This window comes from Brevibacillus sp. FIR094, from assembly GCF_050477165.1.
Classification (GTDB): Bacteria; Bacillota; Bacilli; order Brevibacillales; family Brevibacillaceae; genus Brevibacillus.
This window is the reverse complement of the sequence record NZ_JBEAES010000038.1, coordinates 1-47,461: the sequence shown is the minus strand read 5'-3', so window position 1 is coordinate 47,461 and position 47,461 is coordinate 1. Positions and strand designations below refer to the sequence as shown.

The following is a 47,461-nucleotide window of genomic DNA, read 5'->3' as shown; positions in this document are numbered from 1 at the left end:
GAATACGATTCAGGAGGTGCTTTTTCCTTGTCTCAATTTATTGGGTCACTTCAATTTCGTTGGACTCGGGATTTTTGTTTTTTCGTTACTCCGTCATTTCTGCCCACTTCAGGTCAATAAATCCGAGTCCGTCCACTTGAACGCCTTTCACCTTGTCGCTTTGTACCCAGACATCCACATCCGTGAACATGGGGATCAAAGGCATAGCATCCATGAAGATTTGCTCAGCCTCCGCAAACAGTTGCTTGCGTTTCTCTGGGTCAATTTCTACTGACGCCTGTTTCAGCAGCTCTTGGTAGCGTGGATCTTCCCAGCCCGTGTCGTTGTTACCGTCTTTCCCGTCACGGAACATCTCCAGGTAGTTCATCGGATCATTGAAGTCTGCATTCCATCCGATACGGCCAATTTCGTAATTGAGTTCATGCATATCCTGCAAGTGAACAGCGAACTCCTTCACCATGAGCTTTACATCAATGCCAAGTTTTTGCTTCCATTGGTCCTGAATCGCTTCGGCAATTTTCTTATGTCTGTCGTTGGGATTGTAAGACAGTGTGATCGGAGGTAGCTTCGGCAAATTGAGTTCCTTTATGCCTTCTTCCAACAGCTTTTTGGCTGTTTCTACATCATTATCTTTGAAGTAGCCTTCTTTATTGATAATCATGGATTGCGGCAACATCCCCATCGTTGGCACTTGGCCCACTTGTGTGATGTTATCTACGATGGTCTGACGATCAACTGCGTATGCCAATGCTTTACGAATTTTCACATTGCTGAGCGGCCCTTTTGTCGTATTCATCTTGTACCAGTACATCGTCGCTTTTGGATGAACAACGAGTTTGCCCGCGTCTTTCAGAGTTGGGATCGCATCGGTGGGAAGTCCGCCGAGTGGCTGACCTGCCCAATCCAGCTCACCGTTTTCGAACATGGACAGAGCTGTATTATCGTCCTCGATCATCGCGAACTCAATCCGATCGAGCTTCACTACGTCTTTATCCCAATAGTGCTCGTTCTTTTCAAGCACGATCTTGCTCTTGTGCTCCCATGCTGTCATTTTAAATGGACCGTTGCTTACGAGCGTCGCCGCTTCGTTTGCCCATTTTGGATTGGCCTCCACTACTTTTTGGTTAACGGGGTAGTACGTGTAGAAAGCCGTCAGCTCCAGGAAGTAAGGCGTTGGGTTCTCCAGCGTGACTTCCAGTGTTTTGTCATCGAGAGCCTTTGCACCGAGTTCGTCGGGCTTCATCTTGCCTTCGTGAATCAGCTTCGCATTTTTAATGTAGTACAGCTGATAAGCATACTCAGCCCCAAAAGTCTTGCCGAGTGCACGCTTCCATGCATACACGAAGTCATGGGCAGTTACTGGATCACCATTGCTCCATTTGGAGTCGCGAAGCGTGAACGTATACACCAGTTTGTCATCTGAGAGCTTTATATCGGATGCTACTGAATTCACTGGCTTTGCGTTTGCATCGAAGCGAGTCAAGCCATCAAACGTAGCACGAACAACTGCTCCCGAAGTGGCATCCTTCGCAAGACCAGGGTCCGCTGTCGATGGCTCACTCGTAATGTTCGCCCGAAATACCTGCTGCTTTCCATTTGCAGGCTTTTCAGCGGGTGCTGCGGCTCCCTCAGTTGGAGGGGTTGTCGTTGACGGCTGTGTACTCGTGGAGCATCCAGCTAACACGCTTCCAGCGACCAGCATCGCGCCAAGAAACAACTTGAGATTTCTTTTCATCAGAAAATTCCCCCTTATCTATATTTTCTTACTTCAAACACAATATACGCGACCGGAATTGGGTTGAAAACGGGGTTGCTATAGATTTAATATAATTTTATGAAAATTCACTATATTATAAATAAAAGTAAAACCCAACCAGCTTTTCGGCCAGTTGGGTTTCGTTGATCGATCAATTATTTGTTGATTTAGAACGCTGGAATAATCGCGCCTTTGTATTCATCTTCAATGAACTTTTTCACTTCAGGTGAGGTCAGTGCTTTTGCCAGCTTTTGCATTGCTTCGGAATCCTTGTTGTCAGGACGAGCTACCAGGATGTTTGCGTATGGAGTATCTTTATCTTCAATAAACAGGGCGTCTTTCGTTGGAACAAGCTTTGCTTCCAGCGCATAGTTGGTGTTGATCAACGCCATATCTACTTCTTCCAGCACGCGTGGCAGCATTGCTGCTTCTACTTCTTTGAACTTCAGGTTTTTCTTGTTCTCAACAACGTCTTTCACTGTACCACTGATGCCAGCGCCTTCTTTCAGCTTGATCACGCCGTTTTTCTCCAAGAGTGCGAGTGCGCGACCGCTGTTTGTCGGATCGTTTGGCAGCGCGATAGTTGCGCCATCAGCTAATTCATCGACAGATTTTACTTTTTTGCTGTACGCGCCGAATGGCTCGATGTGTACAGCCACTACTGGCTCCAGGTTCATGTTTTGTCCTTTATTGAAGTCTTCCAGGTAAGGCTTGTGCTGGAAGAAGTTCGCGTCGAGTTGTTTCTCGTTCACTTGAACGTTAGGTTGTACGTAATCGGTGAACTCTTTAATTTCCAGGTTCACGCCTTGTTCTTTCAGCTTTGGTTGAACCAGCTTCAAGATTGCTGCATGTGGAACGGGAGAAGCGCCTACCTTCAATGTTACTTCCTGTTGTCCGCCTTGTGCGCCGCCTTCAGCTGGAGCAGGTGCTGTTTCGGTTTTGCCTCCGCAAGCTGCCAAAGAAAATGCCAACACAGTAGTAAGTACAGATACGACTAGCTTTTTCATGAATGATTTCCCCCTTGCATGTATTTATCTTATTCTTTGATAACCTATATGGAAAAATCCTACTTACGGCTGAACTTGAGAACCAGACGGTCCCCCAGCGATTGTAAGATCTGTACCATCACCAGCAAAATAACAACAGTCACAACCATGACATCGGTTTGGAAACGCTGATATCCGTAACGGATCGCCAAGTCACCCAAACCACCACCGCCAATTACCCCAGACATTGCGGTATAAGAGACCAGCGTAACCGTTGTGATCGTAATACCCGCGATCAGGCCCGATCTAGACTCTGGCAAAAGGACATTCCAGACGATCTGCCAATTGGAAGCACCCATAGATTGTGCCGCCTCAATCACGCCTTTATCAATCTCACGCAGAGAGGTTTCCACCAAACGTGCGAAAAACGGAGCGGCACCGAATACGAGCGGCGGAATGGCACCCAGTACACCGAGTGAAGTTCCTACGATCATTTTCGTCACAGGAATCAGCAAGATCATCAAAATGATAAATGGTACTGAGCGCAATACATTGACAACGAATGATGCGATCGTATAAAAAGTGCGGTTTTGCAGAAGCTGTCCGCGTGAAGTCAAAAATAGAATGATGCCCAGCGGCAAACCAATCAGGACAGTAAACAGGGTGGAAAAACCGAGCATCGTGAGCGTATCCATCGTGCCTATGCCGATTTCAGCCCAATCCACATTTTCAAATGTCCAGTCCATTTATATCACCTCTACTTCCAAGCCACGTTGGCGCAGCGTCTCAATAGTCTTTTGATTCTGTGCGACATCGCCTTCCAGCTCGATCACCAACTGCCCATACGGCGTATCCTTCATGCGAGAAATGGTTCCCTGCAAAATGCTGAACACCGTACCGGTCTCTTGCATTGTTTGGAACAGAATCGGCTGATACGTTTTTTCACCCAGGAAGGTGACTCGAGCAATCGTACGGTTCCCCGCGGCCTTTTCGTGCTCCACTGCTTCGCGCAGTTCTGTAGAATCCGCTACTTGTTCCACGAATTCTTGTGTCGTTGGATGCTTCGGACGAAGGAATACATCCAGTACGTTACCCGACTCGACGATCTTTCCTCCATCAATGACGCCAACACGATCACAAATGGAGCGAATGACGTGCATCTCGTGGGTAATCAACACAATGGTCAAGCCCAGCTTGCGGTTGATGTCCAAGAGGAGTGCCAGAATGGAGTTCGTCGTCTGCGGATCGAGAGCCGATGTAGCTTCGTCACAGAGCAGCACTTTTGGATCATTCGCGAGCGCACGGGCAATCCCGACACGTTGCTTTTGTCCGCCAGACAGTTGAGTCGGATATTTGTCCTTATGTGCCTCCAAGCCAACCAGCTTCAGCAGCTCGTTCACTTTCTTATCAATCTCTGCCTTTGGACGCTTTGCCAGCTTGAGCGGAAAAGCGACATTTTCGCCAACTGTCGAAGAAGACAGCAAGTTAAAGTGCTGAAAAATCATGCCGATGGAGCGGCGCTTTTCTTGCAGCTTCCCTTCATCCAGCTTTGTCAAATCGACGCCGTCCACAATAACTTCCCCTGAAGTTGGACGCTCCAGCAAATTGATGCATCGGATCAACGTACTTTTCCCTGCACCAGAGTGTCCGATGATCCCGTATATTTCTCCTTGCTCTATGGAAAGGTCGATCCCCGTTAACGCTGGGATGGTTTTACCTTGTACTTGATAGCTTTTATGCAAATGACGCAGTTGGATCAACGCATCCACCTCCCGACCACAATCTTGATAAAATCAGAAAACCCCTTTTTCACAAACGAAAAAGGGGCTGCAACGCAATGTTATACGTTCGCATCCACCCTTCTCATCTATACAAGATCCAAAAAATCTTGTAGGAATTGGCACCGCGACGTTCATCCGAAAATGAACCGGCTGCCGGGCTTCATAGGGCCTGTCCCTCCGCCTCTCTTGATAAGAAAGATATCTACGTATATTATGTTCGTCTTTTCTATTTCATGATGATACAAAACGGATTATATCCTTTTTGAAAATATCACGTCAATAGTAATAGTAGGAAAAGTTTTTTAATCCATGACGCCGTTACGGATGATTTTTGACTTTACGTGAAAGCGAGGCGTTGCTTCTTGGAATAAACTCACTGTAAACGTTGGCATCCGCCATGGTCATATCATGGTTATTCTTTCCTAAAAAACAAAAAAAACAGCACGCTTAGTTTTGCGTGCTGCTTTTCTTTTCTCCCACGGGTTGATCTGACGTTTCTGTAGGAGGTGCGATTTTTTCTTGGACAAACGACTGAACCTGATCGACATCCGGAACCAGAACGGAGCCTGCGCGGTTCGATTCACGGAACATCCCCATTGGCGGCAATTGATAATTGCCTGGCTCTAACGTATTCAATTTTAATCCGAGTGCAGACAGCTTCAGCATGTCCACCGAACTAATATTGGTTTGAACATACGGTGTTACTTCCTTCAAAATCGTAGGAAGCTGCATCAGCGTTGTACCATTCTTCATCTGATCCACGACTGCTGTCATTAATTTCCTCTGACGCTCCGTCCGTGTATAATCAGAGGTCGCATCATGACGGAAACGAACATATTGCAAAGCTTTGTCTCCATCCAATTTTTGCAGACCCTTTTTCAGATTAATATCGTAAGCACCTTTGTCTGTCGGGTCATGATAATACATGTTTTTTTCTACATCGATCTCGACTCCGCCCACTGCATCAATCAGAGCCTTGAAACCTTCAAAGTCAGTAATCACGTAACGATCTACTGGAAGTCCAGTGAACTGACTAACCGTTTCCATTGCCAGCTCAGGTCCACCCTCTACAATCGCAGAGTTGATCCGCGAGCTACCTCTACCGGGAATATCTACATACGTATCACGCAGGATTGAAAACATATCATAACGTTTCCCCGTAGGATCGATACTGACCAGCATCATGGAGTCAGAACGAGGAAGCCCGTTATTTTTCATTCCTCTGCGGTCTACTCCCATCAGCAGGATATTGACACGTTCCTTACCATCCCACTCTGGTATTTCTGCTGCTTTGGTGGAATTCCCACCACTAGGCGGTGCGATGTTAGGCTCTTGAATATTTTGAGCAAATTGATAAAAAGAGTATCCGTAGTATCCAGCTGTCGTAGCCATCACGACAAGCAAAAGAAGCAACACTCGTTTCCATATTTTCATAAAGTCCACCTTTATTCTCTATATCCTCAGTTGATGTCATCTCTCCACTTTGTCTAGTATACTCGAATTCGACAAAAGTGGAGCAGCCTTTATTTGGGTACCTGCGACATTATATACATTTTAATTTACAAAGTTCAGAATGTTCGTTATACTATTCTTATCCTTAATGGTAAGGGGTGCATTCGCGTGATATCACCATCCGCTTTCCTCAATCGCTATCCACGTGAGGCCATTTTCTTCCTCATCGCCAGCTTTATTAACTCCTCCGGGAGTGCCTTTATGTGGCCACTTACTACGTTATACGTACATACCATTTTGCAACGCTCGATGACAGAAGCTGGATTCGTCTTGATGATCCAATCTCTGGCTGGAATCTTCGGTCAATTCATTGGCGGATCGTTGTTTCATCGACTAGGTGCCAAGCGGCTTATTGTCGGCGCATTGATTATTCAAGGACTTATTCAATTTTCCATTCCTTTCGTTCAGAGCTGGCCCATCTACCTGATCCTCATGATGGGGCTTGGGTTTACGTTCAACCTGTCGTTTCCTGCCATTCAGGCATTTATCGGCTTTCGCTGGAAAGAACAGCGCCGAGCATTGTTTAACATTGTCTATGTCGGAAACAACCTAGGGATGGCAATCGGTACCGCGTTGGCTGGAGTCATTGCCACTTTATCCTTCCAGCTTACGTTTTGGTTCAACAGCACGAGCACCTTACTCTTTGCCTTGTTCTTCTTCCTTTTTATGAAAAACATTTCGCATCAGGATCTGGTCGGTGAGCAACAGGAGGAACGGCAAAAACACCGCGAGAAAAACAACTTCACCCTGTTATTGCGCTACCAGTTGTACTTGTTTATGGCATTAGGCGCAGCACTCATTTTCTTTTCCAATACGGTATGGAACACAGGCGTCGCTCCTTATATTACCGAACAAGGTATGCCGCTTTCTTCGTATAGCTGGCTGTGGACGATCAACGGGATTATCATTTTTGCCGGGCAGCCCATCACGTCCTGGATCAAGCGGCTCGTGAATCAGAGCTTGTCCGCACAGCTCGTCGTCAGTGCCATCGCGTATGCTGTCGGTTTTGGGTGTATGCTGGCCTACCACGGTAGTTATTACGCATTTGTTGTCGGAATGGTTATCACTACATTTGGAGAAATGCTCATCTCGCCCACTATCCCTACTTTTATATCGGAAAAGACTGGGGAGGATGCACCGTTTTATTTGGGAGTCGTTGGGGCGATTACCACGGGTGGAAGGCTCTTGGGGCCGCTGGCTATGGGGTTTATGTACGACAATGGTGGAATTAATCCAACTCTGTTCTTGGCAACACTTGTCTCTGCGGGTTCGGTTCTGCTCTGTCTGTTACATGCTTATTTTCATCGGGAAAAGCGAACTGAGGTTGAAGCTAAATACTGATATCAACTACAAAGAAGCCGCCCGATCCTTTTACAGGAACGAGCGGCTTGGTTATCACACTACTTCTTTTCTTCCTTGATTTGCACTTCCCAATCGACTTTGTTCTCTTTTATTACATGATCGAGGACAACTGATATTTCCTTCACATCTATTTTCTCAAAGATCACTTCTAGCTTCCCTTCGAGTTTTATCGTACCATCTTGATTTTCTTTTTTGTTGACCATTAACCTTACTAGTCTGGCTGATCGCCTTTGCAACACTTATACTCGCAGTCGTCTTTTTAATGGGATACAATGCGACTTGGCTTCTCTCTCTCATGGCTGCTATTCGTGCAGCCGGAGCCGGTATTGCAGATGTTGTGAAAATAGAGTGGCTTTTGGTTGCAACGGGGCTATTCATTTTCATACTAGCTATGTTGTTAGGAAAAAAAAGCTGCCGAGGGATTCTCAGCAGCGTGGTAAAACAATGGCAACGATATTCAGTTGTTTCTCACTGGCGGGCAGGTAAGCGACTTTCCGTTGTCTTGCGGACCAAGACCGATGATGTACGGTACCGCTACACGGCTCCACTCTGCCGGATTCGGTGCAGTGTCCACTTCTTCTGGCGAGCATGATTGGAGCATGGAAGTATCGATACTGCCTCCTGGATCAAGCGCCACAACTGCCATTCCCTCAGGCAATTCGGCTGCCAATGATTGCGTCAATCCTTCGATGGCGAACTTCGATGCGCAGTACGGTGATAAAAACGCTTCCCCGTGTCTTCCCCAGTACGAGCTGATGTTTACGACGACTCCGCCATTTGCGCGCTGAACCATAAACGGTAAAAAGGCGCGAATTACATAGAAAACACCATTCACATTGATGTCCATCACTCTCGAAAACTCACTCGCCTCAAGCCCAATGACTCGGCTGTTCCGGTTTATAATGGAGGCATTGTTAATCAACAAATCGGGAACGCCCACCTCGGCTTTGATTCCTTCTGCCCAATTTTCCACCTGCTCCATTACCGAAACGTCGACGACAGAAAAATGATGCTGTTCTCCGAATTGCTGACGCAGTCCTTGCACCTCTTTCTCCGAACGACCGCAGCCTGCAACCGTCCAGCCTGCTTCGTGAAAACGCTCGACCATTTCTCTGCCCAAACCACGGGTCACGCCTGTAATCACTACCAGCTTGCTCATTCTCTCTCCCCCTCCATTATTATACTTATTAAATATTTTAGTATAATAACAAAAGGAAATCAATCCCATCACACAAAAAAGACGCCCGTTGCCGAGCGCCTCGTGATGTTTCATACTTCTTATTTGTAAGTGTCGTAAGCATTGGTCAACAAGCCAGCGATTGTTGCCAGTTCGTTGTTCTCGATCTGATGACGCTCAACCATGGTCATGATTTTGCCGTCTTTCATGATCGCGAAGGATGGGGAAGACGGTGCATAGCCTTCGAAATACTCGCGTGCTTTTGCAGTCGCTTCCTTGTCTTGACCTGCGAATACAGTGAAGATGTTATCCGGCTTTGTAGCGTGATTCAAGGAATGTACAACTGCTGGACGAGCGAGTCCTGCTGCGCAGCCACAAACCGAGTTCACAACCACCAGTGTCAGGCCTTTTGCATTTGGCAGTGCTTGCTCTACTTCTTCAGCAGTGCGAAGCTCTTGAAAACCGTTGCGAGTCAACTCATCGCGCATCGGTTGAATTACTTGGCTCATATATGCTTCATAAGACATCATTGGGCAACCTCTCCTTTATATCACGAAGTTCAACTTACTTATTATTATAACCCGACCACACCTACCCGAGAAAGCAGGAGCTACACTTCCATCAAAATGGTAAGAATCATTGGATTACGGCCTGTTTTTTCGTAAATGAACGGCTTGATCACTTCATTAATCTGTGACTTCAGCTCAGACCATTCCTTGATTTTCTTATCCAATGCTTCCTGTAGACGCCCACGAACGAGCTGTGTCGCTTCCTGAATCAAGGATTCCGAACCGCGTACATATACGAAGCCACGGCTCACAATATCTGGGCCCGTCAAAATTTTGAAGTTCTTCATATCGAGGCTAACAACCACGACCATCAAGCCATCCTCAGCCAAATGCTTACGATCGCGCAGGACGATATTGCCGACGTCGCCGATACCACTGCCATCAATGAGGACAATCCCTGCTTGTACCTTACTGAGCCAAGCTTTTTCGCGGCTGCAATTCAGCACTTCGCCGTTGTCCATAATAAAGATGTTGCTCTCCTCGATCCCAACCTGTTGGGCCAGCTTGGAGTGAGTCTTGAGCATCCGGTATTCCCCGTGGATCGGGATGAAATATTTCGGACGAATGAAGTTGAGCATGAGCTTCAACTCTTCGCTGCTACCATGACCTGATGCGTGAATATCGAATTCGTGACTCAATACTACGTTGGCACCTGCGCGGAACAGCTTGTCTATCGTGCGGCTTACGTTGATCGTATTTCCTGGGATCGGCGATGCAGAAATGATCACCGTATCTTCAGGATAAATGGAAACGGTACGATGCGAACCAGCTGCAATCCGTGTCAACGCTGCCATCGGCTCACCTTGGCTGCCTGTGCAAATAATCAACACTTGGTTGTCTGCGTAGTTGTCGATGTGCTTAATATCAATCAGCATGCCCTCTGGCATCTGGATATAGCCCAGTTCTTGTCCAATCAAGAAAACCTTTTCCATACTGCGGCCAATAACCGCCACTTTGCGATTGCACTGCTCCGCAGCATCTACCACCTGTTGGAGGCGATGTACGTTGGAAGCGAAGGTAGCCAGAATGATGCGACCACGCGCTTTGCGTACCACATCGAGAATCCCTTCCCCTACCGCTCTCTCTGACATCGTAAATCCAGGACGCTCACTGTTCGTACTATCAGACAAAAGTGCCAAAACGTCACCACTCGCACCAAAGCGTGCAATTTTTCCGTACTCCGTTGTTTGTCCGACTGGTGTCATGTCAAACTTGAAGTCACCCGTGTGAATGACCATTCCCTCTGGTGTATGGAGCACAATCCCCAAAGAATCAGGGATGCTGTGGTTCGTCCGGAAGAATGTCGCCTTCAGCTTCGCAAAAGGAATTTCCGTATCTTCCGAAATCGGAATCAGCTTCACTTCATTTTGCAAACGGTGCTCTTCCAGCTTCGCCTTGACCAAGCCCAGGGTCAGACGACCACCGTAAATCGGCACCTTGATTTGTCGTAAAATATAAGGAATCGCACCAATGTGATCCTCATGTCCGTGCGTTAACAAAAGTGCTTTAATCTTGTGCTGGTTATCCACTAAATAGGAAACATCCGGGATAACCAGGTCAATACCAAACATTTCATTTTCAGGGAATTTCACCCCGCAGTCAATGATGATGATTTCGTCCTCATACTCGACGCAGTACATATTTTTTCCGATCTCGCCGAGGCCGCCCATCGCGAAAATCTTAACGTCGCTCAAACTCTTTCCTCCTAACATCGTCGTGCATGATTATGGGAACCCGAACCAAGCATGCCATTCTTATTATATCACAACGTATGACGTTCGTTTCACACAGTCTTGTCTATTCCACACATTCATCTTCGGTCAATAATCGAATACTGATACTCCAAATCAGCAACTCTTTCAGCGGTAACGACACTGGCTCTCGCCCAGAAGTCGTCCTTTGCATAGGAATCGCTCGTCCATACCTCCGTAATTTCTCCAGAAGAGAGCTTTAGTGGTACGGCTTCGATTTCTTTTAATACGGCGCCACTTTTGTTTTGTAACCGCAGTTTCAACTCAATCTCCAACGGCTGATCCGACTGATTCCGTACCAGGATCAGACTTGTATACGGATACCCTGCACAATTTTTGGTACAGTCCTGTCTACTGTAAACGATGGCGAGATCAATGGGCTTCTCATTGTCCATCTTCGCCGCTTTCCACTTGTCTTTTGCTTTTTGTACGACGGTGACGTACTCCGCTTTTTTCAAAAAGGGTCCCATGCCTAAAAAGGCAGCAGCAAAAAAGCTAAACAAACCAAAGGCTGTGCATAGAAAAACGAGGTTCATTTTCCAAAACTGTTTTCTCATCGTGATGAAAAAGCCAATATACAGAAGGATACAAACAAACACCAACAGGATACAAAAGTATAAAAATAGCTCCAAGTCGGACTCCGTGGGTAACACGGGAATGCCATACTTCATTTGCCAATGTACATTCGCAGCGAAGCAGCCTCCGTAAATCAATATGGCTGAAGCAATCGTGGGCCCCCATTTTTTCCAGAAAGGAGGCTTTTGGAAAATGGCCGCAAGAACCCCCACCAAAACAGGAAGGCCAAATAAGGGAATGAGCAAGTAATGCATCGAAAACCTCCCGTACTTCATTGTCATTATTTTCTACGAATGATATTCCGAAAAGTCTTCAAAATACATGGCAAACCATTTCGAAAAGGAGAGGGATTAGCAAGTGCAAGCCATTCACCGCCTATTTCGTTATCGGAACATGATGCCCCTTCTCTCCACCGTACTTTTCCTGCTCATCTTTCAGACATTCCCTGCCTATGCCCAGCCTCCCTATGCAAAATGGGGCAGGCTCGCGATGCAGGAAACGATGAAGCGATATCCAAACGCTCAAATTGTCGACTACCTGCACGTCGGACGAAAACAAAAAACGCCCACCACGTCGGAAGAGACGTTTAAGCTCTTGCTTCAAAAAGGCAATCGCAGGTGGGCGTTACTCGTTCATATTGAATTCGTAAATCAGACAGAAGAAGTCGTAAACATCTCCTATGAGGAGACCCGCTAGTCAGCGAGCTGTTCCATCTCTTTCATCATGACTTCCATGTCCATGTCAGCTGCCATCCCGTACGCGCGGCGCATGTTTCCATCTCCATCCACAAGGAACATGCGAGCCGTATGGGCATAAGAACCATCTGGCTGCTTAATCACCATCAGACCAAAATCCTTCGTCACTTTCTCTATAGCCTGAGCGTCCCCGCGCAGGAACTTCCAGCCGCTCTGATCTGCCTTGAACTTGGCTGCGTACTCCTGCAAGACTTCCGGCGTATCGTTATCAGGGTCAAAGGAAATGGAAACAAACTCTACTTTGTCTCCGAACAGTCCCTTTTCCTTCAACTGATCTTGCAGCTTAGCCATGTTGTACGTGGTCGCCGGACAAATATCCGGGCATTTGGTAAACATAAACTCAACCAGTCGTACCTTACCAGCACTTTCATTAAATGTATAGGTTGTTCCGTTACTGTTGTCTAAGGTGAAGTCCGCGATGGGCTTCAACACTTCGATCTTCTCTTGTGTCATGTACTTATAACCAAATACTCCGACGATAGCCAAAATGATAATACCAGCTAACACAGGAAACCAATGTTTTTTCATCCCAGATTCCTGTTGCAATTGTGTTCCTTCACTCACGGGTTGCTTCCTCCCTGCTTGTCCCATGCGTGATGCCTCCTGCTTACACACGGGAGGCATTCACACTGTTTCTATGACTTCTTACTGTTCGACTTCACCTGGCCATGCGAGCATGCCACCAACCATATTCGCCACGTCATATCCTTGGGCACTCAAATACGCTGTAGCATTATGGCTTCTGGCACCACTACGGCAAACCATCACAATCGGAATGTTCTTATCCAGCTCATCGATACGATGTGGCAAAAAGCCGAGTGGGATCAGCTGTGCCTCTTTGATGTGACCTGCATTCCACTCATCGACCTCACGTACATCAATGACTTGCAGTTCCTCTTTGGCTTCCAGCTTTTCCAACAGCTCTTGTGGTGTCATTTCCTTTACTCCATGGCTCATCGCTATTTATCCTCCTATATGTACGATCAGATCAGTTGTAACCACCTCCATGATATCACACGCTTTTTTACTTTTCTAACGTGAAGAGCACTTGGCTTCACCCTGCATCCATGCTCCCTATTTTCTACCATTATCTCCTATTTCGCTGCGACAGTAGCCACACGGGATGTGAACAGCTTGAGGCAAAAGCGTTACAAATTAATGGCATGAGTGAAACGCCATTCATCCACATATACATAAAAACCTCCCTGATAACTGCATATTCTACATTGACAGCAAGGTTTTATTTTCATACAATTACGACAACAACTTTTCTCATCAAGAGCGGTGGAGGGACAGGCCCTACGAAACCCGGCAACCAGCAGACTAGCTGCATGGTGCCAATTCCTGCAGAATCCAGTGATTCTGAGAGATGAACACAAGCCCGTGCATGATCGGAGCCTTCTTCTTCTCAGGAGAATGCTCCGTTTTTTTTTGCCGATTTCCTATAGGAAAAGGAGAGATGGACATGTCCGATCAACAACAATGGAAGCCAGAAACACTTGCGGTACACGGTGGGCAGGAGGTTGACCCTGTAACAGGCTCACGTGCTGTTCCGATCTATCAGACGACCTCCTACGTTTTCCGTGATACGGAGCATGCAGCCAACCTGTTTGGTTTAAAAGAGTTTGGGAACATCTATACACGTATCATGAATCCGACGCAGGATGTGTTTGAGAAGCGTGTTGCCCTGCTCGAAGGTGGTGTTGGTGCATTAGCGACCGCATCCGGGCAAGCTGCCATTACATTCGCCATCTTAAATATTGCACATGCAGGAGACGAGATCGTCGCTTCCAGCAGTCTCTACGGCGGTACCTACAACCTGTTTGCCCACACTCTTCCCCGCCTCGGTATCAAGGTTCATTTTGCTGATCAATCCAATCCGGAAAATTTCCGTGCCTATATCAATGAAAAGACAAAAGCCGTGTTTTGCGAGACGATCGGTAATCCCCGCATTGATGTCGCTGATATTGAGGCGATCGCCAATATTGCCCACGAAAACGGCGTGCCGTTGATCGTGGACAACACTTTCGCGACTCCGATTTTGTGCCGTCCTTTTGAGCACGGGGCCGATATTGTCGTGCATTCCACCACCAAATTCATCGGCGGCCACGGAACAGCAATTGGCGGTATTATTGTAGACTCTGGAAAATTCGACTGGAACAGCGGAAAATTCCCAGGTCTGACTACACCAGACCCAAGCTACCATGGCGTCGTCTATACAGAGGCAGTTGGCCCACTCGCCTATATTATCAAGGCGCGCGTCCAGCTCCAGCGCGATATTGGAGCGGCTGTCGCCCCGATCAATTCTTTCTTGTTCCTGCAAGGATTAGAAACACTGCATCTGCGCATTGAGCGGCATAGCCAGAACGCCTTGGCAGTAGCCCAATTCCTCACTAATCACTCTGCCGTAGAGTGGGTGAGTTATCCGGGACTAGAGTCAGATTCCCAGCATGATTTGGCACAAAAGTATTTGCCAAAAGGTGCTGGCGCGATCCTGACCTTTGGAATTCGCGGTGGCGTTGAGGCAGGAAAAACGTTGATCGAGTCCGTGAAGCTGTTCTCCCATCTCGCAAATGTCGGGGACTCCAAGTCACTCATCATTCATCCAGCTAGCACAACACATCAGCAGATGACGGAAGAAGAGCAGGCAGCAGCCGGAGTGACCCCGGGACTTATTCGCCTCTCCGTCGGTACAGAATCGATCGACGATATCCTCTCTGATCTGGAGCAAGCACTGCAGCGTGCGTTGCAATTGTCCACGGTGGGTTGATAGATTTCACCAGGACACTTGAGCATACTATGCCTCCAAATGAAGAAGGATCGCGCTACCTCTTTTTTGAGCTGCGTGGCCCTTCTTTCTTTTTTGATTTCCGTTCGAAAAATATTGAATTTAAAATTCTATTTTTATAAAATACAAGCATAGATGAAATTTTTGGAAGGATGGATAGACGTGAAAGTTTTGAATATCGGAAGTGAACGAACAACGTATCGCGTGGAGATTTCCTATTCTCCCTTATTCGAAGCTGCCTTGGGAATCGCTGCCGCTACCTACGATCAATTGCATCACACGATGGAACACCCTTCTGCCTATTGGCGTCAACTGTTGGACGAGCTTTCGCCTTTTGTACGACAAGAGGTCGACTATGCGAAGGAGCACAACACGTGGAAGACGCTTTTGCAACTGCTCGATCTTTGCCCTTTCGCTGATCTGGATTCATTTCTCTCGTATGTCAGAGAGCTCTCAACAGAACAGCTCCGATACGAGGCCCTCCCTTATCTAGGTGAAAGTATGCAGGAAGCGCGTCGGAAGGCTGCACAAGGTAGCAAGGATGATTGCGCAGCTTTACAGGAAGCGTGCCGCGCGCACCTCTTTTTTGAAGCGTATATCGGACATATTACTTCCGTTGATGCAGAAGAGCTGCGGAGTCATATTCTCGGATTGATGGAAGGCTGGTATACCACTCACATCAAGCCGCATGAGGAAGAAATTGGTCGCATGCTAGAACGGGATTGGTCGCAAAAGCAAAGCAAGCTAGGAAAGCTCAACCCGGAAGCCTTGGTGGAGTATGCGACGGGAGCGAGCTACCTCCCTGAGCCTGCCGTGACACGCGTACTGCTGATCCCACAAGCGATCTATCGCCCGTGGACCGTACAGGCCGATGCTGTCGGGACGAAAATTTTTTATTACCCTGTTGCCGACGAAAATTTGCACGATGCTGTAGATCCTAATCAGCCACCCCCTTCACTGGTGCAAGCCTTAAAAGCACTCGGAGATGAGCAGAGGCTGCGTATGGTCAAAATGCTCGCGGAAAAGGAACTGAGCTTGCAAGAGATAACCGATCAACTCTCTATGGCGAAATCGACAGTGCACCATCACCTGTCCATGCTGCGGTCTGCCCATCTCGTTGAAACAGTAGGCTCCCGTTACAGACTCCGCCGTCATACCCTGGACAAGCTCCCCCTGATGTGGGATGAATTCCTGGACAGGAGCACCCCATGAACCAAACCGCGGTACAAGCCTCTGTCTGGCAGCAGCGTTCTTATCGTTGGATTCTTTTCGGTCAGCTCATTTCAGAACTCGGCGCCTCACTTGGTACCCTCGCCAATAGCTGGTTAATCTATCAGGCAACAGGCTCACAGGGTGCGGTCGGACAGATGTGGCTGCTGTATTTCTTGCCGTCGCTCGCGATTCAGTTGGTAGCCGGACCGTACATCGACCGATTCGACAAGAAACGTGTCATGCTTTTTTCTCAATGGATGCGAGCTGCTGCGTTTTGTTTGTCCTTTGCGGTCATCACTTCCGGGACAGAATCACTCTGGCCGTTGTATTTCACTGCCTTGATCAACGGTCTCGTTCAACCGCTATATGTGCCAGCCAGCCAATCGCTCCTCCCTGTTCTGGTCAAAAGAGAGCAGCTCCTCCAAGCCAATGCCTATTTGGATAGTGTCCTGCGCATTGGCTTGATTACAGGTCCTCCTTTGGCTGGGATTCTCGTTGCCAGTATCGGCGGTGAGTCAGTACTCGCATTGGTCGCGATCAGCTATGCGCTCAGCGGTTTCTTTCTAGTTCTTTGTCCAATCGCTCCAGCGGATACCACCAACAAGAAGCAATCGTGGTTTGTCATGTTTAAGGCTGGTCTTGCGATTTTTTGGCAAAAGCCCCTTCTACTCTGGCTTGGCCTGTACTCAGCTCTCGTCCAATTTGCTGTCGGAGTCACACTCGTACTCAACCTGCCTTTTATAGTTGGCGAGCTGCAAGGCACCTCGTTTCATGTAGGCTTGTTTTTGGCTGGGTATCCGTTGGGATATTTCTTCGGCTCCTTGCTCGTGCCACGCTTCCGTAACAGCCTTGGTCAGCCCCTGATCATGTTGGGATCACTGGTATTAGGTGGCTTAAGCTTTGTTGCGATAGGCTTTACCCATGACATCTGGCTCGCCATCACCATCGAACTACTGGCTGGTCTGTTTGCTCCTTTTTTCCAAGTACATAGCACAAGCCTGTATCAGCTTCACGTTCCTTCCGAGCTAATGGGGCGTGTACTGTCTGTCCGCCTGCTCATCGTGCGTGCGACGATGCCCGTCGGTATTTGGCTTGGCGGGCAGCTGAGCGATCAGGTAGGGATTCGCCCTCTTTACATCTCTGTAGGCGCCGTCATCGTGCTCGCCGCGCTGGGGGGAATATTATTTCGAAAATTTGTAAATAACAGGATATTCCCTATATAATAAAAACCGTATGACCCCGAAACTTTGAATGGGAAAAGGAGAATTTTCATGACTCATCCGACATTGGATAACCTGCAAGATGCGATCAGCAGCGTCATCGTGGGCAAGGAAAGTCAGATCCGCCTTTTAGTAACGGCCTTGCTCGCCCGTGGTCACGTATTGCTGGAGGACTTGCCCGGAATGGGAAAAACCGTGCTTGCCAAAACATTGGCGCAAGCGATTGGCGGCTCTTACAACCGCCTGCAATTTACTGCGGATCTACTGCCATCTGATGTCGTCGGTCTACACATATTCAATCAACGAACAAGTGAATTCGAACTGCGCAAGGGACCTGTTTTTGCAGATGTCTTGCTCGCAGATGAAATAAACCGGGCCACTCCCAGGACTCAATCCGGCTTGCTGGAATGCATGGAGGAACGCCAGGTCACGATCGAAGGCGTCACCCTGCCACTTCCATCGACCATGCTGGTCATTGCTACCCAAAATCCGATTGAATCGGAAGGGACCTATCCATTGCCAGAAGCACAGTTGGATCGCTTCCTTTTCAAGCTGTCTCTTGGCTACGGTACGCGAGAGGATGCCAAAGAAATTTTGCGGAGATTCCGAAGTGGCTCCCCATTAGAGGCCGTCGAGCCGATCATCACTGTCGAGCAAATTGCGGCTCTACAACGCGAAGTCACGACCGTTCATGTCAGCCAACCGGTCGAAGACTATATCATCGATCTGACGGAAGCGACTCGCCAGCATCGCTCTGTTGAGGTGGGTATCAGTCCGCGCGCCATGCTCGCCCTGTTGCGATCCGCTCAGGCTTATGCGTTCGTTTCTGGTCGTACTTATGTCTTGCCGGATGATGTGAAAGTGGTGTTCCCAAGTCTGGCAGTTCACCGCATTCGCCTCTCCATGGAAGCAGAGCTGCATGTGACAGAGCAGGAAGTCGTGGAGCAAATCTTGACCAGCGTTCCTGCTCCCGTCGAAGAAAGCGTGTAGCGCTATGATCACCAAGCAAACCTTTCATGTAATCGGCTTTGTCTTGCTGCTCTTCGCCGTTTTTTCCGGCCACTGGTTTTTCTTTCTGTTTGGGGGCTTTTTCTTTTTTCTCCCCGCTGCACAAGACCGGTGGGCCAAGTCCATGTCCAAATGGGTGTCACTCGAATGGTCCAGTGATCAAACGCGCGTCCTGTCAGGGACACCCGTGCACATTACAGTTCGCTTGCACAATCGTTCGTGGCTGCCTTTGCCTGCTACCTGGCTTCGCTTCACATTGCCGGAGCATGTCTTGGTGGAAGGCGCAGACGAGGTGCGACTCCTCAATCATCGGACGAGCGTTCGCCTGCGCTTTGACCTGCCGATGCGACAAAGTGCTACACGCACCTTGATTCTCATCCCGAACAAGCGAGGCACGGTCTGGCTGACGGATGTTCAATCCGAGACATTGCCATTATTGGGCGAGGAGCCTACCGTTATGACATTGTCGATTTCCTTTTCCTTACTGGTCTATCCGTTGCCTCTTGCTCTTTCCCCCGTTGTGCTCGCTGAAACAGAACCAGATGGGAATCGGATTTCTCGTCAGCGCCAACAGGACGATGTCACTTTTCAGCGTGGCGTTCGGTCGTATATGCCAGGTGACCGTTTCAAGCACATCCATTGGAAGGCAACCGCCAAAACAGGCTCACTGGAGACGCGTCTTTTCGAGTATACAGCCCATCCGAACTGGCGAATCGTCGGGCATATTCTGCCCTCCTATGAACCGATGATGCAAAAGTATAACGATACTACCAATGAACGGACGATCTCTTGTCTGGCAGCTTTGGCTGGCCAGTGCAGGAGAAAATCGGTCGGATACGAGCTGTACCTCACCGTGAAGCAACGAGGACGCGAGCATTTTCATTTGCCTGCGGGAAGTGGCAAGACACACCACCTGCACGTCATGACTCAACTGGCGCAAATGCATCATTTTGTGACAACGCCACTGACGACTGTTCTTCGCCGATTAGAAGGAGCACATGGCAAGGAAGCCATTCTCATAGTGACACCACGAATGGACCAATCCGTAAAAGCCTCCGCGGAGCACCTTGTTCAACGCGGCCATCAGGTTGCGGTGCTAGATGTTTCCTCTGACCCTGTCATCATCCAGCGTTTTGAGCATGCTCGCTTGAAAAAAAGGAGCGTGATGATGGGATGACACTCTCCTTGATGGGGCGCTGGACGCTCGCGTTTTGGCTGGAGGCCATGCTAACGGGCGTCTTCCTGATCTTGTTTGGGTATATGACAGCGGGATTTGGTCAACTTCTCTCGTTTTGCCTAGTCGCAGCGCCACTGCTCATGACTGGGAGCTGGTTGTACCATGGTGGTGGCGGTCGCTTGATGCTTCATCTGGTGCTATATCCCATTGTATTTGTCATAGGAATGAGCAGCTTTTACCTCTACCATTCCTGGCTCATTGCTCTGATACTGGCTGCTGTTTATTTTTGGAGAGTACAAAGTGCTGCCTCGGAAGGTTATCGGCATGACAGTCTGCAACGCAGATTTGTTCTGGCACTGATGGCGGGTCTGATACAGCTTGTGTTAGCGGTACTTTACACCTCCATCGTTGACCCAGGTTCCTATTCGCTCGCAGCCTCTTTTTCCATGCTTGTCCTCATTACTCTCAGCTATATTTTGGTGGCAATCGGGGCGTTCGTACTGCGGGAAGGATCACTTTCTACGAGGCTGCCTGCTCGTATTAGCTTGTTACTCGGCAGTCAAGTGCTCGGCACTCGTTTTCTTTTGATCGCAGGTTATTTGGCTGTCGGTTCTATCGTACTGAGTCTCATCTATTGGATCTGGAGTTGGATAAAAGGACCTGTCAGCGCTGGACTGTATATGCTATTTGAGCCTGTGCTTATTTTCATTGTGAAATTGTTTGAACGTTTGTACGAGAGGGCGAACCAAAAACAAGCAGCGATTCAGTTATTAACGGAAAATACAGGACAAAAACCAGATAACCCCAGTGTGCAGATACAGCTCGGAGAATCACTCTTTTCTGTTCTACAGCCATACTTAATCATTGCCTTCATCCTCGCCTGTGTGATCCTGCTCGGCTGGTACATATGGAAAAAGCGCTTCAAGGGGACGATTACGCTGGAAAAAGAAGTGGCGGCTGTACAAAATACCGTATTGACCACTGTTCCTCCCTCTTCCAGTGAAAAAAGCCCAGAAGATGGCTCTGCCAAATGGTTCAAACAGCCTGTTGGCCCAGAGGATGATCCCACCAGGTACGCCTACTATCAATTCCTCGTCCTCATGGAGAAACAAGGCATGCCAATCGAGCTGCACGAGACACCCCAAGAGTTTTTCAATCGGCTGCGCGAAAAGTCCTTGCTAGATTCCGTTCAGTTGGATGCAGTCGGACGGATCACACGTTACTATCAGCAATATCGTTATCAGGAAAAGGCGCTTCCCGAAGCCGATTGGACAGCGATGCAGCAAGCCGTGCAGGCGCTCGGCTCTCATTTCTCTGAGACGTAATACCTCCCACAACCACGTGCTACCCATTAGCCGTGGTTGTTTTCTTTTTCTCTTGACATCGGGATGCCCCTCCGGCATAATTTCTTCAATTTTGCCCACTCCCAAATTAAATTCACCAAATGGTTAATCGAACGAGAAAGGAGGATGCTCGGTGCAAGATTTACCTGACTGGCTGCGTAAGCATCTGCATGTCGCATACATACCCGGCTATGAGTTTTTCTTAAGTCTCCATGTGCTTGCCAAGCCGGAGCATCACACCTCCCGCTTGCATTGGGCGGAGGAGTTGCTCACTGCTTTACCTGCCCCGCTCTTGAAAAAGCTTCGCTATTTTAGTTCCATGTCCAATCAGTTTCTCGATGCCATGGACTTCCTGGCACCTTGGGAGGAGTGCTTTGAGCATTCTGTAGAGGCCGCATTGGAGCGTGTACAGGCGATGGATGCTGGCGAGTTTGCCCAACTCATGATAGGTCCCGTCTATCATCCCAGACAACTTCACGCTTGGATGCAAGGACGTACAGACGAGATTTTTGATGAGCTGAAACCGGAGCATCGGGAGCTTTTGCGCCATCCGCTCTCGACCAAGCGCAGTTTTCTAGAGTTTTGCTACGATTACCTGCCTTTTTTCCAAGCAGAAGAACGGCGGATTGAACCATGGCTCGTCCGCGCCGTACATGAAGCACAAGAGCAGATCAAGCTTGATCCGATTCCGTTTTTGTCGCAGGTACACCCGCGATTGAAGGTGCACGAAGACTTCTTGCAATTTCACAAGGCAAAAACGTACACATTTGCCTATTCGGAGCTGGCTCGTATCCATTTGCGTGTCTCAACGTTTGTCGCGCCGCATTTGTTGCTCGGCATTTACGACGACCATATCTCCGTGTGCTTATCCATTGACGTTCCCGGCACCAGAGCCACCTCGGTGATTCCCGCTGACTTCATCAGCAAAATGAAGGTGTTCAGTGACCCGACGCGGACGGCGATCCTCAAATCGTTATTGGCTCATCCTTACTGCACGCAGCAGTTGGCTGACCTGCACAACATCAGTGAGCCTGCCGTCAACAAGCACTTGAATCTGTTGGTAGACACAGGCTTTATCTGGAGTGAACGGCGGGGACGGTATGTGTTTTACCGCGCCATTGCATCACGGCTGGAACAACTCGCCGTCGATCTGCATGAGTTCATTGATATGCCTGTTCCCGGACTTACCACTCCACCTGCTTCATCACATCCCCCAGAACGGAGGAAATAACGTGTTTCATGTCGCCAAAGCTACCTTTATCCGCAATACCCGCGTAATGATTCGTGCCTACCCGTGGTCGTTTGTCATCGGCCACATTTTTTCCGGGGTGTATACGGTGCTGTTCGCCTACTTCGCCTATCACTATGTATTTGCCGGGCAATTGGACGAGAATTTCGCACATCTCACCGGCTCGTCCGATTACTTGTCGTACGCCATCCTCGGCGGAGCTTTTTATGCGTTTGCCGTCTCTACCTTGATGAATGTCAGCCGTTCACTCATTACGGAGCTTCGGGAAGGGACCTTGGAGGCGGTTCTGCTCACCCCTTCCTTGCGCAGGGGGTACTTTTTGGGGAATGTCGCCCAACAGCTCATGCGTACTTTGTTCGAATTTTCGGTGATTGTGCTTGTAGGGGCGTTGTTTGGACTCACGCTCTCTCATACAAACGTATGGAGCGCCGTTCTTGTCTGGATATTGTCTACAGGGGCGTTCTTTTGCCAGGCGCTCGTATTGGGCAGTCTCATGCTTTGGTTCCGCGATACGTACATCACACAAAACACACTGTTTGCCGTGATGGCCTTTGTCAGTGGGGTCACGTTTCCGATTCCATATTTGCCTGAATGGCTGCAACCGCTCGGTCTCATCATGCCGCTCTCGCCTGCGCTGGATGCTTTTCGGCAATGCGTGATTCAAGGAGCGCCACTGCATGCTGTTTCACCACAGCTGGTTCATATGGCAGCCCTGTCCCTCGTCTATCTCGTCATCGGGGTGTGGGGTATTCGTAAGATGGAAAAACGCGTCATGGAATCGATTTTTGGATAACAAGGAGGACAACGATCATGCTGATTGCAGAGAATGTACGGAAGGTATACCGGGTGAAGGAGAAAAAAGACTGGTTTCGCCAGCAATGGACAGAGGTCGAGGCAGTCGCTGATCTGTCCTTTCGCATGGTACCCGGCAAAATCATAGGATTGTTAGGCATTAATGGCGCTGGAAAAACAACAACGATCAAGATGTGCTCCACGCTGCTCACCCCAACCAGTGGCACAATCACGGTAGATGGGTACGACGCGGTAAAGGACGATCGGTTCGTCAAAGCCAAGGTCAACATGATCGCAGGGGGAGAGCGCATGCTGTACTTGCGGCTGACAGGGCGTGAAAACCTGCAATATTTCGGCAGTCTGTACGGTTTGCAAGGGCAGGCCTTGCGCAATCGGATCGATTCATTGCTCTTGCAGGTTGGTCTGTATGAGGCGGCCAACACCCCTGTCGAGCGTTATTCCAAGGGCATGAAACAGCGACTACAAATCGCCCGGGGCCTGATCAATGATCCGCACTACCTGTTCCTTGACGAACCCACTCTCGGCTTGGACGCCCCCATTGCCCGGCAGCTTCGCAAGCATGTGAGTGAGCTCGCTTCTCAACATGGAAAAGCCATTCTGCTGACCAGTCACTACATTCATGAAGTAGAAGAGCTTTGCGACGAGGTATACATCATCGATAAAGGAAGGCTCGTGGCGCATGATACACCGGAGCACCTGACCAAATCGCTCCACCTAGATACAGCCTTACAGGTAGTGATCCCCTCTCTCTCCGACTCGCTCGATTACGATCTGCGCCAGCTGGCTCTGGATTATGGTGGCTCACGGGAAATCGCGGAAACAGACGAGCAGACCTGGGAAGTGACGTTACGAGGCAAAACGGATATGACGACGCCATTACTTTCCCTCTTGGCTGCCCACCAATCTCCTGTCTTGCGTCTCTCCACCCAACAGCCATCACTGGAGGACGTCATCCTGCACATGGCAGATCGGAGGGGGGCATGAAACAGCTAGGCAGCCTGCTTTTGGCCGAAATCATCAAGGAGCATCGCCATTCATTTCACAGCAAAATGATCTACTTCTCGCTCTTGGTCTGGCCTGTCATCAATTTTGTAACCGCGTATTATTCGTTTGCCCCGTTTCGGATGGGAGCTGATTCCCCTCTAGCCCGGTTCATCAGCTACGAGCAGTTGCCGTTGTTCCTGTTGACTGGCTATTTAGGCTACATCTTTTATTGGTGCCTGGTACAGTCATCATGGCAAATGAGCTTCGAACGGCAAGCGGGAACCATGGAAATGATCTTCATCAGCCCGGTCAACCGACTCGCTTTTCTGTATGGGCGTTCGCTTTCCTCGCTGATTGAAGGAGTCTGGCTGTTCTTTTGCTTTGCCCTGTTAGCCTTGTTTTTTGTCGATGGCATTCAGCTGAGCGGCTGGTGGGCGCCTCCACTCGCCTTCCTCATTTTGCTGGTATCGGCCATCGTCTGGGGCGGCTTTCTTTGTGTGCTCTTTCTGTTTTCACGTGATTCGGGCTTTCTGTACACCGTTCTGGATGAACCGATGCTGATCTTTTCCGGTGTCCGTCTACCCCCGATGGCCTTTCCAGTTTGGGCCAAGGTCATTTCCTTTTGCTTTCCCCTGACCTACGCGCTTCAGTTGATTCGCGAGCTGCTGATGGAAGGAGCGTCGTTGCAAACCATGCTGCCGAGTATGGGACTTCTCGCCGCCGTCTTGCTGGTGCTCGTGACAGCGACCGTCGTGTTGCTGAAGCAAGCGGAGAAGCATATGAAAAAGACCGGGAACATGGTGATGTATTAGTTGAACAAAAAGTAGGTAAATAAAGAACGCCCTTTCCTGATTGGAAAAGGCGTTTTCTTATTTCTCTGTTACTCCACCGTAAGCAGCTTCTCCACAAATCCCCCAATTTCTCGTTCCCGATCAATAAAATGAACCTCCAGGATCCAATCGCGCGGGTGTCCGTTATGATCCGGCTCTCTCATTGGCTTGTGATTGTCAGGGTGAATATAGTTGACGATATCATCCCCCTGAATTTTTTCATGCGGGAATTCGTATGAGATGCCCTACGTGCGGACCACCGTACTCCCAGCCGTATGCTTTGGCGAGCTCGCACATGTAGGCAAACAGCTCGCTGCTCGTAATATCCGGCTTGGACAAAAAGTAAGCCTTGCCCTCGTCCCACGTTTTTTCAATATCGTCGCGCAGCTTTTGTTTTCCCGGATCATTTCCGAGCACATACGTCCGCCCGAGATCGGCTTCCAAGTCCTCAAAAATTGGCCCGAAATCGAGAAAGACTATATCTACGGGAGCGACAGTCAAGTTCGGTGGATTTTCTCGGTACGGAAACAGCGTGTTTCTTCCCGCTCGCACAATTCGCTTATGCCAATATTTTTTGATCCCGAACAATTGAAAGGACAGCTCGTAAATCTCCTTGTTGATATCTTTTTCCGTCACGCCGCTGCGAATAATGCCCTTCTCTTCGATTGTGGCAAATAAAAACTCCGCTTTGGTCTCTGCTTCGCGAAGAACAAGCGATTTATCCATTTTTTTGTAATTGGAGATGCATGTCTATTCAATCCAAATTTTTTGAGCATACCCTATCGCATATCATCTAAAGGAGTGATCATCCTTGAGAAGGAATAAATCCCGCAACAAAGGATACAAGAAAGTAAATGGTCGTTTGGTGCAATATTCTACTCCTCGTAATCCTGATCGTAATCCTGATCGTGATCCTTATTCTAGACACAATCCTCCCAGAGAAAGAAGCATGAGATGCAGAGCCTGTTGCTGGGAAGATCCTGATCGACTGCAAAGTGTATGCGGTTGGTGTTGTGCTGAGATGATCCAATAATAGTTGATAGAAACAAGCGTCCGGATCTCCACATTCGGACGTTTGTTCATCATTCAGTTGTTCGCTCCCAACTCTCGCAATTTTGCGATAATGGATGGCTCCACTTGATCATTCATGGCGATTTTTTCCTTCGCTAATGCAAGCAGTAGTTCATACTCGCCAATCAATACGGAATGATGCGCTTTTTCAAACAGCGGCAAATCATTCATGTCATTGCCAAAGCAGATAAACGGCTCCCCTGCCACATCGAACCGATTCAGGGCCGCCCATTTATTCACTCCCCGATAAGTGAGGTCGAGAATGCCTTCTGCCGAATGGTAATGCAGCGTAACGTCGAGCTCCTTGATTCTCGCCATCAATTCTTCATAACGGTCACACAATAAAATCAGGATTTTCAGCATTGCATTCAGTTGATCCACATCCACGCGGCTAGCTGTCCGATTGGGATCAATATAGCTCAAAAAAGGATGGGTCAACACACAATTATGTGCGTAATTCCACGAGTCATCGATGAAATACTGCGCGCGATACTCATCGAGAATACTGATGATTTCATGTGCCAAACGATCCGGGATCGGCACGCAGCCCTGCAAGCTCCCTTGGTGATGCGTCATTGCCCCATTCGCGCCAATAAGGAGATGGTTGGCAAACCGCTCATCGAGGACAGGCAGCATGTCGCGACACGGTCTTGCGGAGGCGAAACCTACGGTATGTCCCGCTTGTTCGAGTGCTAGCAGGCTATCCAAAATGTTTGTTGAGATCGGTTGACCCTTGAAGCAGATCGTCCCGTCCAGATCAAAAATGAACTTCATTGTTTCCCACCCTTTCTAATCGCTGTCCTGTCCATCGTAATGGATGGCCGTCTGAGGCCAAAGGGACAGATCGTTCAAGATGAGTGGGACAGAAAGCTGATCTGTTATTCGAACCAGTCGCTAGCCAACAAGCGGATGCCCTCCTGAATATCGTCGGGGGTCAATGCTCCGTACCCTAGCAATACCGTCGGATGCTCCCTTGTATCATGCAGCCAGTATCGAGCAGTTCCGTAGACTTTTACGCCTTTTTGATAGGCACGCTCCATGAGTTCCGCTTCCGAACGCTGACTTTTTACGGTCAAAAATACATGTAGCCCTGTATCTTTCCCTTCTATTTCCACACGTCCGTCCATGTAACGAGCGACTGCCTGAAGAAACACCTCACGCTTTTCCATGTAGTTTTTTCGCATGTGCTGCAAGTGTCTATGCCAATAGCCATCGGACAAATACGCCGCTAGCGTCAACTGGTCCAAACGAGAGACAGGCTGATCGTATTCAGGCACGCGCTGGTGAAAACGCGATAACAGCTCGTAAGGAAGGACGACGTAGCTGACGTTTACGAGTGGCAACAATGCTTTGGAGAGCCGCCCAATGTAAACAACCTTTTGGGGAGACAGACTCTGGATCGAAGGGATGTAGCTCTCTTGATATTTGAACTCCCATTCGTAGTCATCCTCTACCAGATAGGAATGTGACAAGGACTGCGCCCACTGGGTCAATTGGTTTCTTTTCTCCAAAGGCATCGTCATTTTGTTGATGAATTGCTGGGAAGGACTCACGTACATGATGCTTGCCCCGCTTCTCTTCAGCTCTTCTATGGATACACCGTCTGCCTCCAAGGAAATGCCATGTACACGGTAGCCACCGTTGAGAAACGTATTTCTCGCACCATCATAGCCCGGATTTTCTACGCCAATCACATGCTTCTCTCTGTCCAGAAGCTGGACGACAATCGACACCAACTGTTGTGGGGTGGCTCCAATAATGATCTGCTCCGGCGTAGCGAGGACTCCTCTCGTTTCATGCAGCAATTTCGAGAGTTCCTTTCGCAAGACGTACTCGCCTTGAGCCAGCCCCTCCACCATATACGTGCGCTGATGGTAGGAAATGAGCTTGTTGCACAGCTTATTCCACGGATGAAAAGGGAATGCCCCGAGCTCGATGTTGCCATAGCGAAAGTCATAGCGAATCGGCGGTATACGAGAGTCTTCTCGTTCCGCTGCGTACTGCCCGGAAGGAGGTCCTGCTTTGTACGTCACCTGATACCCTTTTTTCGGAATGCTGCTGATGTACCCTTCCGATACTAGTAGCTGATAGGCAACTTCTACCGTGTTTTTGCTGACAGCAAGCGATTGCGCACAGCTTCTGATCGAGGGGAGAAACTCTTCATACGTGATTTGGTTACGCAATATTTCGTCTTTGATAAAGTGATAGATTTGGATAAACAGTGGTTCTCCCTCTGTAAAACGAATGGCAGAAAGCTCTCGCAACGAACAGGAACCCCCTTCCTTTTTTGTTTTAGTCTACCACATATTAAATGAAGCCTGAATGAACAGAACAAAAGGTCAGCGATCCGCCAGAAGGCTCTGTCTCTTGGCCCTACCGAACTGAAAGTAGTAGAAGACCATAAGACACACGTGCATCAGTGCCATCATCAAATAAATATTGCTGTAAATGAAGCCGCTCGTATAAGGATTCACCGGGTTCCAATTGGTAGTCCCGCCAAGATCGATAACCTTGCTGTATACCGCAGACGCGATCCCCATGGAAATGAAGCTCAGCATCGAAAAAATTCCCATGCCTACTCCCGCCTGCTCCTTCGTCAACGTCCTCGAGATCGAGTTCGCCATCGAGATTTGCATAAAAGACTGCCCCACATTACCTAGGATCAAAAAAAGCGCAATGCCGATAACCGAGGTGCTTGTAAAAGTAGATAACAAGCCAAAGCAGCTAATCAGTAAGCTAGACGCAACGACATACAGAAAAGCATTCCCCCTTCTGTCTGCGAGCTTTCCTCCTACGCGACCAAGCAATGCCGAAGCGATAGCCGCGGGAACCATCACAAAGCCGATCCAGCTCGTCGATAGCTGCTGCACCTGAGCCAAGAGCAGCGGACTGAGATAATAAAGCGATATCCCCATTCCATTTATGAGAAATGCCATCAGAATCCCGATTGTATACTGCTTGTTGGCAAAAACCTTCGGCTGGACAAATGGATCAGCCATCGAACGAATTCGTACGACGAACAAGAGCAAAGTAACCAAACTGCCCAATGCAGACCACCAAGATCCATTCGTTACTCCCAAAAGCAATGATGTCACGCTGATCGCAAGTAAGGAGCCGCCCACCCAATCAAACTTCCCACCAGACGCTGTCTCCTCATCCTCCAAATATTTGCGGTAGAACGGCAGTGTAAGCAAGATCAGGAGCGGTATGGAAAACAGCCAGCGCCAATGGGCAAAGCTGACGATTAACGCCGCAACCACAGGACCGAGCGCACCGCCAAGAGCCAATCCTACTGCCGTTCTTCCTAAAACAGAACCCCTACGCTCCGGCGGGAAGTATCGCAAAGGAATGAGCATTGCAGTAGCCGGAATGACAGCCGCCCCTACTGCCTGCAAACATCTTCCGAAAAGGGCCATCGCAAAGGAGTCAGAGACCAAACCGAAAAACGAACCAGCCGTAAACACCCAGAGTCCAAACGTCAACAAATTCTTGAGCTTGTATCGATCCGCCAGCTTGCCATACGTCACGGTCCCGATCGCGTATAACAATCCATATGCGGTCGATAGCCAGCTCACCTGAGCTATACTCAATCCAAACTCCTTGCTAATTTCGGGGAGTGCAATGTTAAACACCAAAGCACTCATGGAGGAAATGACTAAGGTAAACATCAAGATCCGGATTAATATGTCCCTGTGTTGCTGCGTTTTTGTCGCTTCCACGCTGCATCTTCTCCTTCACTTTGTTATTCGCAATTTGACTGTCAGCACTGACTGACATTTGGGTGGTAAAAAAACTAGGGAGTCAAACCCCTAGCGAAAACCTCTACACTCTCTTCGATAAATGCCTCCAGAGATACCCCAGAAAAATTGCTAGTGCTATCCAGATCGTTCAAAAACGCCCCGAAATTCATGACCATGAAGGCAGTCGCCTGTGCCTCCGGATTCGTTTGGATCATCTTGCCCTTTTTGCCCATCTCTTTGAAGTAATCTGTAAACAATACCATCAACTGTCTCGGATGCTTTTGGGTCCGCTCGCGGAATCCGGGCAAATGAGCATCATCCTTAATGCTAATCAATATCATTTTCCGATTACGGTTCATCATTTCGTGATATGTTCGGCTGATTAATAGCAGATCCTCGCGCAAATCCCACACAATCTTCTCCGCGAAAAGCTTTGTCAGTCCTTCCGTGTAATGAAAACGGTCAAAGGCGCTTTCGAGCAAATTCCGCTTGCTGCCGAAGTGCCGAAACAACGTCTTCTCGCTCAATCCTGCCGCAGTGGCAATTTCTTGCGTCGTTACGCCGTTGTAGCCTCTTTCCGCGATGAGTTCGATTGCGGCTATCATCAGTTTTTCGCTGCTTGAAACACTTTTGCTGCTGCTCATTGCAATCCTCATTCCCAGAATTGATTGTCAGTACTGACTGACATTTATAGTAAACGGACTGTTAAAAAGTGTCAAGGACTCATGGTAAAAAAGGGCTCTCCTCTGACTCATACAGTCGAAAGGAGAACCCCTCGCTCTTTTACTCGATTAAAATGCTCTTGAATATTGCTTCGGTGGCTGCAACTCATCCGCCGACAGTTCATGAATCGCATGCAGTGCCCAATAAGGATCACGCAGCATGCCACGACCGACTGCTACCAAATCCGTATCGCCATTGCCAAGCGATGCTTCCGCCACTTTTGGATCATCGAGATTGCCGACTGCAATGACTGGGACATCCAGTGCATGCTTAATTGCGCGTGCCAATGGTACTTGATAGCCAGGATGAACACCTGGACGGCCTGCTGAACCAATCGGTCCTTCCCCACCGCTGGATAGATGGAAAATGTCCACACCGGCTTCCTTGTAACGGCGGCACAACTCCGTGCTGTAATCCAGCCCATATCCACCATCCACGTACTCTACGGCAGAGACGCGCATGATCAGCGGCATGTCAGCTGGCATGACTTCTTTGATTGCCTGAATAATTTCCACACCAAACAGGGCTTTATCCTGCCCGTACTCATCGGCTCGCTGATTTGTCAAAGGAGAGTGGAACTGGTGAATCAAGTATCCGTGCGCACCGTGGATTTCAATGGTATCAAACCCGGCTTCCACCGCACGCCTCGCTGAGTCCTGGAACTTGACGACCATTTGCTTGACTTCTTCTGTCGTCAACGCCCGTGGCGTTTTGTAGCGTGCCCCTGGGAAAGCAATCGCAGACGCCGATACAGGCACTTCTGCGTCTTCCGCTTTGCGGCCCGCATGAGCAATCTGTATGCCAATTTTGGCCCCATACTTCTGAACCTCGGAGACAATTCGTGCATACGCCGGAATCTGTTCGTCAGACCACAAGCCCAAATCGCCGTTGGAAATTCTACCATCAGGCTCGACATCAGTCATTTCCACGATAATCAGACCTGTTCCGCCTACTGCACGGGAAACGTAATGAACAAAATGCCAGTCCGTTGGTGTTCCATCGTGTGCATCCACAGAGTATTGGCACATCGGTGGCATGACGATCCGATTTTTCAAGCTAAGTCCTTTAAACTGAAACGGGGTAGACAACAACGCCATTTGCTCCACTCCTTACTTTTTTTTATTATCATGCCAAAAGTAAGCATCTTCTGCAATCCCAAGTTGCACTTTGTGAAGACGATAAAGGGCTTGTCCGGCTGTTGTGGTGGGGAGGAAACAGGAGAAAACGCTCAGCTTCTTGTCCCACCCGCTGAGGGATTGACTGCCCGACTCCATGCAAAAAGCGAAACCGCGTCCAAAGTTGTTCTTTCAGGATGTTTTTCAGAGGTGGACGCTTAAGAGCGTGTTTCGCTTTTTGCATTCCGTCTTGGTCGGTGTACCAAAGATCTTCGCTTATTTCTCCTGTTTCCTCTACGAACTTTCCGTGTTATTACGATTTTAAAAGCCTTAAAAAAAGATTGAAGAATGTACTCAGTCACGATAGAGAAGAATATTTCCAGACGTAGCGACTTGTGGAGTCCTACCGAGCGGACAGTCTCAGCCCCCAGCAGAACGGAGCCTGGAGCCTAGACTGGAAATATTCTTCTCCCCACCGCAGCCACATTTATAAACACGAAAAAAGCTACCCGCATAACGGATAGCTTTCATGATAAACGTCTCGATTATTCTGGCATCGTGCCAATGTAATTGGATTGCGGGCGAATAATGCGATTTTTGCCTGCCTGCTCCAGAATGTGCGCACTCCAACCGACCACACGGCTCACGGCAAATGTCGGTGTAAACAAATTGTCGTCCAAGCCCACCGCGCGCATCACAGCTGCGGCAAAAAATTCTACGTTTGTATTCAGCTTACGACCTGGTTTGTACTCTTCCAGCAGCTGCAAGCCTACTTTTTCTACGTGTGTCGCCAGATCGAACCACGGATCGTTGGACGACAGTTCAGATGCAACGACGCGCAGAGCAGTTGCACGCGGATCAATCGTTTTATAGACGCGGTGTCCGAAGCCCATCAAACGCCCGCCGCTCTCCAGCTTGTTGCGCAGCCACGGCTCTGCATTTTCCTTCGTACCGATAGCCTCGATCATCTCCGTCACTTCAGATGGCGCTCCGCCGTGCAAAGGACCTTTCAAAGTGCCGATTGCTGCCGTAACGGAAGAAATCAGATCGGATTCGGTCGAGCTGACCACACGACCGGAGAATGTGGATGCATTCATGCCATGCTCCTGCGTCAAAATCAGATACGCATCCAGTGCACGTACATGTGCCGCTTTCGGCTTTTCGCCCTTGAGCATATACAGATAGTTCGCTGTATGATCCAGCTCCGGATTCGGTGCCAACGGCTCGCGGCCCTCCAGACAAGCGAAGCGATACGCAACGATTGTCGGCATCTTGGCAGCCAGCGAAATCACCTCATCGATGGTTGGCGGGAAGCCGTGCGAGGAACTGCCCAGTGCCGAAACACCTGTACGCAGTACACTCATCATATCTACATCTGCCGGGATCAGCTTCAGGATTCCCTTTACGTGCTCCGGCAGCTCACGGTTTGCTTTGAACTTATCTTTTAACTCATTCAACTCCTGCTCGCTAGGCAAATGTCCGAACCAGAGCAGATGTGCCACTTCCTCAAATGTGTGGTGGATAGCCAAATCACGCGCCCAATGACCGCGGTACACCAGCAGTCCATTAATCCCATCCACCAAACTAAGGTCTGTTTCTGCTACGGCGATACCATCCAAGCCGATAGCCAAAGGATGTTGTTTTGTCATCATCACCACTCCATTTTCATCTCTTTTCTCTTCAGTATAATCGATTCATAATCGTGAAGGGAAATAGAAGAAAATCGGGGTTTTGATCACGTTCTACAATTAGTTAGCAGTAACTGGAACTGACTTCTTTTTACGTCCGTACGTCAGGAAGCGCCACAGCTTTTCCATCGGCCCCTGGTTAAAACGCTTCAGCCACAGCCAGCTTACAAGTAATTGAAACGCATAGATCGGCAGCGCGAGCAAAAGCCAAGAAGAGAGCGGCATGGCCGTAATACCGAACAAAGCAATCAGAATGGTCATGATGACGGTCTGACCCAAATAAGTCGTTAACCCCATTTGTCCCGTGTAGGCAAATGGCTGAAGAACTTTCCGTGCTGGCTCACGATCCAGCAACAGAAACAAGCTAGCTATCAAACACAGCGCCATAGGCAGCGTACTCAGATCAACCAATATTTTATTCACCTGTTCAAGCTTTGGACCAAAGCCGACACCACTAGCCCAAACAATCCCTGCTGCGATCGGAAGACTGATGACAAGAGTAGTAGTAGCGATTCGTTTCAGCAAAGGCTTATGCTCGCGAATTTGAGCAATCAAGCCGCGTTTTCCCGCATACAAACCAAACAGGAACATCACGAAAATCGGTATCATTGTCGTCTGGAATGATGCTACTAACGAATAAACTTCTTGACCATTGAGCGTCTGTACGAGCGCCACGCTTTGAGTGAGCATGTACACTCCGCCTAGACTAGCTGCCCAAGCCAGAATCGTAGAAGACTTTCTTCTATAAAAAGGCATCAGGAAAAAGCCGAGCAATGCGTACACCGTCAAAATATCGCCAAACCATAAAATGATGTGAACCACACCAATGGCAAACATCGCGAGCAATCGTCTGCTGAAGAGGCGAAATACTTTTTGTCCACGCTGTTCAGCCCGTGACATGAAAATGTAAAAACCTAAGCCAAACAGAAACGAAAAGATCCCGAAAAATTTCGTTTGAATGAATAAATCATAGCTTAAGCGAATCCATGCATCGATCCCTGCCTCTATTGGCATAGGAACGTCTTCCGAATACATGATGAAGCCTGGCAAGTTCACCAGCAAAATCCCGAACAATGCCAATCCCCTTACAATATCAATAGAATAAATCCGATCTTTCTGTGCGATTGGTTCAGCCTGCATATTCGTCATTCCCTCCTGCTGTCTTTAAGCAGGGTTCAGTGTAGCATACATATGCTCATCAAAACTATCGATTCACCTTACCTCTATCTTACAGGCTTGTTATCTTTTATGTCCGTCCACCCGACTGAACAAGCGGCATCGGTGGATACAAGGAATGCAAGATTTCCATAAAATGCTGTGCTGGCTCGCTAATCCCTGCTTTGGGTACGAGCAAATAAGAAGCGACCTTCGGTAAAACAAGGCCAGGTGTGGGCAGTTCAATAAAACGGTTTTCAAACAAATCCCGATCGACAGCCGTCCGAGGCAAAAAGGAAACGCCCAATCCATCCTCAATGAATCGCTTCGTAATGTCTACCTGCGAAACAGCCATGGTACGCAGAGAAAGCCCCCTCTGACGCAAAAGCAACAGCAACTCATCCCAGTAGCCCGGGTGATTGTGGGTCAACAGACGGTTCGATTGAACCTCTTGCTCCCAATCAGGCAAGGGAGCCTCCATATCTCCGCCACTGTGAGGGACTGCAAAAACGATAGGATCTTCGTACAAAAGATAAGTAGACAACTGGAATTCTCCCGGCACCATCCGGGTTAAGCCCAGATCAGCCTGTCCATTTTGAACCAGCGGGCCAATTTCCACGGAGTCGACAATTTTAATTGAGATATCTACATCGGGATAGAGCTTGGTATAACGGTGCAGCAAGTGGGAAAAACGAGCACGGGCAATAATCGGTGAAACAGCCAGTTGCAGCTTTTCCCGATAGCCCTGTCTCCAAGCCTGCAAATCCTCCATACTGTTATGCCACTGTTGAAGGAGTCCTTTTGCATGTGGCAAGTAGCGTTTGCCCGCAGCCGTTAACCGAACGCGTTTGCCAACCCGTTCAAACAGCTTGATCCCCAATTCCTTTTCCAATTGTCGTATATGCTGGCTGACAGTAGGCTGCGCAATGAACAACGCTTCTGCTGTCTGGTGAAAATTTTCTGTCGTGGCCGCCACCATAAACGTTTGCAGCACGCGAAAATCCACGTGATCTCCCCCCTGCTGTCGCTTTTTCTTTTGTTCAATATGCATACAAAAGAAGGAAGAATGCAACCATTTGGGTCTTTCTTCCTCTTTTTTGAAGAATTTTACTGGAAATCGTTCCCCTTCATCCTCCTTATGGTACAATACAAAATCGAGTGCGCAAAATCATTACGCACACCGTACTCACCAAAGAGAGAGAGCACAAAGGGGAGAGAAAAGATGGAAACTGCAACAAACGTGAACCCACCGCGCAAAAGCAAGAAAAAAGTATGGCTGATCGCGGGGGCAGCAGCTGTCGTTGTCCTGGGTGGATTAGGAACCGCCTATGCCAAGTTCGATTTGTTTAAGAGCGCAAAAACGATTTACCTGCAAGCGGAAGCGGAGAGCATGATGAAGTTTTCAAGCGACGTATCCAAAGCTTACGGGGAATACCAAGACTACATGAAGCCATACCTGGAAAAACCAGTTCACTCCACCACTGAGTTGAGTGAAATTGCCCTAGATGCAACGATCCCAGACCCGCAAGCACAAAAAATTCTCGACATGCTGGGCAAAGCGAAGCTCGTGATGCAAAGCAACATCGATGAACAGAAGAATCAGCAATCAGGGAACCTGGAAGTTCACCTACAAGATAAAAAACTGGCTACTCTTGAGTACTTCATGAATGATTCCGTGATGGGCTTCAAGCTGCCAGAGTTTTACTCGAAATACGCTTATATGGACTTGAAAGATCGCGAGGCCCTTAAGGAAAAGATGGGCGAGGAACTGCCGAAGCGCTTTGTAAGCTATAGCGATTTGCATGAAGCGATCAATTTTAACCAAGATGAACTCAAAACAGTAATGACTCCGTATGCCATGCTGTATGCTGACAGTATCAAAGACAGCCAGGTAAGCATCAAGAAAGACGTTCCTTTCTCTGAAGAAGGACTCAAGGAAGATGCGCGTGAGATCACGATTACTTTTAACAACGCAGAAGGAGCGGCTCTGACAAAGAAAATTGCAGAGAAGGCAAAAGCTGACCAAAAGCTGTTTGACCTGATCTACAGCCGCTACCACAATGTAGCTACACTGATGCTCGACAGCGGCTACAAAGTAGAAGAAATCAGCAAAGAAGAATTCAAGAAAAATTACGAGCAAGCCTTCGATGACATCATCAAGGATACAGAAGATACAGACACCAAATCAACTGATCAATTGAAAATGGTCGTGCTCGTGAATAGCGATCATCAAATCTTGTCCCGTAAGCTCTTGGTCGATGAAAAAGAGCAAAAAGATCAACTGGTCTACAGCAGTGTTTCTTATAATAAAGGCGCAGAAACGTACTACCGTTACTCCCTGCACAACCTGTCTGATCAGAAAAGTGGCGAAATGTCCTTTACCTACAGAGCGACAGAAGAAAAAGACAAGACCAAGGGCAAGTTCAGCATCCTGGCGAAAGAGACCGACCAGCCAGCTCTGGACCTCGCAACTACTTTCGAGACAACCAAGCAAGACAAGACAAAAACCGGAAAGTATGACTTTGCACTCGTAATGGCAGACGAATATTCCTCCAACCCTGTTGCTCTGACCGGTAATGTTACCGTGAACGAGACGAAGACGGACAATGGTGTAGATTCTGACGGCACGGTAAAAGTGAACTTCTCGAACCCTACTCCAGATATGCCAAAAGGCTTTAGCTTCAAGCTGAAGTCCAAAGCAGAATTCGGCAAAGCACTGGAAATTCCAGCTATGACTGCTGACAACTCCATCAACTTCGCTACTGTGACTGACCAACAAATGATGGAAGCACAACAAGAAGTCATGCAAAACGCAGATAAATTCATGACTGAAAACGCTGAACTCGTGCAACAGTTCATGATGCCTTAGTTGTTTCGTGATAAGAAGAATCTGCTTATAATAGTTACTAGCAAACTGGCATCGGTCCTAAACCGGTGTCAGTTTTTTTGTTCTAATGGAAAAGGAAAAGGACCTCCTGAAGGGACGTCCTTTTCCTTTTCCTTTTCCATTTTTCTTACTGATAACCTTTGATCACGATATACACAATCGCTACATAAAATACGATTCGATCCACAGTCCGATACATCGACTTGGACACCCGAATGCCGAGCCAGCCCACGCGCAACGGCCACAATAACTGAATGCGCCCCACCAGCATATCGCTGATCAGATGGGACAATATCCCCCACAGAGCTGCCATTGCAGCCGGAGAATCACCGAATAGTAGAAATGGAAGGAACAATATTACCCATGAGTGTGTCACTGTACGATGACCGAATCCTTTTTGCAGCATTTTGGATATAGGTCCCATCAAGTTTCCGAGCTTGCTATTTGCTTGATCGATATCAGGTACGAGTGCCATCGTCGCGCCAATGACGCTGCCCTTCCATGAAGGATAGGCGCAGTAGCCTGCGATGGCACCAAGTGCCATATGTGTTTTCCAATTCATTCGCCTTTCACACCGTCTTTCTAGGATAGTCTAATGTGCTTATGTACGGTTGGTGGAATGGCAAACCAATACCATCATACATACGGATGCTACGTCTCCAACAAGGACATAAAGCTCTCCGGATCGAGTCCATCGCCTTCGATCACGATTGCCGTCATTCCGGTTTCACTGCCTGATTCGTGCCCTTCTCCTATGATCCAGAACGCCGCCTGTCCACTCTGGATCGGGATACGCTCTGTACCTTCACCGCGTACCCAGCCTTCTCCACTCACGACAAGGAAGAGTTGAGGACAAGGTGCCGGATGATAGCCAACAATCCCGCCTGCCTCCAAATGGATACACCCGATCGAAACTGAATCAGGTGTGCGCATGACACGAGAAATCGTCGCATGGACGGAATTATAGCGATCAATCGTTTTGCCTACTTCCTGATCAAATCGGAATCGTTTCATACTTTCCCCTCCGCCTTTTGACATGTAAGCCTTATCATAGCGTAACTTGAGGCGCTCTGACAGACTCATCTTCCACGATTACTGCCGAAACCATATATTTTTGTAGTCGACAAGACCAAGCGCATTCAACGAAACACCGGCCAGAGCCGAATGGTAAGCAGAATGCTGACGCGTATGGTATAAAAACAGCATCGCGCACTGCTCACGCAGCAGTCTCTCGACCTCCTGCAAGTGATGACGCTGCTCTGGTAATTCCCTCTCCAGCATCAAGGCATCCAGCTCATCGTCGATTCGCTCGCGCAAGGCAGGGCTCCACATCTGTCGCGAAAAGCTGATATCTGACTTGAAGAACTCCACCATCCCCAACACCCACTGTTCATCAAAAACCTCACCCGCAACCACCAAATCTGCCTGCTGGATGGTTTCGGACTTCTTCAATTCCTCAATCGGCAGGACAGTCACTTCGACGCGAATGCCACCATCCGCCAAATGCTGTTGTAACCATTCCGCATTATTTTCATTGCCTGCTCCTTCATACGTAAACAACTGTATCGGACGATGATCGGGCCAGCCTTTGAAATCCCCATCCCAGACCGTTATTTCACCAAGTACGTCCTTGATTTCCGGTAAAAACCCGTAAGCAGGCGCATACCGATTGCCACGCAGTTCCGTGATCATTTTCTCGCGCACGATGAGACGATCCAGTGCTTGCCGGAATGCGATATCTTGCTGCGGTCCTGGGCGATTTAGGTTAAAAGCGAGATACGTGCAGCCTTTCTCCAGGCTCTGTAACTCCTGCCATTGCTCCATCGGCCCGAGCTTATTCCAAAAGCTTTGGAAGTGCACCTCTCCTCGTTTTGAAAAGTAATCCTCGTTTCGCACATCCTGATTGTTTTCGGGAACAATCCAAATCTCTACCCGATCCAAATGAGCCCTTCCGAGAAAATACGTGGGGACAGCCTCCAAAATGAACATTTGCGAGTCATTCGTTACCAGCGAAAACGGTCCACTACCAACCGGTAATCGGCTAAATACTTGTCCCTTTTCCTGAATGACATCTCCCGGAACGATCGAAAGTCGATCCGATGCCAGTATGGATAGCAGCAATTGATTGGGACGTCTGAGCGCGATTTTTACCATCGTTTCTTTTTTAGCAGTGACTTTCTCTACATCTTCCAGCATCCAGCGATAGGGAGAACCTGTCTTCGGATCAGCAATACGCTCAAGCGTCCAGACGACATCATGCGCTGTTAGTTCACGGCCGTGGTGAAAAAATACCCCTTTGCGCAAATAAAAGGTCCATTCTGTTCCACTCTCATTTACCTCCCAATGATGGGCGAGATGCGGGACGAATGCATCCATTTTTTCGTCATAACGAATGAGGGTATCAAATAGTTGCTTCACCATATGTGACTCTGTGCGCCTGTTGACAAAGGCAGGGTCGAGAGCGGGAATCGGCCTATAAAAGGACATGCGAAGCGTATCCAGTTTCCGTTCGCGGATTTCCTCTTGAATAAAGCCAAACTGCCCGGAGAGCCAGTCAAAAAAGTGCTCCCGCCCCTTGGCAGTGATGGCAAAATCATTGAGGAGCTGCATGGCGCCTTCCAAATCGCCATCTTGGATACGCTCTTGGGCGATGGGCAAAACAATCTGCTCGATCCCGTATAATAAGACGATCCGCGAGACATTGCCTCGTCCTCTTCCCGGGCTCCATTCAATCCACTTCTGCTCCTCCATTTGCTTGATGACTTTTTTCGTATTTCGAATCGTGCAACAAAAAATCTGAGCCAGCTCGGCAAGCGAAACCTCCTGCTGTTCACCCTTTGTGACAGAGGCAAAATGCTGGCGCAAGCGCAAGTAGTAGTAGGCACTTTGCATCGAGATGATCACTCTTTCTATGTAAACAGTCGCTGTCGAATCCAAAAAGGGGTCCATATACAACAAACACTCTACCCTTTTTCTTCCCCTTTTTCTAGCTACAATGAGATCGAAGAAGGAGGTTTTTTCATGCCAGTACCAAACCACACCCCCGCCACGAAGCCTGAGTCACACGAGAACATGTCGATCTGGCGGAATCGGCCCTTTCTCGTCCTCTTTTTCACGTCCACCTTTATCGCGTGTGGAGCCAAAGTGTACGAACTAGCCTTGCCACTGATTTTGTATGATATGACCCAATCTCCAGTTACTATGACGACCATGAAAAGTATTGAGTTTTTGCCTAATCTACTACTGGCCATGTTCATCGGTGTCTGGGTAGATCGCTTCTCCAAAAAACGCTGGTCGCAATGGATGGTTTTTGGCCAGATGGTCTTGTTGTTTTTGCTATATGGAGTGACCGAATCCGGACATGCACAGGTCATTCATTATTATGTGGCTGGCTTTTTCCTAATGGCGTTTAACTATGGCTTTCACAACGCACGCGTCAGCATGATCAAGCAAGTAGTCCCTACCCCGCTGCTAACCTCAGCCAATGCTCGCTTTTCTTTTATAAGCACGTTTATTGAAATTATGGGGCCAGCGATTACCGGTTTTATCCTGCTTCTGTCGACCCTGCACACTGGGCTACTTATTACGGGTACAGCCTATTTACTGGCTTTTATCGCCATATCGTTTTTAGATCGTACAGATGCACCTGCTCCCTCTCAGGGCGGCTTTTGGCAGGAGTTGCGAAATGGTTGGAAGGAGCTTTTGGGCAATCGACCATTATGGCAGATTACGGTCCTCGTGATTTTTCTCAATGCAACCTCGGGCATGTATGACGCCATGATCATTTTCTTTGCCAAGGATCACCTGAAGCTGGACAATTCCACATTAGGGCTGGTGCTTTCCGTCGCTGGACTTGGCGGTCTTCTCGGTAGCTCTGTCGTTGCCTATCTACGGAGGCGCTTTCCCATCGGCCGCATCATGGGCATGACCATCCTACTCCTCGGTTGCTCCTATTTGCTCATGGCTTTCGCGCAAAGTACGTGGCTGCTCTGTCTGTCTCTGTTTCTCACGGGTCTGATTAGCACGATTGAAAACGTCTGTATTTGGACCTTCCGTCAAGAGACTACCCCTGCCCACATGATCGGAAGGATTAGCGGGATCACCGGCTCTATTTTCAAGCTCGGGATTGTCTTTTCCATCTATGGTTCGGGTTGGATGACCTTATCGCTGGGGCCTTGGACCGTCTTTTTGGTAGCGGCAGTGGGGAATCTCGTGGTTTTTCTGGTGTATCGAAGGTTGGCTTTGTGGAAATTGGCGTAAACGAAAAAACACCCCTCAGAATCTTTCTCTCGATTCTAAGGGGTGCATCTTGTGGCGAAGCTTTATACCTTGAAATGGCCTATCAGTTTTTCCAAATCATCCGAGAGAGAAACAGCCGATTGCGCTACAGTGGCAATCATCTTCATCGATTGTCCGACCTTGCCTGTACTTTCCGTAAGGGTATGTGCAGCAGTCGATACTTCTTGAATTTCATTCGTCACGCCTACAACAGCATCGCGAATTTGAGAGAACGCTTCTCCTGCTCTTGCGACGCCCCCCATCCCAACTGACACTTCTTGAGAACCTTTTTCCATCGTGAGGACTGCTTCGTTCGAGTCTCCCGATATTCACCCAGGGGCACGATCTCCCGTAATAGAGACGACACCTGGTGGAAGAGAGGCTGCGCCGAGGGTCAGCCCCCTATTATATACAGCAACCTCATGACCTGCTTCTGCCAAGCGCTTCACTGCATGTGGACGGATAAAACGCGTTCCCCCCAAAAATAGGATCTTCACCCCGGCACCCCCAGCTCTACAATTTTTCGATCACTTTATCAATCAAGCCGTATTCGAGCGCCTCTGCGGCGGTAAGGAAATAGTCGCGGTCTGCATCTTTTTCGATTTGCTCGACTGTCTTTCCCGTACGCTCCGAGATGATCGTATACAACATGTTGCGATGTCGCATGATACGGTCTGCTGCGATCTTGATATCGCTCGCCTGTCCTTGACTGCCTCCCCACGGCTGGTGGAGCATGACTTCTGCATTAGGCAGCGCATACCGTTTGCCCGGCGCTCCTGCTACGAGAAGCATCGCGCCCATAGACGCTGCCATCCCCGTACAGATCGTGGACACCTCAGGTGCTACGAATTTCATGGTATCGATAATCGCCATCCCTGCTGTGACAGAGCCTCCTGGCGAATTGATATAAAGATGAATGTCTTTTTTCGGGTCTTCTGCTGCCAGGAACAGCAGCTGAGCTACGACTGCATTGGCTACCTGATCATCGATGGCACTGCCGAGAAATATGATGCGATCCTTTAACAACCGGGAGTAAATGTCATAGGACCTCTCTCCATAACTCGTTTGCTCGACTACTACTGGAATGAGATTCATGAAAAAACCCTCCTTCGCTTGTTTACGCTTGATTTTTTACGCGGCCATACGCATGCTGGTTGCTTGTGGCACTGCCACTGATTTTTTGTTAAATCCAGATGAAACCTGCGTCACCACTGCGGGATTACTCGCCGGACCTACTGACCATGTCTGAACAGCTGCTTCTCTTTCGACCGCAACCCCATTTCCGCTTCGGGCTGGCATGACAATGACCTGATCAACTTGTGGCTGAATACGATTTTCCCAAACGACTACGGGTTTGGACCTGTTAGACTCTGTCACTTGTGCCTTCATGCCTCGTCTCCTCCTTGTTTTGGATAAACCGCGAGAACGACCTGATACGTCTCTTGTCCCTTTTCTTTTGGCTGATATTTCGCCACAAGCTGATTCACCAGTTGGACGTACTCCTCTACAAAAGCACTGCGCTGTTCCGCACTGGCAAGCTGAATACTCGCGTTCAGCGAGGCACTCGGAACCTCCACCTCTTGATCGGAACGCTCCAGCAAGAGCATGGCATCCCGCTTGATTCGTTCTGCTGTCTGGACCAGATGAGACAGCGATCCTTGATCCTTCATTTGCTGAACGGTATCGTTGCCCCAGTTCAGTCCTTCCGAGAGCACATACGTCCGCGCAATCGCCAAATAAAGCACCTCGACGAGATTGCGCACCTGTCGACTCCCTACCCGCCTGACCAATCCGACCTTTTCCAAGGCCTTCAAGTGATAATTGACACGCTGCGGGATTTCATTGATACCACGTGCGACTTCCGCCGCTGAAGCAGGCTCTGCCAAACGGCTTAATATCTCGGCACGGAGCGGGTTCAATAAGGCCATCGCCTGTTCAGGCTTCTCGACTACATATGTTTCCAGTTGTTCGTGCGCCACAACAACACCTCATGACATTAATCATTTACGTAAAAATAGTTTATTACGTTCATTTTTGTTTGTCAAATGATGGATAAGCCTTTTTTTCGACAACGCCAAAAGCCCCGCTATGACTGCGGAGCTTTTGTTGTTCATCTATATTCGGTTCGCTCATTGAAAAGAGATGGTTTCGCCATCCTGCGGAACATGTACACGACCGGACAGCTGTTTTTCCCGCAAACATTCATTCAATTCGTGACGGCTGAGCAAGCAATGGTTCCACGTCTCCATGTGGGCAACGAGAATACGGCTGTCGGGCGCGGCATCTGCGACATGGACGATATCCTCCTTCGTCATCGTAATCGGGTCTCCCGTCAAAAAACGGGCCGCACCTGCGAAAACGACGATCACATCAGGACGATACGCTGCAACAGCCTGCTCCACTTCCTCACACCAAATCGTATCCCCCGCCACATACAGCGTCGGATCACCAGCTCGCTCCAGAACGAAGCCAGATACTGGCCCCATCTGCTGTCCAATTTCCCCTGTTCCGTGTTGACCACCTGTCCGATGCAGGTGAACTCCTTGCCATGTATACTCCTCTTCGATGGCAATGACTTGTTCGAAGCCATGCTGCACCAGCTTATCCAGATCCGGTGGCTGGCAAAATACAGGCAAATGCTTCGGGAGAAGGCGAATCGCCGCTTCATCGATATGATCAAAATGGGTATGCGTCACCAAGAGGGCATCCACACCAGCGAGTACCTCCTCCACGGATAGGGGCAATTCCACTCCTGGATTCGGGCGCTGATTCGGCGTATTTGGTACTGCTGGCATTTCTCCCTTGGAACTAAACATCGGATCGATCAAAAATGTCAGCCCTGCATATTCCACACGCAAGGTAGCATGTCGTATAAGTTGAATCTGCATGTCATTTCTTCCTTTCCTCGTTATCGTTATAATGGATGTACGTTTATTGTATAAGGCGGTGAACGGTTGCCGCGAAACGATTGCTGGCTACCGACTTTCGCCGTGAAAGGAGATACGCATGCTAGATCAAACCGATCTCTCCATCCTTGCCTTGCTACGCAAAAACAGCCGATTGCAGTGGAAGGACATCGGCGAACAGGTCCATCTAAGCGGTCAAGCCGTCGGAAACCGCATTAGACGAATGGAGGAGCAAGGCATTATTCAAGGCTATACAACGCTCATTGATGAAACCAAAATCGCCCCAGTCCTCACTGCTCTGGTCACCATGTTCATGACCACTACCGATCATTCTCTCTTCACTCGTTTTATCAAAAGTCGCAGCGAGATCGTCGAAGCGCATCGCATTAGCGGAGAAGGCTGCTATACCATGATGGTACATGTGTCAGATCAAGAGGCCCTCAATCATTTTTTAGATGCCCTGCTTCCTTTTGGGAACTACCGTGTCAACCTATCGATTAATAAATTGAAATAGTTGGCATTTTAGCAATGTATCCGCTCTCATGAATTTTCGGGGTTGCTCGATATTGTGAACAAGAGTAGAATGATGAATACGAAAGGAGGAGAATCGCCATGGAAGATATGCTATTGCTGCTGTTTTCGCTGGAAGATTTCTTCGCCTTGGTCGCGCTTTTTGTAGGATGCTTCACTTCTGTTTTTTGTCTCAGACAGTGTTACCTGCAAAACCGGATTCTACATCAGAACGTCACGGATACGTACCGACCTTCCATTAACAAGTTGTTGGTTGAGACTTATCCAATGGCGGCAAGGCAACCGCAGCGCCTTCGCTTATTCAGGCGCATACAGCACACAGACGGCGAAATGGATACATATGGTTCCTTCGTTTTGGATCGCGTAGCGTAACAAACATCCAAAAGGAGGTTGATCATATGATCGCCAAATATATCGGAGAAGTTTTGTTGTTTGTTGTAGGTCTGCCTATTTTCGCTTATCAAACATTCGAAGGAATGCACGCATTGGCAGATATCTTCGCACAAATGTCCGATTTCACCAATTTCAAATAAGCTTGACGCATATAAAAGCTGACCGCTTCTTTTGACGGTCAGGCTTTATTTAATCTGCCTGGATGCGGTCTCCTCTTGTTGTCGGCTGCGAGATCACAAGAAACTCCACATCCTCTGCTCCCTCGTTTTTCATCTGATGTTTGACTCCCGGAGGCACTTCTACCCCTTCCTGCCTGTTGATCACATGACGCACGCCATCCACTTCCAGCATAGCCTGTCCTGACAGTACGAAGAAAAACTGACGCGCCCGCTCGTGATAATGACGCACTTCTGTTGTATTTCCGGGCATCCGCTCATGAATGACGCTGAGCTCTTGGCCTTTGACCAGATGCCAACCATCACATTGATCGCCCCAATGATAATGCTCTGCATTCTCTTTGCTGATTTTCGCCATGCCTGCTCCTCCTCCGGTTTTTGCTCTATCTTCACACGCTGAGGAGCATTTGTCACCAAGTGTTTACTTTTTCTGCCCAGTATGTTAAAATGTTTGTGTATGATAAGTGAATATTTGATTCGTTACTGGAGGAGCCTGTCATCATAGGGTTCTTTTTGTCTTTTTTTAGCCGACAAAAAGAAAGCTGTGATCGCGGGCTCTTTTTTATTTCGTTAAAAGGGGGAAACCACATGCTTATTTTTCAGCTGGCTGTCATTTTGATCGCCTCCAAAATCGCTGGTGACATCAGTGTGCGGCTGGGTCAGCCATCTGTTTTGGGGAAACTGCTCATCGGTATCGTTTTAGGTCCTACCGTTCTCGGGCTGGTCACAGACACAGAAGTCCTCAAGGAAATTAGTCAAATCGGGGTAATCCTGCTCATGTTTATCGCGGGCTTGGAGACTGATATTGATGAGTTCAAACGCACCGCCAAGTCTTCAACCAGCGTAGGTGTCGCAGGGATTGTTATACCGCTTGCACTCGGTTATGGTGCCGGGATTGCGATTGGCCTCTCCAATATCGAAGCGATCTTTCTCGGCCTGTTGCTCTCTGCTACCAGCGTGAGTATTTCCGTACAAACGTTGAAGGAATTGGGCAAGCTAAAATCAAGAGAAGGCGCAACAATCATGGGAGCCGCTGTTATTGATGACGTTGTGGTCATCTTGGCACTTGCTTTCTTGATGAGCTTTGCTGGCGGCGACGTAAATCTCGGCATGGTGGTTTTGAAAAAGGTCGCATTTTTTGCCATCGTCATCGTTCTCTCTTGGAAGGTTGTCCCATGGATTTTGAAAAAATTCGCACCATTGCAGGTCACAGAATCAGTTATTTCCGCAGCGCTTATCATCTGTTTCCTGTTCGCATATTTTGCTGAATATACAGGGGTTGCTGCCATCATCGGTTCCTACATCGCCGGTGTTGCCATCAGCTTGACCAATTACAAGCAAGAAGTAACGCACAAGGTCGAGACTATCAGCTACGCGGTTTTCGTACCTGTGTTCTTCACCTCAATCGGGGTAACAGCACAGTTCACTGGCATCTTAGACAATCTCGGACTGATTGTACTCCTGAGCGTTATCGCCATCATTTCCAAGCTCATCGGTGGAGCTTTTGGTGCAAAAATCACGGGCTTCCCGTGGAAAAACTCGATGGCCATTGGTGCAGCGATGGTATCCCGTGGGGAAGTGGCACTCATTATCGCCGCAATCGGTCTGGAGAGCAATTTGCTCACACAAGACATGTTTGCCGTCCTGATTGTCGTCGTACTCTTGACGACCATCGTCACTCCACCAATGATGAAATGGTTCTTCTCGAAAATGGCACAGCCAGAAGAAATCGCATTGAAAAAGAACGCCTAACACAACCAAGACTGTCTCTCGCCTAGACGCGGGGGACAGTCTTTTTTACGTGTAAGAAAGTTTAAGTACTTCACATTGTATATGCTACTATGCTTAAATTTTCTGAAACGCATAAAAAGCTTCCTTACAGACGCGGTCGCTCGGGACTGACCCCATAACGTAAGACAAATCAAAACACCTTCAAGAGAATGCGACCA

General features: G+C 48.6%; 47 protein-coding genes, 1 pseudogene and 2 riboswitches. Of the genes and pseudogenes, 18 read left to right on the top strand and 30 right to left on the bottom strand.

Features of this window, described 5'->3' with window-relative positions; all coding sequences use genetic code 11:
• Nucleotides 1–85: 85 nt before the first annotated feature.
• The 5 genes from ACQ5DJ_RS25220 to ACQ5DJ_RS25200 all read right to left on the bottom strand — a co-directional run bounded on the left by ACQ5DJ_RS25220 (nt 86) and on the right by ACQ5DJ_RS25200 (nt 5,957).
• Entirely contained in the window at nt 86–1,735 is a 1,650-nt protein-coding gene (locus ACQ5DJ_RS25220) for a peptide ABC transporter substrate-binding protein (protein WP_429844829.1), read from the bottom strand.
• A 188-nt stretch (nt 1,736–1,923) separates the two neighbouring features.
• Nucleotides 1,924–2,763, bottom strand: a complete 840-nt coding sequence (locus tag ACQ5DJ_RS25215; RefSeq protein ID WP_429844828.1) for a MetQ/NlpA family ABC transporter substrate-binding protein — start codon at nt 2,761–2,763, stop codon at nt 1,924–1,926.
• A gap of 59 nt (nt 2,764–2,822) precedes the next feature.
• A complete protein-coding gene (locus ACQ5DJ_RS25210; RefSeq protein WP_429844827.1) occupies nt 2,823–3,488 on the bottom strand; it encodes a methionine ABC transporter permease in 666 nt (221 codons plus the stop codon).
• Nucleotides 3,489–4,502, bottom strand: a complete 1,014-nt coding sequence (locus ACQ5DJ_RS25205) for a methionine ABC transporter ATP-binding protein (RefSeq protein ID WP_429844826.1) — start codon at nt 4,500–4,502, stop codon at nt 3,489–3,491.
• Between the two features lie 100 nt (nt 4,503–4,602).
• Nucleotides 4,603–4,719: riboswitch (SAM riboswitch) on the bottom strand.
• Nucleotides 4,720–4,970: 251 nt separating this feature from the next.
• Nucleotides 4,971–5,957 carry an LCP family protein gene (locus ACQ5DJ_RS25200; protein ID WP_429844825.1) on the bottom strand — a complete coding sequence of 329 codons (987 nt, stop codon included), beginning with the start codon at nt 5,955–5,957 and terminating at the stop codon, nt 4,971–4,973.
• A gap of 186 nt (nt 5,958–6,143) precedes the next feature.
• On the opposite strand from ACQ5DJ_RS25200, the gene ACQ5DJ_RS25195 reads away from it, so the two are divergent.
• Nucleotides 6,144–7,376, top strand: coding sequence for an MFS transporter (locus ACQ5DJ_RS25195; RefSeq protein ID WP_429844824.1), 1,233 nt, complete (start codon nt 6,144–6,146; stop codon nt 7,374–7,376).
• Between the two features lie 478 nt (nt 7,377–7,854).
• On the opposite strand, the gene ACQ5DJ_RS25190 is transcribed toward ACQ5DJ_RS25195, so the two are convergent.
• From ACQ5DJ_RS25190 to ACQ5DJ_RS25175, 4 genes are all read right to left on the bottom strand, one after another.
• A complete protein-coding gene (locus tag ACQ5DJ_RS25190; protein WP_429844823.1) occupies nt 7,855–8,556 on the bottom strand; it encodes an SDR family oxidoreductase in 702 nt (233 codons plus the stop codon).
• Nucleotides 8,557–8,675: 119 nt separating this feature from the next.
• Nucleotides 8,676–9,104 (bottom strand): BrxA/BrxB family bacilliredoxin, encoded by a 429-nt coding sequence (locus tag ACQ5DJ_RS25185; RefSeq protein WP_007721164.1) that lies wholly within the window; start codon nt 9,102–9,104, stop codon nt 8,676–8,678.
• 80 nt (nt 9,105–9,184) lie between these two features.
• Nucleotides 9,185–10,855, bottom strand: coding sequence for a ribonuclease J1 (rnjA, locus tag ACQ5DJ_RS25180; RefSeq protein ID WP_429844822.1), 1,671 nt, complete (start codon nt 10,853–10,855; stop codon nt 9,185–9,187).
• A gap of 98 nt (nt 10,856–10,953) precedes the next feature.
• Entirely contained in the window at nt 10,954–11,724 is a 771-nt protein-coding gene (locus tag ACQ5DJ_RS25175) for a hypothetical protein (RefSeq protein ID WP_429844821.1), read from the bottom strand.
• Between the two features lie 103 nt (nt 11,725–11,827).
• On the opposite strand from ACQ5DJ_RS25175, the gene ACQ5DJ_RS25170 reads away from it, so the two are divergent.
• The gene (locus tag ACQ5DJ_RS25170) at nt 11,828–12,166 is read left to right on the top strand and encodes a YqzG/YhdC family protein (protein WP_429844820.1); all 339 of its coding nucleotides are present in this window, start codon (nt 11,828–11,830) and stop codon (nt 12,164–12,166) included.
• Here ACQ5DJ_RS25170 and ACQ5DJ_RS25165 read toward each other — a convergent pair.
• Nucleotides 12,163–12,789, bottom strand: a complete 627-nt coding sequence (locus ACQ5DJ_RS25165) for an SCO family protein (RefSeq protein ID WP_429844819.1) — start codon at nt 12,787–12,789, stop codon at nt 12,163–12,165. The genes ACQ5DJ_RS25170 and ACQ5DJ_RS25165 overlap by 4 nt on opposite strands.
• A gap of 81 nt (nt 12,790–12,870) precedes the next feature.
• Nucleotides 12,871–13,182 carry a rhodanese-like domain-containing protein gene (locus ACQ5DJ_RS25160; RefSeq protein ID WP_144618010.1) on the bottom strand — a complete coding sequence of 104 codons (312 nt, stop codon included), beginning with the start codon at nt 13,180–13,182 and terminating at the stop codon, nt 12,871–12,873.
• Between the two features lie 312 nt (nt 13,183–13,494).
• Nucleotides 13,495–13,601: riboswitch (SAM riboswitch) on the top strand.
• Nucleotides 13,602–13,690: 89 nt separating this feature from the next.
• Here ACQ5DJ_RS25160 and ACQ5DJ_RS25155 point away from each other — a divergent pair.
• The 10 genes from ACQ5DJ_RS25155 to ACQ5DJ_RS25110 all read left to right on the top strand — a co-directional run bounded on the left by ACQ5DJ_RS25155 (nt 13,691) and on the right by ACQ5DJ_RS25110 (nt 24,831).
• Nucleotides 13,691–14,995, top strand: coding sequence for a homocysteine synthase (locus ACQ5DJ_RS25155; protein WP_429844818.1), 1,305 nt, complete (start codon nt 13,691–13,693; stop codon nt 14,993–14,995).
• A gap of 180 nt (nt 14,996–15,175) precedes the next feature.
• A complete protein-coding gene (locus tag ACQ5DJ_RS25150; RefSeq protein WP_429844817.1) occupies nt 15,176–16,225 on the top strand; it encodes an ArsR family transcriptional regulator in 1,050 nt (349 codons plus the stop codon).
• Nucleotides 16,222–17,448: an MFS transporter gene (locus tag ACQ5DJ_RS25145; RefSeq protein WP_429844816.1), complete on the top strand. Its 1,227-nt coding sequence runs from the start codon at nt 16,222–16,224 to the stop codon at nt 17,446–17,448. Before ACQ5DJ_RS25150 ends, ACQ5DJ_RS25145 begins: the two co-directional genes overlap by 4 nt.
• A gap of 48 nt (nt 17,449–17,496) precedes the next feature.
• Nucleotides 17,497–18,435 carry an AAA family ATPase gene (locus tag ACQ5DJ_RS25140; protein ID WP_429844815.1) on the top strand — a complete coding sequence of 313 codons (939 nt, stop codon included), beginning with the start codon at nt 17,497–17,499 and terminating at the stop codon, nt 18,433–18,435.
• A gap of 4 nt (nt 18,436–18,439) precedes the next feature.
• Complete coding sequence (locus ACQ5DJ_RS25135) at nt 18,440–19,630, top strand: DUF58 domain-containing protein (protein WP_429844814.1); 1,191 nt, start codon at nt 18,440–18,442, stop codon at nt 19,628–19,630.
• On the top strand, nt 19,627–20,955 hold the full coding sequence (locus ACQ5DJ_RS25130) for a DUF4129 domain-containing protein (RefSeq protein WP_429844813.1): 1,329 nt from the start codon (nt 19,627–19,629) through the stop codon (nt 20,953–20,955). Before ACQ5DJ_RS25135 ends, ACQ5DJ_RS25130 begins: the two co-directional genes overlap by 4 nt.
• A gap of 151 nt (nt 20,956–21,106) precedes the next feature.
• Entirely contained in the window at nt 21,107–22,204 is a 1,098-nt protein-coding gene (locus ACQ5DJ_RS25125) for an ArsR/SmtB family transcription factor (RefSeq protein ID WP_429844812.1), read from the top strand.
• Nucleotide 22,205: 1 nt separating this feature from the next.
• Nucleotides 22,206–23,015, top strand: a complete 810-nt coding sequence (locus tag ACQ5DJ_RS25120; RefSeq protein ID WP_429844811.1) for an ABC transporter permease — start codon at nt 22,206–22,208, stop codon at nt 23,013–23,015.
• A 17-nt stretch (nt 23,016–23,032) separates the two neighbouring features.
• The gene (locus ACQ5DJ_RS25115) at nt 23,033–24,019 is read left to right on the top strand and encodes an ABC transporter ATP-binding protein (RefSeq protein ID WP_429844810.1); all 987 of its coding nucleotides are present in this window, start codon (nt 23,033–23,035) and stop codon (nt 24,017–24,019) included.
• Nucleotides 24,016–24,831 (top strand): ABC transporter permease, encoded by an 816-nt coding sequence (locus ACQ5DJ_RS25110; protein WP_429844809.1) that lies wholly within the window; start codon nt 24,016–24,018, stop codon nt 24,829–24,831. Before ACQ5DJ_RS25115 ends, ACQ5DJ_RS25110 begins: the two co-directional genes overlap by 4 nt.
• A gap of 68 nt (nt 24,832–24,899) precedes the next feature.
• On the opposite strand, the pseudogene ACQ5DJ_RS25105 reads toward ACQ5DJ_RS25110, so the two are convergent.
• From ACQ5DJ_RS25105 to ACQ5DJ_RS25065, 9 genes and pseudogenes are all read right to left on the bottom strand, one after another.
• Nucleotides 24,900–25,575, bottom strand: a pseudogene (locus ACQ5DJ_RS25105) (M24 family metallopeptidase).
• Between the two features lie 360 nt (nt 25,576–25,935).
• Nucleotides 25,936–26,694 (bottom strand): HAD-IIB family hydrolase, encoded by a 759-nt coding sequence (locus tag ACQ5DJ_RS25100; protein ID WP_429844808.1) that lies wholly within the window; start codon nt 26,692–26,694, stop codon nt 25,936–25,938.
• A gap of 104 nt (nt 26,695–26,798) precedes the next feature.
• The gene (locus ACQ5DJ_RS25095; RefSeq protein ID WP_429844807.1) at nt 26,799–28,184 is read right to left on the bottom strand and encodes a PLP-dependent aminotransferase family protein; all 1,386 of its coding nucleotides are present in this window, start codon (nt 28,182–28,184) and stop codon (nt 26,799–26,801) included.
• A gap of 75 nt (nt 28,185–28,259) precedes the next feature.
• Complete coding sequence (locus tag ACQ5DJ_RS25090) at nt 28,260–29,639, bottom strand: MFS transporter (RefSeq protein WP_429844806.1); 1,380 nt, start codon at nt 29,637–29,639, stop codon at nt 28,260–28,262.
• Nucleotides 29,640–29,713: 74 nt separating this feature from the next.
• Nucleotides 29,714–30,304, bottom strand: coding sequence for a TetR/AcrR family transcriptional regulator (locus ACQ5DJ_RS25085; RefSeq protein WP_429844805.1), 591 nt, complete (start codon nt 30,302–30,304; stop codon nt 29,714–29,716).
• 147 nt (nt 30,305–30,451) lie between these two features.
• Nucleotides 30,452–31,480, bottom strand: coding sequence for an NADH:flavin oxidoreductase/NADH oxidase (locus ACQ5DJ_RS25080; RefSeq protein WP_429844804.1), 1,029 nt, complete (start codon nt 31,478–31,480; stop codon nt 30,452–30,454).
• A gap of 563 nt (nt 31,481–32,043) precedes the next feature.
• On the bottom strand, nt 32,044–33,147 hold the full coding sequence (locus ACQ5DJ_RS25075) for a citrate/2-methylcitrate synthase (protein WP_429844830.1): 1,104 nt from the start codon (nt 33,145–33,147) through the stop codon (nt 32,044–32,046).
• A gap of 99 nt (nt 33,148–33,246) precedes the next feature.
• Nucleotides 33,247–34,335, bottom strand: a complete 1,089-nt coding sequence (locus tag ACQ5DJ_RS25070; RefSeq protein WP_429844803.1) for a DUF418 domain-containing protein — start codon at nt 34,333–34,335, stop codon at nt 33,247–33,249.
• 97 nt (nt 34,336–34,432) lie between these two features.
• The gene (locus ACQ5DJ_RS25065; protein WP_106778043.1) at nt 34,433–35,347 is read right to left on the bottom strand and encodes a LysR family transcriptional regulator; all 915 of its coding nucleotides are present in this window, start codon (nt 35,345–35,347) and stop codon (nt 34,433–34,435) included.
• A 216-nt stretch (nt 35,348–35,563) separates the two neighbouring features.
• On the opposite strand from ACQ5DJ_RS25065, the gene ACQ5DJ_RS25060 reads away from it, so the two are divergent.
• Nucleotides 35,564–37,210, top strand: coding sequence for a hypothetical protein (locus ACQ5DJ_RS25060; protein WP_429844802.1), 1,647 nt, complete (start codon nt 35,564–35,566; stop codon nt 37,208–37,210).
• Between the two features lie 145 nt (nt 37,211–37,355).
• Here ACQ5DJ_RS25060 and ACQ5DJ_RS25055 read toward each other — a convergent pair whose 3' ends face one another.
• The 3 genes from ACQ5DJ_RS25055 to ACQ5DJ_RS25045 all read right to left on the bottom strand — a co-directional run bounded on the left by ACQ5DJ_RS25055 (nt 37,356) and on the right by ACQ5DJ_RS25045 (nt 40,177).
• Nucleotides 37,356–37,790 carry a metal-dependent hydrolase gene (locus ACQ5DJ_RS25055; RefSeq protein WP_429844801.1) on the bottom strand — a complete coding sequence of 145 codons (435 nt, stop codon included), beginning with the start codon at nt 37,788–37,790 and terminating at the stop codon, nt 37,356–37,358.
• Between the two features lie 89 nt (nt 37,791–37,879).
• The gene (locus ACQ5DJ_RS25050; protein WP_429844800.1) at nt 37,880–38,242 is read right to left on the bottom strand and encodes a cupin; all 363 of its coding nucleotides are present in this window, start codon (nt 38,240–38,242) and stop codon (nt 37,880–37,882) included.
• A 78-nt stretch (nt 38,243–38,320) separates the two neighbouring features.
• On the bottom strand, nt 38,321–40,177 hold the full coding sequence (locus ACQ5DJ_RS25045; protein ID WP_429844799.1) for an ABC transporter substrate-binding protein: 1,857 nt from the start codon (nt 40,175–40,177) through the stop codon (nt 38,321–38,323).
• Between the two features lie 72 nt (nt 40,178–40,249).
• On the opposite strand from ACQ5DJ_RS25045, the gene ACQ5DJ_RS25040 reads away from it, so the two are divergent.
• A complete protein-coding gene (locus ACQ5DJ_RS25040) occupies nt 40,250–41,488 on the top strand; it encodes an MFS transporter (RefSeq protein ID WP_429844798.1) in 1,239 nt (412 codons plus the stop codon).
• A gap of 62 nt (nt 41,489–41,550) precedes the next feature.
• Here the strand turns inward: ACQ5DJ_RS25040 and ACQ5DJ_RS25035 are convergent, their stop codons facing one another.
• From ACQ5DJ_RS25035 to ACQ5DJ_RS25010, 6 genes are all read right to left on the bottom strand, one after another.
• Nucleotides 41,551–41,802 (bottom strand): hypothetical protein, encoded by a 252-nt coding sequence (locus ACQ5DJ_RS25035; RefSeq protein ID WP_429844797.1) that lies wholly within the window; start codon nt 41,800–41,802, stop codon nt 41,551–41,553.
• 33 nt (nt 41,803–41,835) lie between these two features.
• A complete protein-coding gene (locus ACQ5DJ_RS25030) occupies nt 41,836–42,003 on the bottom strand; it encodes a hypothetical protein (protein WP_429844796.1) in 168 nt (55 codons plus the stop codon).
• Nucleotides 42,004–42,019: 16 nt separating this feature from the next.
• Complete coding sequence (gene clpP / locus ACQ5DJ_RS25025; protein ID WP_144618041.1) at nt 42,020–42,601, bottom strand: ATP-dependent Clp endopeptidase proteolytic subunit ClpP; 582 nt, start codon at nt 42,599–42,601, stop codon at nt 42,020–42,022.
• A 36-nt stretch (nt 42,602–42,637) separates the two neighbouring features.
• Nucleotides 42,638–42,895 (bottom strand): hypothetical protein, encoded by a 258-nt coding sequence (locus tag ACQ5DJ_RS25020; RefSeq protein ID WP_429844795.1) that lies wholly within the window; start codon nt 42,893–42,895, stop codon nt 42,638–42,640.
• Nucleotides 42,892–43,485, bottom strand: coding sequence for a winged helix-turn-helix domain-containing protein (locus ACQ5DJ_RS25015; protein WP_007726169.1), 594 nt, complete (start codon nt 43,483–43,485; stop codon nt 42,892–42,894). The genes ACQ5DJ_RS25020 and ACQ5DJ_RS25015 overlap by 4 nt, the downstream gene beginning before the upstream one ends.
• A 150-nt stretch (nt 43,486–43,635) precedes the next feature.
• Nucleotides 43,636–44,394, bottom strand: coding sequence for an MBL fold metallo-hydrolase (locus ACQ5DJ_RS25010; protein WP_429844794.1), 759 nt, complete (start codon nt 44,392–44,394; stop codon nt 43,636–43,638).
• 118 nt (nt 44,395–44,512) lie between these two features.
• Between ACQ5DJ_RS25010 and ACQ5DJ_RS25005 the strand changes: the two genes are divergently transcribed.
• From ACQ5DJ_RS25005 to ACQ5DJ_RS24995, 3 genes are all read left to right on the top strand, one after another.
• A complete protein-coding gene (locus ACQ5DJ_RS25005; RefSeq protein WP_429844793.1) occupies nt 44,513–44,926 on the top strand; it encodes an Lrp/AsnC family transcriptional regulator in 414 nt (137 codons plus the stop codon).
• Nucleotides 44,927–45,024: 98 nt separating this feature from the next.
• Nucleotides 45,025–45,315 carry a hypothetical protein gene (locus tag ACQ5DJ_RS25000; protein WP_429844792.1) on the top strand — a complete coding sequence of 97 codons (291 nt, stop codon included), beginning with the start codon at nt 45,025–45,027 and terminating at the stop codon, nt 45,313–45,315.
• Between the two features lie 26 nt (nt 45,316–45,341).
• Nucleotides 45,342–45,476 carry a hypothetical protein gene (locus tag ACQ5DJ_RS24995; RefSeq protein ID WP_017247216.1) on the top strand — a complete coding sequence of 45 codons (135 nt, stop codon included), beginning with the start codon at nt 45,342–45,344 and terminating at the stop codon, nt 45,474–45,476.
• 49 nt (nt 45,477–45,525) lie between these two features.
• Here ACQ5DJ_RS24995 and ACQ5DJ_RS24990 read toward each other — a convergent pair whose 3' ends face one another.
• Nucleotides 45,526–45,870: a cupin domain-containing protein gene (locus tag ACQ5DJ_RS24990; RefSeq protein WP_429844791.1), complete on the bottom strand. Its 345-nt coding sequence runs from the start codon at nt 45,868–45,870 to the stop codon at nt 45,526–45,528.
• A gap of 230 nt (nt 45,871–46,100) precedes the next feature.
• Here ACQ5DJ_RS24990 and ACQ5DJ_RS24985 point away from each other — a divergent pair, with 230 nt between their 5' ends.
• Nucleotides 46,101–47,264 (top strand): cation:proton antiporter, encoded by a 1,164-nt coding sequence (locus tag ACQ5DJ_RS24985; protein WP_429844790.1) that lies wholly within the window; start codon nt 46,101–46,103, stop codon nt 47,262–47,264.
• Nucleotides 47,265–47,461: the final 197 nt, after the last annotated feature.

Coding starts and splice junctions, on each gene's coding strand:
- ACQ5DJ_RS25220 (WP_429844829.1), bottom strand. CDS start 1,735: ATGAAAAGAAATCTCAAGTTGTTTCTTGGCGCGATGCTGGTCGCTGGA.
- ACQ5DJ_RS25215 (WP_429844828.1), bottom strand. CDS start 2,763: ATGAAAAAGCTAGTCGTATCTGTACTTACTACTGTGTTGGCATTTTCT.
- ACQ5DJ_RS25210 (WP_429844827.1), bottom strand. CDS start 3,488: ATGGACTGGACATTTGAAAATGTGGATTGGGCTGAAATCGGCATAGGC.
- ACQ5DJ_RS25200 (WP_429844825.1), bottom strand. CDS start 5,957: ATGAAAATATGGAAACGAGTGTTGCTTCTTTTGCTTGTCGTGATGGCT.
- ACQ5DJ_RS25190 (WP_429844823.1), bottom strand. CDS start 8,556: ATGAGCAAGCTGGTAGTGATTACAGGCGTGACCCGTGGTTTGGGCAGA.
- ACQ5DJ_RS25185 (WP_007721164.1), bottom strand. CDS start 9,104: ATGATGTCTTATGAAGCATATATGAGCCAAGTAATTCAACCGATGCGC.
- rnjA (WP_429844822.1), bottom strand. CDS start 10,855: ATGTTAGGAGGAAAGAGTTTGAGCGACGTTAAGATTTTCGCGATGGGC.
- ACQ5DJ_RS25175 (WP_429844821.1), bottom strand. CDS start 11,724: ATGCATTACTTGCTCATTCCCTTATTTGGCCTTCCTGTTTTGGTGGGG.
- ACQ5DJ_RS25160 (WP_144618010.1), bottom strand. CDS start 13,182: ATGAGCCATGGAGTAAAGGAAATGACACCACAAGAGCTGTTGGAAAAG.
- ACQ5DJ_RS25155 (WP_429844818.1), top strand. CDS start 13,691: ATGTCCGATCAACAACAATGGAAGCCAGAAACACTTGCGGTACACGGT.
- ACQ5DJ_RS25145 (WP_429844816.1), top strand. CDS start 16,222: ATGAACCAAACCGCGGTACAAGCCTCTGTCTGGCAGCAGCGTTCTTAT.
- ACQ5DJ_RS25140 (WP_429844815.1), top strand. CDS start 17,497: ATGACTCATCCGACATTGGATAACCTGCAAGATGCGATCAGCAGCGTC.
- ACQ5DJ_RS25135 (WP_429844814.1), top strand. CDS start 18,440: ATGATCACCAAGCAAACCTTTCATGTAATCGGCTTTGTCTTGCTGCTC.
- ACQ5DJ_RS25130 (WP_429844813.1), top strand. CDS start 19,627: ATGACACTCTCCTTGATGGGGCGCTGGACGCTCGCGTTTTGGCTGGAG.
- ACQ5DJ_RS25115 (WP_429844810.1), top strand. CDS start 23,033: ATGCTGATTGCAGAGAATGTACGGAAGGTATACCGGGTGAAGGAGAAA.
- ACQ5DJ_RS25110 (WP_429844809.1), top strand. CDS start 24,016: ATGAAACAGCTAGGCAGCCTGCTTTTGGCCGAAATCATCAAGGAGCAT.
- ACQ5DJ_RS25100 (WP_429844808.1), bottom strand. CDS start 26,694: ATGAAGTTCATTTTTGATCTGGACGGGACGATCTGCTTCAAGGGTCAA.
- ACQ5DJ_RS25085 (WP_429844805.1), bottom strand. CDS start 30,304: ATGAGCAGCAGCAAAAGTGTTTCAAGCAGCGAAAAACTGATGATAGCC.
- ACQ5DJ_RS25080 (WP_429844804.1), bottom strand. CDS start 31,480: ATGGCGTTGTTGTCTACCCCGTTTCAGTTTAAAGGACTTAGCTTGAAA.
- ACQ5DJ_RS25075 (WP_429844830.1), bottom strand. CDS start 33,147: ATGACAAAACAACATCCTTTGGCTATCGGCTTGGATGGTATCGCCGTA.
- ACQ5DJ_RS25070 (WP_429844803.1), bottom strand. CDS start 34,335: ATGACGAATATGCAGGCTGAACCAATCGCACAGAAAGATCGGATTTAT.
- ACQ5DJ_RS25060 (WP_429844802.1), top strand. CDS start 35,564: ATGGAAACTGCAACAAACGTGAACCCACCGCGCAAAAGCAAGAAAAAA.
- ACQ5DJ_RS25055 (WP_429844801.1), bottom strand. CDS start 37,790: ATGAATTGGAAAACACATATGGCACTTGGTGCCATCGCAGGCTACTGC.
- ACQ5DJ_RS25050 (WP_429844800.1), bottom strand. CDS start 38,242: ATGAAACGATTCCGATTTGATCAGGAAGTAGGCAAAACGATTGATCGC.
- ACQ5DJ_RS25045 (WP_429844799.1), bottom strand. CDS start 40,177: ATGGACCCCTTTTTGGATTCGACAGCGACTGTTTACATAGAAAGAGTG.
- ACQ5DJ_RS25040 (WP_429844798.1), top strand. CDS start 40,250: ATGCCAGTACCAAACCACACCCCCGCCACGAAGCCTGAGTCACACGAG.
- ACQ5DJ_RS25035 (WP_429844797.1), bottom strand. CDS start 41,802: ATGGAAAAAGGTTCTCAAGAAGTGTCAGTTGGGATGGGGGGCGTCGCA.
- clpP (WP_144618041.1), bottom strand. CDS start 42,601: ATGAATCTCATTCCAGTAGTAGTCGAGCAAACGAGTTATGGAGAGAGG.
- ACQ5DJ_RS25020 (WP_429844795.1), bottom strand. CDS start 42,895: ATGAAGGCACAAGTGACAGAGTCTAACAGGTCCAAACCCGTAGTCGTT.
- ACQ5DJ_RS25010 (WP_429844794.1), bottom strand. CDS start 44,394: ATGCAGATTCAACTTATACGACATGCTACCTTGCGTGTGGAATATGCA.
- ACQ5DJ_RS25005 (WP_429844793.1), top strand. CDS start 44,513: ATGCTAGATCAAACCGATCTCTCCATCCTTGCCTTGCTACGCAAAAAC.
- ACQ5DJ_RS25000 (WP_429844792.1), top strand. CDS start 45,025: ATGGAAGATATGCTATTGCTGCTGTTTTCGCTGGAAGATTTCTTCGCC.
- ACQ5DJ_RS24995 (WP_017247216.1), top strand. CDS start 45,342: ATGATCGCCAAATATATCGGAGAAGTTTTGTTGTTTGTTGTAGGTCTG.
- ACQ5DJ_RS24990 (WP_429844791.1), bottom strand. CDS start 45,870: ATGGCGAAAATCAGCAAAGAGAATGCAGAGCATTATCATTGGGGCGAT.
- ACQ5DJ_RS24985 (WP_429844790.1), top strand. CDS start 46,101: ATGCTTATTTTTCAGCTGGCTGTCATTTTGATCGCCTCCAAAATCGCT.